Raw genomic sequence first — 56,819 nt, forward strand, 5'->3', positions numbered from 1 at the left:
AGAGAAGGCGAGAGGGATAATATCATAATAATTTTCTTCTTAGAAAATTTTCTTTCATCCTATTCCTCTTGTCATTTCTATAGAGCACAGGGGGCTTTGTGCATTGGCGCGAAAGAGAAATCTTTTCGAAGCGATAAGCCGTCGCTTATGTCAACCTGAGTTAATCGATAAAGCGGAAAGGGCGGCTTATCGCTTCGAAAAGATTTCTCCAGCGCCCTCTCGCACAATCCTATGCTTCGCTTGTCGAAATGACAAATTGCGTATTACCTATTAACACACCTCAGCCCTGCAAAACCACTTTGGGCAACTTTTCCGCTATTAGCGGTTTTCCTTTCAAGGCCTGTATCAATACCAGCAAAGCCAATAAACCATACAACGCGCTTACCAAAAGCACAGCAGCAACACTATGCAAAACATAAAATGATAGTAAAGGTAATACCTGCAATGCATGCATGCCCACAAAATGCGCTATGCGGGCATCGCCAAATTTTTTGCTCCAGTTAAGCAGTGGCAAACCCTCATCGCCGTCTGGTCCGCCGATGGTATGAGCCATCCGGCTGCCCATTAATCCGCCCTCGAAAGCAAATACCACAAATATAAATATCCCCATACGTATGCCCCATAGGTAGTGCAATGGTATTAACGGTACCGGCCGGATACAAAATAAAACACCCAGGTAAGCTGTCCATAAGGTGACAACGCTTATAGCAATGCCCATTGCCGCAAACATAGCGATGTTAAACGGTGAGCTTCGGTTAAAGTGCGATAGTTGCCCCTGGGCTGCACGCAGCGTAATATAAAAAAGTTCAAACCCCAATAAAGCAATTGATACCCAGGTGTAAAGCGTTGTCTGTTCTGACATTTGCAAATAAAATAGCAGCCAACCCATTGTCCAGCAAAAAATGCCTATGGATAAGGCAAACTTAAACGGTTTGTGCCATGCATTTACATTGTTAACCCTTAAGTGCGAAAATCTGCTGTTCAGCAAAAAAAGCGCCGAGCAAATGAAGCAAACCAGGCCGCTGTAAAAGAGGGGTTCGTTTCTCAGTTTTAAAATTTCAAAAAAGTTGTTCATAACTGTTGGATTTATGTTCTTAAAATTTACTGATCATTGTTTATTTAATGAACTATGTTCATTAATGGTTAAAAAAAATATTACTTTCTGATAAGTATTAAAAATTCTTCAAAGGCAGCTTTTACAATATCATCACCATTCTCCTGGCATACACTGCCTGCCCGCTTGCTGATGTGTAAACTGCACATGCCGTGTACCACGCTCCATATCATAAACGTTAATGCCGCTGCAGAGTGCCCTTTAAAATAATCAGCTGCAATACAGGCCTGCACGGTATTTTTTAAAGCATCAAATGCAGAGCGTCCCTCGTTCCATTCTTCATTGTCTTTTGAATCAAGAAATTCCATCGGGGCTTTTAAGGTGAACATGAGTTCGTACATATCAGGGTTTTCCAATGCAAAAGCTATGTAAAGTCTGCCCATAGCTATTAACCGCTCCATGGGGTTATGCACATTTTGTAATGCACTAAATTGTAAGCCCAATTGAGAGAACCCCTGCGTATGCAGCGCATTCAGTATTTCGTTCTTATCTTTAAAATAAACATATACTGTGCCTATACTGTAATCAATACTTTTGGCAATGGCGCGTATGGTGGTTTGCTCCACGCCGTTTTCTACAAACAGTTTTTTCGCGCTGTCCAGTATCAGCGATCTCAGTATTTCCTTTTCTCTAATTTTGCGTTCGGCGGTACCCATATTATATATTAATACAAATATAAATGAACATTGTTCAAAAAATAAAATTTATTTTCTATTTATTTAAACGAATGTCTTTTAACGCTAAATTGAAGTGTAGTTAAATTTGGTGTATACAACACGTTATATAGTATAAAATAACAGCGTAGGGAGCATCATTTGGGTGGTTTAAGTTGAAAATTTATATATTTGAAAGCTATAGGCAATAATTATTGTCGATATTTTATTTTATGACGATTTTGACAGGCGAAATAGGCGAAAAATATGAATTAGTTGTCGGATTAGAGGTTCACGCGCAATTATCAACCCAAAGTAAAGCTTTTTCATCAGATTCGGCCACTTTTGGCGCCGAGCCTAACCACCACATAAGTGCTATTTCATTAGGTCACCCGGGCACTTTGCCGCGTATTAACAAGCGCATGGTAGAGTACGCGGTTAAAATGGGCCTTGCCTGTAATTGCACCATAAATCTCAATAACCATTTTGCCCGTAAAAATTATTTTTACGCTGATCTGCCTAAAGGTTACCAGATCTCGCAGGATCAGCAGCCTATCTGTTTGGGCGGCGAAATAACTGTTAAACTATCTAACGGTACTACAAAAGATATCGCCATACATCACATCCACATGGAAGAAGATGCGGGCAAAAGCATGCACGATAGTGTGTGCGACGATTCCTTTATTGACCTTAACCGCGCGGGCGTTCCTTTATTAGAGATCGTATCTGAGCCGGATATGCGCAGCGCCGAAGAGGCCGGTCAATATCTAACAGAAGTGCGTAAATTGCTGCGCTATCTTGACGTTTGCGATGGCAATATGGAAGAAGGCAGCATGCGTTGCGACGCCAATATCTCTGTGAGGCTAAGAGGCGCTACCGAATACGGCAACCGTTGCGAGGTAAAGAACCTGAACTCTATACGCAACGTGCAGCGTGCTATTGAGCACGAGTTTGAACGCCAGGTGCGTGTTATTGAGGCAGGTGGACACATAGATCAAAACACCCTTAACTTTAATGCAGATACCGGCGAAACGTCTGTTTTACGCAGCAAGGAAATGGCAAATGATTACCGCTATTTCCCCGAGCCTGATTTGATGCCCTTGGTATTGGATGACGCTTTTGTTGATAGCATCCGCAAAACTTTACCGGCCTTACCTAATCAGCTGCAGAAAAAGTATACAGATACGCTGGGCTTAAGTGAGTACGATGCATCTGTAATAACGGCTGATAAGGATGTCGCTTTATATTTTGAGGAGCTAATAAAACATACCTCTAATTACAAAGCTGCAGTGCACCTGTTAATGGGGCCGGTTAAATCGCATCTGAACGAGACTGGCGAAAATATAAGCAACCTGCACCTGCGCCCACAGAATTTGGCGGGAATAATTAAATTAATAGACGCCGGATCAATTAATAATACAGTAGCTTCGCATAAATTGTTCCCCGCCATGCTGGCATCGCCGGGTAAAACTGCCGAGCAGTTGGCAACGGAACTTAATTTATTAATAACAGCCGACAGCGACGATGTAAGCGAGTTTATCCGCGAAGCATTGGCAAAGTTCCCTGATAAAGTAACAGAATATAAAAAAGGGAAAAAAGGCGTTTTAGGTTTGTTTATGGGCGAGATAATGAAACGCTCAAACGGAAAGATCGATCCGCAGAAAACAAACCAGCTACTGATAAAAGAATTAGAAACAAAATGAAGATACGCAATCTCATCTGCCTGTTAGCTGTTTTTAGCATCGCTTCCGGCTGTGTTCAAAACGCCGATTTTACCTTGTCGGGACAAATTAAAAATGCGGGTGATGCTAAGAAGATCTATCTTTTAGAGGCCGGTGCAACCCGGGTAACCATAAGCGACTCAGCTGCTTTAGATGCAGAGGGTAAATTTCAGTTCAAACATTTTACACCTTACGCCAACCTTTACAAGTTGCGCATAGGCGGTTTCTTTTTTGACCTGATAGCTGAAAATGGCGACAAAATTGAGTTTTCTACCGATATGAATGATGAAAAGCATCTTTACACGGTTAAAGGCTCTGAAAACTCAGAAAAAATACAGGAATTTAACAAGATAAGCGCCTTTTACGGGGATAAGAATACCCAATTAGACGAGCAATACCAGGCAGAGGCTGAGAAGGCAGGTAAAGAAACTGCGGAGCTTACCAATAAATTTATTCCCCTGTACCGTAAAAATGTGCAGGATTACAGCAACGCTTTAATAGATTTTAAGGATAAGAACGAAGCTTCTCCGGCTTCATTCTACGCCATGGTATCGTTAGATAGCTCGCGTTACGAGCAGCAATTGATAGCTTACGCCGAAAAGTTGAAGGAGAAAAAATACTTTACCGATAACCCCGGCGTACAGGCTTTTATAAGCAGAATGATGGCCGCCAAACCGGTGTCTGTTGGCCAGAAAGCGCCTGAATTTGCTATCAGAGGATTGGATGATAAGCCGGTTAAATTATCAGATTACAAAGGCAAATACGTAATGCTTGATTTTTGGGCATCGTGGTGCGGACCTTGCAGACAGGAAAATCCTAACGTTGTAAAACAATACAATCTTTATAAAGATAAGGGCTTTAATATACTCGGCATTTCGCTTGATGAGGAAAAAGATCTGTGGCGCAAAGCTATTGAGGCAGATAAATTAACCTGGAAGCACGCTTCGGAGTTAAAGAGCTTTGAGGGCGGAACACCGTCGCTTTACAGAGTGTATGCTATTCCTTCAAATTTCATAATTGATCCTCAAGGCGTTATAGTGGCAAAAAATATATCAGGCACTGATCTTGAAGATTTTTTAAAGAAAACATTTACCAAGGCTCAATAGAATGTTAAAATAAAGTACTTTTTAACAATTTGTTAATATTGAGTTAACCATAATCTTCTTTTAAGCTTATACTTTTACTCAAAAAAATTGTTAATGAGCAACACTACCAAACAGAAGATATTAATTGTTGATGATGAGCCTGATATTTTAGAGCTTATTGAGTACAATTTAAAGAAGGAAGGCTACCAGGTTTATTTGGCTCATAATGGCCAGGAGGCTGTTGCCGAAGCCAAACGTTCACTACCCGATCTGATCGTTCTTGATATTATGATGCCTAAGATGGATGGCATTGAAGCCTGCCGTATTATGCGCACCATGCCCGAGTTTAAGAATACCTTTATGGTGTTTTTAACTGCCCGCAGCGAAGAATATTCAGAAATAGCAGGTTTTAACGTTGGCGCCGACGATTATATAGCTAAGCCCATTAAACCACGCGCGCTGGTTAGCCGCATAAACGCCATCCTGCGCCGTAACGCGCCTGTTGAGGACGTGACAGATAACAAGCTGGAAATTGGCCCGCTGGTTATTGACCGCGAAGCTTATTTGGTTTATAAGGACGGTCAGAAAGTGGTACTGGCAAAAAAAGAGTTTGAACTGCTTTACCTGCTGGCATCAAAACCAGGCAAAGTATATACCCGCGAGGTGATACTTAAAAACATCTGGGAAGACTCGGTTGTAGTAACCAACCGTACTATTGATGTACACATTAGAAAGCTAAGAGAGAAACTGGGCGACGATGTAGTTGCAACTGTAAAAGGTGTAGGCTACAAATTTGAAGCATAAACAACAAAGGCCCCGAATTTCGGGGCCTTTGTTGTTTATATACTTTGCGTTATAGCATTGGTTTGCGTTTAGCAGCAGGCTTTTTGGCAGCGGTGCTTTTGGCGGCGCTTGCTTTAGGTGCAGCTGTTTCTGCTTTCACTGTTTTTACTTTTGCATCGGCTTTCTTTTTAACGTCGGCTGCAGCTGCTTTGGCTTTGGTGGTTATGGCTTTAGCCTTGGTTTCTGCCTTGGCTTTAACATCCTCAACTTTAGCTTTAGTATCTTTAACTGCTGCTTTGGCTTTTGATGCTACTTTTGTCGCTTCGTTTTTAACTGAAGCCTTAGCTGTTGTAACTTTACGCGCGGCAGCTCTTTTCTTTGGCGCGACAGCCTTTTTAAGGTCGTCAATTTTTTCTTCGGCAACGTCTTTTACGTCTTCGGCTGTGTCTTTAGTGCCTTCCCACAGCTCCTCCAATGTTTCTTTAACCTTCTCAAAAAATCCTTTTTCTTCAGGTTCGGTTTTTTTATAACTCATGTTTTTATAGATAGATATTGTTTTTCAAGGTTATAACCAACAGAAGAAGGGTTTTGTTTTTATTTTAACATTCCACCATCTGCTTAAAAAAAATCAAGAGGGTGTTATATTCTTCAAGTTAAGCCACTAATAACAAAAACATTATATACAAGTTGATCTGGCTTGTTTATTAAGTTTGATCAATTAGAACCAGCAGGCAACACAAACATTGAGTACCGATTTTTACAAAGCTTCAATTTTACCATTCGCGGCAAGCATCGTTAAAATCTGCAGGGCGTATACCAACTCGCAGGAAGATTTTGAGGATTACTACCAGGAGGTTTGCCTGCAGATATGGAGAAGCAGAGATAATTTTCGTGAGCAGTGCAAATGGTCAACGTGGGTTTACCGCATAGCTTTAAACGTTTGTTTAACCTTATTAAAAAAACAAAAAAGAAACGGGCAAACGTATTTTACTTCTGACGTTTTACCCGATACGATAACAACCGAAAACAAAGCGTTTAAAAATGAGCATCTCAATCAGCTGTATATTGCTATAAGACGGTTGTCAGAAATAGACAGGGCGGTTATTCTTCTGTACCTGGAGGAAAAACCTTATGAGGAGATTGCCGACATACTAAATACAAACGCTCTTAACATAGCTGTACGGGTGGGTAGAATTAAGGAACGATTAAAAAAAATATTGAATGGAAACCTCAATTGAAAATATTTGGAAAGAAGGCTTTTTAGACGAAAGTAGTTTGGTTGTCCCTCAAATAAACGACCTCTACAATCAAAAATCAATACACGCTGTGGATGGTGTAAAAAGGATGTATCGCATAAATCAGGTTGTGATTGTGGCTATGGCGCTGGTTTTTCCGGTTGTGCATTACTTTGTAGATGCACTTTGGCAGGGTTTTGCCTGCTCTGTATTATTGCTGCTTACAGTCTGGTACAATAACAGCCTTGCCCGCAACATCAAAACATTACATCAGGGTGCTAACAGTTATGACTATCTGCAATCATTCAATAATTGGCTTAAAGATGTTGAGCTTAAGAGTAAAAAAATAGCACGTTTATCGTATCCGCTGTATGTTGTTATTGGTTTGAGTACAATTTGGTCTGCCTGGAATAAACAGGGAATGACCCAAGCGTTACAGCAAAACTATCCGGCCTTAAACATCCCAATAATTGCGCTAACCATTGCCGTTATAATGGTGTTGCTGATGTTTTATTTTTCTATTAAAATTTATAAATGGGAAGTGCGGGTAATGTATGGGCGGGTATTGGAGAAGCTGGAAGACACAATTGCTGATATGGAAAAGTTAAAACGGGGTGCAGAATAGCCTCCGAATGAAAATATAGTTTACTACTGAAATCAAATAAAATAAGACAATGAAAAAAAACACCAACACAGTGCTCAGAAATTTTAATATCGCAAGCGCAATAATATGGGCCTGTACAATAATTGGTTGCGCGTTGATACTTAAAGAAAACTTTACAAAAGTATCTATACTGCTTTCTACCGCCGCGGCAGTACACGTACTATTTACGAATGCGATACTGGCCAAATGCAAAAATGAAGTAAGCGAAGCGTAAAGCTGAAAATGCGAAAGATGTGAACTTAAAATAGCAATACAATGAAAATTCAATGTATCAACTCAAAAACCTTTGAACTTACGGATGGTTCAGAACGGTCTGGACAAATAATTTATGATAGTTTGTTTTCTTATAAAGCCCATATTATAATGGGTAAAGATGAATATGAGATTAACCCAAGCGGGATTTTTAGCACCACCATTTGTGTGACAAAGAATGGAACCGAGGTAGCAAATATGCAGATGAATTGGAAAGGGCATATTATAATTTCGTTTACAAACGGCGAGGAGTATTTAGTAAGGGCAACCGGAACTTTCCTGAATAAGTTTGTAGTTGAAAACAAAGACCATCAAAAACTAATGATGTTTGATTCTGATATCAATTGGTCAAAACTCAGTTATAATTACAATATATTATTTGATGATAAACCAAAGGATATTTTATTGATTTTGCTGGCTGCTTATTCAGCTAATTATAATATGGCCTTAATGTCTGCAGCAATGTGATCTTTTGATATTAAGCGGGATTTACAATCGCCCAAGCTGAAAATTGTTTTTAAGATGTCATCATAATAAAAACAGGTATAACTTCAATCTCCTGTTTAAAGCGGTTTTAAATTATTAACCGTATTTTTGCCGGCTAATACAAAAGCATGAAGATACCCAAGTTTGCCGACCTGATATTGTTTGAGGATGATGATTTGATAGTGATAAACAAGCCGGCTTTTATCAGCTCGCTGGATGAGCGGGGAGAGGGTAGCAGCGATATCAGTATTCTGCGGATGGCAAAAGCATACGCTGATGATGCGCAGATCTGCCATCGTTTGGACAAAGAGACCTCTGGATCACTGATCATTGCTAAAAATCCGGAAGCATACCGCCATGTATCCATGCAGTTTGAAAAACGGCAGGTAAATAAAGTTTATCACGCGGTGATAGATGGAACCCACGTTTTTGATAACCTGCTGGTTGACTTGCCGATACTGAACGTTGGTAAAGGCACGGTAACTATAAGCAGGCAGGAGGGCAAACGTGCCGAAACCTGGTTCCAATCTCTTAAATTTTTTAAACATTATACTTTGGTAGAATGCCGCCCGGTAACGGGTCGTATGCACCAGATCCGCATCCACCTGGCTACCCAGCGCGCATCAATAGCAGGAGATGAAATGTACAAAGGCAAGCCTGTTTTCCTGTCGGCCATAAAGCGTAAATACCACTTAGGCAAGGAACAGGAAGAACTGCCTATTATGAAGCGTTTTGCCCTTCATGCCTATCAGGTTACCTTTAAAGTATTAAATGGCACAGACGTTACCATACACGCGCCATATCCAAAGGATTTTGAGACCTTATTGAAGTTGTTGGAGAAGTTTGATAGTTAATGTAGCGTTAAGTTTTAGTCGCTTATCGCTTGGTTAGTCCGACGCTTCTGGCTTGCCCCGCTATGGCCGCGGAGGCCTTTTTTCTTTTTCTTGATAAAAAGAAACAAAAATCAAGTCAGCAGAGAGGCTTCTTTGCCGCACACGGCCTTTGCCCTGCAAATCAGGTAAAACCGCGGGCTGTAAAATTTTGCCCCGCTGTCGCTCCCACCTGGCCTACGCTTCAGCAAAAAATTACTATGCCCCTGCCCACGCACGGGCCATCAGTTTTTCCTGCTTTCATCCGAAGCTTATCTGCTGACGAATTTCGTTTCAATAATAATCTGGTTCAGACAATTGCGCGGAGTTTCTTACGCGCTTGGCTTGCCCCGCTATGGCCGCGGAAGCCTTTGTTCTTTTTTCTTGATAAAAAAGAACCAAAAAATCAAGTCAGCAGAGAGGCTTCTTTGCCGCACAGGGCCTTTGCCCTGCAAATCAGGAAAAACCACGGGCTGTAAAATTTTGCCCCGCTGTCGCTCCCACCTGGCCTACGCTTCAGCAAAAAATTACTATGCCCTTCCCTGCGCACGGGCCATCAGTTTTTCCTGATTTCGCCCGAAGCTTATCTGCTGACAAATCCATCAAATAAAATCATTGTGCATAATGAAAAAATAAAAAACGTGCGTAAAGGCCCGCCAAGGTGCGCGGCCGGGAGTCTGGCCTGTGTAGTGGCAGCGATCAGCTTGGCTTGATCTTTTGGTTACTTTTGGATCAAGCCAAAAGTAACAGCCTCCGCGGCAAATGAGCGGGGCAAGCCAAGTGCGTTTGACTTACCAAGCGACAAGCCCACTGAGGCCTTTGGTAGAAGCAAGCGTTCGCCGCTTATACCACTTCTTCCTCTAACCTTACCGTCGGCACACCAAACCGGTTTAAAAAATCAACCCCTTCATCGCTGGCCAAACCTTTATAGCGCGCGTATGATTTGTTGAAATAAACCTGCTTTATCCCTGCGGAAAAAATAAGACGGGCGCAAGCTATGCAGGGTGACAGCGTAGTGTAAAGCGTAGCACCTTCTAATCTTGCACCGTTCTTTACTGCGTACAGTATGGCGTTTTGCTCGGCATGCAGCGCCAACGAGCAGCTCCCTTTTGAGTCGCGGGCGCAGCCGGTTTCGGGCCATTCCTCGTCGCAGTTATGTGTGCCTGCCGGCGGTCCGTTATAGCCTATTGATATAATACGTGTATCGCGGGCCAAAACCGCTCCAACCTGTGCCTTTACGCAATGCGAGCGCAGGGCAAGGTCTGTAGCCAGTTTCATAAATATATGGTCAAAACTTGGTTTCATGGTATGTGATGTTGTAGGGGGCTATACTTTAATGCGAGGCTTTAGCCGTCTCCATATTATCAAGGTCTATACCTTGTTTCTTTAATTCTATACTCACTTTCCAGGCAAAAAAAGCGATGTAAGCAAAACCCAGAGCCGGTATAATGTAAGAGAAGTGAAGGCCACTCATACCCGGAATAACGTTAGTGGCTCCATCGGCAATTTTGCCTTGCAGGGGCGGGATGATAGCGCCGCCTAATATCATCATAATTAAAAAAGCCGAGCCCTGGCTGGTGTATTTGCCCAAACCTGTAATAGCTAACGAGAAAATAGAGGGCCACATGATAGAGCAGCATAGCCCGCCGCTTATAAATGCGAAAGTGGCCACTTTGCCAACAGTAAATAGTCCTCCCAGCATAAATGCCACGCCTAACAGCCCCATTACTGTACAAGTGCGGGTGGGCTTTTGCTGACCAATGTAAAACGCAATAACCAGTATGGCTACGCTAATGGCATAGATATAAAGACTGCTTACATCTTCGCCCAACCAGTGGTTAACTGCCAGCACCAGGGCGAAAGCCGCGAACGGAACTATTAATGTTAATATGTTTTTGGTTTGTTTTGACAGATCAAAAGTATCAATAGCGCCGGTAAAACGGCCTATCATTAAGCTGCCCCAGTAAAGTGATATAAATGGTGCAACCTGCGATTCGGTAAACGATCCGAATTCCGGGGTTTTAAGCAGCGACCCTAAATTACTTTGTATGGTAACCTCGGTGCCTACGTAAGTAAAAATGGCTATCATACCTAAAATTAATTGTGGGTATTGCATGGCGCCCCATCCTGTTTTATTCTTTGCTGATGCAAAAATGATACTTATCAGTGTGCCTAATATGATGGCTAATGACGCATAAACAAGATATTGACCCGGTATGCCAATATTCGCGCTGATAGGATCAGCAGCCAGTATCAGTAAAAAGGCAACAAACAGTATAAATAGCGGCATATTCACTTTTGTGCTCGCTTCTATCTTTTGATCGTTAGTTACTACGGGAAGGTCTGATACCTTGAAAAAGATAGCTACCGCGATGAATAAACCGGCCAATATGTAATATAAGCTGTTTATTGAAGAGATCTGTACATCAGCCGCGGCTATTGCCGATACTGCAGTGCCGAATAATATCAATTTTACAGTTAAGGGTCCTAATATCCCGCCAATGTTATTTAAGCTGCCCGCTAAATTTAAGCGCGTGGCGCCTGTTGCAGGCGGGCCTAAGGCAATTACAAAAGGGTTAGCTGCAGTTTGTTGCAAAGAGAAACCTAACGCTATGATAAAAAAGGACAGTAATATAAGAGGGAAAGAGCCAACATTAATGGATGGAACCATGGCCAATGCCCCAACCGCAGATATTGCCAGACCTATCACAATGCCGTTTTTGTAACCTAATTTGTTCAAAATATCAACCTTGCTGGTTTGCGATGCGAAGTATAACACAAGCGAACCAATAAAGTATCCGCCGTAAAAAGTGAAGTCAATTAATTGCGATTCAAATTGGGTTAGGCTAAAATGTTCTTTGCAAAAGGGAATAAATATGCCGTTTGACGCGGCCAAAAACCCCCAGAAAAAATATACAGTAATAACGGTATACAATGCCGACCCGTAGTTTTTTGCCCCTTTTTGCTCCATATATGTAGGTTAATATTGTGTTGGGATTTAAACACTAACATAAGCCATTTTTTACAATTGCAGTTATACTATTTTAATTATGCAAACATTAGTTAATACATATGTGCCATTTATTTTGGTTGTTTATGATATAAGACAGATATTCGCATTCTCATCAAAAAGAAAACCTAATAAATGATAGAGGCTGTTATTTCGGGGATAGGGATTGGAATAGTGTTGACGTTTTTAACCGGCCCGGTTTTTTTTGCATTAATTAAAACCAGTATTGAGCGCGGCTTCCATGCAGGCATTTACATGGCGCTGGGAGTAGTATGCAGCGATATAGTGTTTGTTGGTGCCATTCTTTTCGGCTCGCAGTTGTTTGAAGTATCTGCCCAAACCAAAACTATAGCGGGTGTTGTGGGTAGTATTATATTGTTTGTGGTAGGCATACGCTACATTATTAAAAAAGTAAAGATCAATTACAGTAACGATCAGCCTACCGGGTTAAAGCGCTACGGGTACTTTTTAAAGGGCTTTTTGATGTGTATTTTTAATCCTACGCTATTGTTCCACTGGATAACCGTTATAGGTACAGCCAGCACAATTTTTCGCGCGGATGACAGTAGCAGGGTTTTGAAAATTACGGTTATGTTTTTAACCGTGCTGGTGGTTCAGTTTGGGTTGGATACTACCAAGGCATTTTATGCTAACAAATTACGCGATAAGGTGTCGCCTAAATTAGTGCACCGCCTTAACCAGGTTGCCGGTGTAGCGCTTATTATCGCTTCGCTGGTATTGGTTGATAAACTGGTTACGCATTATGTTTTTTCGGCCCCCGCTGCAGAGGCTAAAACCGCATCCCGCGGGCATCATTCTTTCGGGGAGATAAGATTGTTTTAGTTTCTCGAATTTGCCCGGATCTGTTTCGGTAGTCATCATACATTGTGCCAGTCATGCCCACAAAAACTTTCCTCACTGCTAACTGGCTTAATCTAATTATGCTCAATTATGAGGTGGATCCGGCTATATTAAAGCAATATGTTCCTGCCGGTACCGAGTTGGATCTGTGGGAAGGCAAGGCACTGGTTAGCATGGTGGGTTTTTTGTTTGATGATACCCGTGTGTTGGGAATCCGTTGGCCCTTTCATGTAAATTTTGAAGAAGTTAACCTGCGTTTTTATGTTAAATATTTTGACGGCACGGTATGGAAACGAGGTGCTGTTTTTATAAGTGAACTGGTACCCAAACATGCTATTGCTTTAATTGCCAATAATCTCTACCGCGAGCATTACCGTGCGCTGCCTATGCGTAGTTCTATTATACCCATTAGTGAAAACCAAACCCAACATCTGTATGAGTGGAAGCTGAGTGAAAAATGGAATAAGTTAGGCGCTACGGTAATGGATGAACCAACCGATATTGCATCGGGAAGCGCCGAGGAGTTTATTTTTGAGCATTATTGGGGCTATAATATCTGGAATGCGACTACAACTATGGAATATGAAGTGCAGCATGTACCATGGCAAGTGCGGCAAGTGACTGATTATGTTTTTGATGCTGATGTAGCAGCTTTGTACGGGGATACCTTTGTGCCTTATTTGCAACGGAAACCTTATTCGGCTTTTTTTGCCAACGGTTCTGCCATTGGGGTTAGGATGGGCGAGAAGATAAGGGTAGATAAATAAGCCGCAGGTGAGACAAAAAAAGTCGATTTTTCATTTAATTGAAAGCCAATAACTTATACAAGTTTTACAGCTAATTTTCCTGACGAATAAGTTGTCTCACCTTGTCCCACGCAAAAACCGCAAACCGCTAATTTCCAGATATTTACTGAAAAAGCTGTCCCACCTTGTCCCGCTTTGTCTCACACACGCGTGGGACAAAACTTCTTATTTATTCCCTAAAACCTCTAACACTGCTTTAGCTTTAAGCAGGCATTCTTCGTATTCCTTTTCAGCATCGGCATGGTAAGTAATGGCGCTGCCCGCCTGGAAGGACAGATAGCGGGCATCAGCATTGTAAAGCAAGCTGCGTATTACCACATTAAAATCAAAGTCATCATCCGGACTGAAATAACCAATAGCACCTGAGTATAGCCCACGTTTGCTGCGTTCGTACTGCTCCATCAACTGCATAGCACTGATTTTCGGCGCGCCTGTCATGCTACCCATAGGGAAGGTATTGCGCACAGCCTCAACAGCCGAAACATCCTCCCGCAGCTCGCACACTACTGTTGACATCATTTGATGCACCTGCTTAAAGCTGTATATGCCAAACAACTCCTCCGTTTTAACGGTACCCGGCTTAGCTGATTTGGTGAGATCATTACGTACCAGGTCTACTATCATCACGTTTTCCTGCTGCTCTTTGGCGTGATTGCGCAGTTGTAGCTTTATAGCCTCATCTTCCTCCACCGTATCGCCGCGCGGCGCTGTCCCCTTTATGGGCTGTGATATTAGCGTGCTGCCCCTTTTGGCCACAAAGCGTTCCGGCGAGGCGCATAGAGCGTAGTTGTAATTCCACTTATAAAATGCCGCGAATGGTTTGGGCGAGGTTCTGTTCAGTTCTAAAAACAAAGCAACGGGATCAATATCAACTTCATCAGCATAAAACTCCTGGCAGAAGTTGGTAACATAGATATCGCCGCGGGCAATGTGTTCTTTTATATTTGCTGCCGCGCTTAAATACTGCTCCTTGCTGAAGCGTTGCTTAAGCGCCACCGGGGTGATAAATCCGGCTTCTGTATGTTGACGTTCAATAGCTTGTAAAATTTGCTCAGAGTCGTCCGAAATGATCTCAACCTGATTATCACGGATAATGATAAGGTGCAGGGGAGCAAAAAAGTGCAGATCGGGGAACTGAAGATGGTCGGGATTTGAGGAAGTTAGATTCTCTACCTCGTTCTTCAAATCGTAACTCAGAAAGCCGGTTATCCATCCTTTATGCTTATTGCGAAATTGTATTAGTTCATCAAATGCAGAACCTGCCGGAGCGGTGATCTGATCTTTAACTCCTACAGCTATCAGTGTATCAAATTTTGCGTAGGGGTCTTTAAAATCGTTGGAGTCCAAGTAACAAACGGCATCAAAAGTTGCCGCCCATTGTAAGGCCTTGTTTTTAAAAATTCCGGTATCTGTTAATAGGTTTACCACCGCGCAAAAATAGGTACATAAAAACAAAAGCCGACTTTTTGAGCGGCTTTTGTTTTTATGTACAGATTAACTAATCTTTAGTGCAACACCAAGGTCTGTTTCCTGTCTGGGCCTACTGATAAATATTTAATTGGTACACCCAATTCTTTCTCCAGGTAATCAATGTATGATTGCAGTTTTGCAGGTATCTCAGATAATTCGGTTATACCGGTCAGATCTTCGTTCCAGCCATCAACTTCCTGCAATACAGGCACTGCATCAACTGAGCAGATATCGTAAGGCATATAGTCTATTTTTTCGCCTAAATAGTTGTAGTGGGTACAGGCGTATATTTTATCAAAGCCACTTAACACATCGGCCTTGGTCATTACCATTTGCGTTACACCGTTAAGCATAATAGCATACTTTAAAGCAGGCAGATCTATCCAGCCTGTGCGGCGTGGCCTGCCGGTTGTAGCGCCAAATTCATGCCCTATGCGGCGAAGCTCCTCGCCGGTTTCGTCATTCAATTCGGTAGGGAAGGGGCCTCCGCCTACACGTGTGCAATAGGCTTTAAAAATGCCAATCACATCGCCAATGGTTGACGGTGCAATACCTAAACCCGTACACGCGCCCGCAGTAGTTGTATTGGATGAAGTTACAAACGGGTACGAACCGAAGTCAATATCCAGCATAGCGCCTTGTGCGCCTTCTGCCAATACCTTTTTTCCTTCTTTAATATAATTGTTTACCAGGTGCTCAGAATCAACCAGCGGGAATTGTTTTATCAACTCAATAGCCTCAAAAAATGCCTGCTCGCGCTCGCTGAAATCAGCTACTTCACCATACAATGCCTGCAGCATTGACGTGTGTTTACCAACTAATTTCTGATAGCGTTCTTTAAAATCAGGCAAAGTTATATCGCCTATACGTAAGCCATTCCTTCCGGTTTTATCCATGTAGGTTGGGCCAATACCTTTTAGGGTAGATCCTATCTTGCCTTCGCCCATGCGTTTCTCGTTAGCGGCATCAAGCAATTGGTGGGTAGGTAATATCAGGTGAGCCTTTTTTGCTATAACCAGGTTCTTTTTGGCAAGCAGGTCATGGCCGGCATCTTTTAATTTATCCAATTCCCTTTTAAGGGTGATAGGATCAATAACAACACCGTTGCCAATAAGGTTAAGTGTGTTATTAAAAAATATTCCCGAAGGGATAGTGTTCAGTACAAATTTCTTTCCGTCAAACTCTAAAGTATGCCCTGCATTGGGGCCGCCCTGAAAGCGGGCAATCAGGTCGTAACCTGCACTTAAAACGTCAACAATCTTTCCTTTACCTTCGTCGCCCCATTGGAGGCCTAATAATACGTCAACAGCCATTATGAAATTATAGTGTTATATTAAAGGTCGCAAAGTTAATTTTTTCTGTCACAGAAACCTTCTCTAAGTTTTACACAATTTCCATAAAGATTTAAGGAGTGGTGCTTGATCTCAAATTTTAACAGATCGCCCATCATACTTTGTATCTGTTGGATGCGTGGGTCGCAAAACTCAACAACCTTACCGCAATCAATACAAATAATATGGTCGTGCTGACGGTAGCCGTATGATTTTTCAAACTGGGCCATGTTTTTACCAAACTGGTGTTTGGTAACCAGATCGCATGAAACAAGCAGTTCCAGCGTATTGTATACCGTGGCGCGGCTAACCCTGTATTTCTTGTTTTTCATGTGGATGTATAACGATTCCACATCAAAATGATCGCTACGCGAATAGATCTCTTCCAAAATAGCAAAGCGTTCGGGCGTTTTGCGCAAACTTTTATTTTCAAGGTAAGCCTCGAAAATCTTTTTTACCATTGCTATGGTTTCCTGTTGGGGCATAGTGTTTTATTAAAGAGTCAAAGTTATTAATTATTTGGGAGAGAGAAGAACCAAGAGTCAAGAATCAAGAGTCAAGATTTTTGTATGATAATTGACTTTGACTTCAAAGACTTATTTGTCTTGATTCTTGACTCTTGACTGTGTCTCAAGACGCTTTCTCAATAGCTGTATCAAAGCGGCTCACGGTGTTAACTCCGTTCACCATTTTAAGCTTCTTTATCAGGTTATCTAAATGTTCGGTGTCATTAACATAAACCATTATAGACCCTTCAAATATACCATTATCGCTATCAACAGTTATTGAGCGCATGTTCACCTTAAAATCATTAGATATTACGGTGGTTATCTTGTTAATCAATCCAACATCATCAATGCCTGTAATGCGTAAACCGGTTAAAAATGCCAGCTCCTGCTGGTTGGTCCACTTAGCTTTAACAATGCGATAGCCATAGTTTGCCATTAATTTGGCAGCGTTAGGGCAATTGGTGCGGTGTATTTTTATACCGTCGCTTACGGTAATAAATCCAAAAACATCATCGCCCGGGATGGGGTTACAACAGGCAGCCAGCTTGTAATCTATCTTCTGCATGTCTTCGCCAATAAGCAGCATATCGCTGTCTTTGGTTTTGATGTTTTTTAGCAGGGTATGCACCTGCTCAGTATCTATCTTGTCCTGCGGTTTGTTTTCAATTACCTTTTCAGAAAGCTGGTATTCCCTCAGATCCTTAATGTCTATTAATCCCTTTGCAACATTGAAGAACAGATCCTGGGTAGATGTTAGTTTAAAGTAAAAACTCAGCTTATGCAGATTTTCTGAATTGTAAGTGATCTTAAGCGACTTCATTTTTCGCTCTAATATCTCCTTGCCATCCTCGGCTATTTTGCGTTTTTCTTCTTTTAAGGCCGATTTGATCTTTGATTTGGCCTTGGCGGTAACCACAAAGTTCAACCAGTCCTCTTTAGGTATTTGCTTGCTTGAGGTGATGATCTCCACCTGATCGCCATTTTGCAGTCTGTAGCTTAGTGGTACCAGTTTGTGGTTTACTTTGGCACCAATACAACTGGCACCTACATCGGTGTGTATCTCAAAGGCAAAATCAAGCGCGGTGGCATTTAATGGCAGCTGTATAAGCGCCCCTTTCGGCGTGAAAATAAAGATCTCGTCAGAAAAGAGATTCATTTTAAAATCGTCCAGAAACTCCAGGGCATTCGCGTCCGGGTTCTTCAGCATCTCGCGCACTTTGCTAACCCATTGGTCAAGTCCGCTATCGGTTGATGCTTCTTTGTATTTCCAATGCGCCGCAAAGCCTTTCTCTGCAATCTCGTTCATGCGTTTGGTGCGTATCTGCACCTCCACCCATTGCCCGCGGGGCCCCATTACTGTGGTGTGTAAAGATTCGTAACCATTTGCCTTTGGCGATGATATCCAGTCGCGCAGCCTGTCAGGATTTGGCCGGTACAGATCGGTCACTATTGAGTATGCTTTCCAGCAATCGGCCTTTTCATGGTCGGGCGCGCTATCCAGAATTATTCTGATAGCAAAAAGATCATAAACCTCCTCAAACGGAACGGCCTTTTTCTTCATCTTTGTCCATATAGAATGGATAGATTTTGGCCGCCCGAATATATCGCCCTCTAAATCCTGGCCTTCCAGTGTTTTCTTTACCGGCTCAATAAAATCGCGGATAAAACGTTCCCTTTCGGCCTTTTTTTCGTTGAGTTTATTTTTGATGAACTGATAAGTTTCCCGCTCCATATATTTCATGGAGAGGTCTTCCAGTTCAGATTTAATAGCATACAAACCCAGGCGGTGCGCAAGGGGCGCGTACAAATAAATTGTTTCTGATGATAGTTTAAGCTGCTTATCGCGCGGCATAAACTCCATAGTACGCATATTGTGCAGCCTGTCGGCCAGTTTTATCAATATTACCCTAACATCGTCTGCAAGGGTAAGCAGCATTTTACGAAAGTTCTCTGCCTGCAATGAGCTATTCGTGTCAAAAACACCTGATATTTTGGTAAGGCCGTCAATAATTTTGGCTACCTTTTTTCCAAACTCATTCTCAATTTCATCAAGCGTTATATCTGTGTCTTCAACAACATCATGCAGCAGGGCGCATACAATGGACGTAGTGCCCAGGCCAATTTCTTCGGCAGCTATTTGTGCTACCGCAATGGGGTGATAAATGTATGGCTCGCCACTTTTGCGGCGCATATCTTTATGGCTTTCCAGGGCCATATCAAAAGCCTTGCGTATCATGCGTTTATCACCTTTTTGTAAGGTAGACTTACTTGCACGCAGCAAAGCGCGATATCTTTTTAGTATCTCGGTTTTTTCCGCTTCAATATCAATCACTAATTCTTTCATACCGCGGTTATAAATTTAATCATCACAGGTTTGCAATAAACATTTTATTTGCCGTAACTTTATAAAATACAGAAAAAAATTGCTTTAATTTTGCAGAGAAGTAAAATTATGAAATTTATCGGTCTTATTATAGTTTGCTGTTGTGTGGCTGGCGTAGTAAAAGCGCAAGAAGCGGCGCGATATCCGGTATTGGGCAAAAATGACACTATAAGGACCTATTCTGTTGAATACGAAGGGGAACGCATACCATGGATGGTTGCCCCGGAGGTACAGATAACAGATGTGCGTATTTTCAGAACACAGGCAGATCGCGATGCCTATCGGCGTTTAAAATACAATGTTTATAAAGTTATTCCGTATGCCCGTTTCGCAGGGCAAAGATATAGACAGTTAGAGCGCGATCTGGCACTTACTGGTGATAAGAGAAAGCAAAAGGCGCTGGTAAAATCATGCGAGACGCAGATAAAGGACATGTTTAACAAAGAGATTGAAAATTTAACGGTTACGCAGGGAGAGATCTTGATAAAATTAATTGACCGCGAAACCGATAATACTACATACGCTCTGGTTAAGGAACTAAAAGGCGGCTTTAATGCTTTCCTGCTACAATCAGCAGCACGCATATTTGGCCACAACTTAAAACAAGAATACGACAGGGAAGAACAGCACGATATTGAGTACATACTGCAACAGGCAGGATACGATTCGTATATATATTAATTAATGACTGATAATACCATCTACAAGTTTAACGTCCCCATGTTAAACGGACTGGAAGAGAGTTTAAGCGCTTATAAAAACAAGGTGCTTCTTATAGTTAACACCGCCTCGCAATGCGGTTTTACTCCTCAAATGAAGGATCTGGTTGAATTAAAAAATGAATTTGCAGGTTTAGATTTTGAAATACTGGCTTTTCCGTCAAATGATTTTGGCGGGCAGGAACCGCTGGAAGGTGCCGGAATTATCCAGTTTTGCGAAAATAACGGAACAAATTTCCACGTTTTTGATAAGATAAGAGTGCGGGGGCCGTACGCTCATCCGCTGTATAAGTTTTTTGCTGATAAAAAGCAAAATGGCGTACTATCATCCGTGCCACGCTGGAATTTCCACAAGTTTTTGGTTAACAGACTGGGTGTTGTTACCGATTTTTTTTATCCCTTTACCAAGCCCACGTCTAAGAAGATCAGGAAAAGAATAGACCGCCTGGTAAACGAAATTTAATATTATGCTCAAATTAGATATACTGGTACTGTCTGTACATCCTGATGATGCTGAATTAGGTTGTGCCGGCACTCTGCTTAAACATATTGCTGACGGAAAGAAAGTAGGCATAGTTGATCTTACACGCGGCGAATTAGGCACCCGCGGGTCAGTAGAGATACGCGCCGCTGAAGCTGCGGCTTCTGCTGCTATATTGGGCCTGCATGCACGGGAGAATTTGGGCCTGCCCGATGGCTTTTTTCAAAATACACAGGAATATCAGTTGAAAGTTATAGCGGCTATACGCAAATATCAGCCGGAAATAATTATTGGTAATGCTAAGCACGATAGGCATCCCGATCATGGCAGGGCTTATGAGTTAATTGACACCGCATGTTTTCTATCAGGCTTGCGTAAAATTGAAACCTACAGCGATGGCGAATTACAGCAACCCTGGCGCCCCAATATTTTACTCAATTTTATACAGGACGAGTATATTGAGCCTGATATATTAATTGATGTTACCGAGCATTGGGACAAAAAAATTGAAAGCATAAAAGCGTTTGGGTCGCAGTTTTATAACCCGGACTGGAATGAGGGTGAGCCACAAACCTATATTTCCTCGCCCGGATTTATTGAGGGTATTGACGGGCGCGCCCGCGAATTTGGAAAAATTATGGGAGTTACGTATGCGGAAGGATTTACCTCGCACCGGGTGTTAGGTGTTGATAACTTATTTAACCTTAAATAAGCTGTTTATATCTTAATATATTCAAACCTGTTATTTTCTTCATTGCGTTGCCTTCTTAACTTATTCTCATTGGATAATTTAAGTAAAATACCAGAAAGCTCAGACGTTTTAAAATCCGAATCGAGTTTTTTCATACAGTATTCGGCAATGGATGATATAGAATGTGGCGTTTTAAAGAAATCGGTATTCAATAACTTATGTAATACTCTTGTTGCACCTGGTTTTTTGCGCTGGGCAATGTTAACTGTTGTATTTGTTTCGGGCTTTTTTTTGATGAATACCTCAGTATTATCTATCTCGTTTTTTTCAAACTCAATCATGGCTTCCAATAGCTTGTCCACTACTCTTACCTGTACTGCTTCGGAACGGAATGCATTAACAACTTCAGATATTTCTATAAGCTGTTTTTTTAGTTTTTCAATTGGCTTGCTCATATAAAATAACAATTTTAGGGAAAAATTATTCTTATAGAATTACAGGCTTATTAGGGATGCGTACCTGTTAACGAATCACGCTTACGTGATATGTACAAACATACGTTATAGCAGTTTAAAACAAAACCGAAGATTATTTTCTCACTAAAAAATAAGTTGTTGTAGCAATATTATTACACTTTTATAACATTTGCAGCACTTCTTTCAGGATATTCAGGCCGTTATCAATATTATTTTTTTCAATAATAAGTGCCGGTCTAAAGCGTATGGTACGCGGGCCGCAACCCAAAAACATTACATTTCTTTTCATCCCTTCGCTTATAAATTTATCACGTTGAGGTTTGTCAGTAAAATCAAATGCAGTCAATAATCCTTTGCCACGCACATTGCTTATTTTAGGGTTTCGTATAGCAATTGCGTTCAGTTGTTCCTGTAGGTAGCGGCCATTGTCTGCCGCTTTATTACAAAGCTCGTCTTCCTCAATTATCTCTAATATTTTTGTGGAGCGCACCATATCAACTAAACTACCACCCCATGTTGAATTGATACGCGAAGGCACCTTAAATACGTTGTGTTCTACTTCGTCAACACGCTTGCCGGCCAAAATACCGCATACCTGCATTTTCTTTCCAAAAGCGATAATATCCGGCCTGGCTTTTTCGCCAAAATGCTCATGGCACCAAAATTTGCCGCTAAGGCCTACTCCGGTTTGTACCTCATCAAATATTAATAAAGCTTCGTTCTCATCGGCCAAAACACGCAATTGCTCCATAAACTCCTTTCGGGCATGATTATCGCCACCTTCGGCTTGTACAGGCTCAACAATAATGGCGCATATATCATCCTTATTGTCTGCAAACGTTTTTTTTATTTGCTCAATGGATGCTTTTTCTCTTTTTTCAAGATCAGCCAGATTTTCGTTAGTAAGAGGAAACTTTACAGCAGGGAACGACACCGTTGGCCAGTCAAACTTGGCGAACCATTTTGTTTTAACGGGTAACGTATTCGTTAAGCTAAGCGTATAACCGGTTCTGCCGTGAAAAGCGTGTTCAAAGTGCAATACTTTAAAGCCTTTCTCTGTAGTGTAACCCTTCGCGAAGTTTTTCTGCACCTTCCAGTCCATGGCAGTTTTAAGCGCGTTCTCAATAGCTAAACCACCGCCCGATATAAAGAAGGCATGTGGCAGGTAATCCGGCATGCCCACGCGTTCAAAAGTTTTAACAAATTGCGCGTATTCGGTTGTATAGATGTCAGAGTTAGAGGGATTGGTCAGCGCAGCCAGCATCAGGCTTTTTTTAAACTGCTCATCACCCAGCATTTTAGGATGATTATATCCTAAGGGAACCGAGGCAAAGCAAGTAAAAAAGTCCAGAAGGGTTCGCTTGTTTTTTGAATCGTAGATGTAAACACCCTCACTTTTTTCCATGTCAAAAGTAAGGTCATAGCCGTCAGCTAAAACATGTTTTCGTAACGAATCAATAACATTTTCGGGTGCAACAGATAGATTGTACATATTGGTATTTGTATAGATCAAAGGTACACAAAATGGCCTGTTTGCCCTAATTTGGCGATTTTTGAACCGATAAAGAAAAAACCAACTTTAAATTAACTAAAGCCGCTTTTTGTTCCGATTTTAAAAACGGTATTTGAGTTTTCTGTTAGTCAAATTTGTTTTTCATCCCCAGTAAACCCCATATACCGCCGCTATGTATGGCTAATATTTTGCTGCCGGGTTTAAACTGATCATTAGCTGCCATATCATAAATGGCGTAAAGCATTTTGCCGGTATAAACAGGGTCAATAAGTATACCCGTTTGGGCAACGAAATTTTTAATAAATGCAATAAGCTCAGGTGTTGTTTTCCCGTAGCCTCCAAAATGGTAGCCGGTATGCAGGTGGTATTCACAATTGTTTAGCAGCAGATTATCAATATCCTTCCTTAAAAAATCACCACCTTTCAATACTGGTACACCATGCATTTTGGTGTGCGAGTGATGATTTTGCAACCCGTTAATAATACCCGCTGCCATAGTGCCGGTACCGCAGGCGCAGAAAATATGGTCGTAGTTTTCCGCTAATTCATCCACCAGCTCGCTGCAACCCCTCGCTGCCTCCGGCGATGCGCCGCCTTCATCTATAAAGAACGCATAATCATCATCAGCAAAATGTTTGTTGAATAATGCAGGTTTATCGCGGTAGCTGTCTCTGTCAACAAAAATTAAATTCATGCCGTGCAGGCGGCACATAAAAAGCATATCATTATCAATTGCATCACCGCGTACAAAGCCAGTGGCCTTAAAACCGAATAAAGCAGCGGCCCCTGCCGTGGCCAGCAGATGGTTGGAAAACGCGCCGCCAAATGTTACCAGATGGGTTTTACTTTCGGCCCGCGCTTTTTTTAATAGATATTTTAGTTTGCGCCATTTATTGCCTGATATAATGGGGTGTATCAGGTCGTCGCGCTTTATAAAAACAGATAAGCCCCGTTCATCAAAAAGCTGAGCTTTTATTTGATGAACGGGGCTGTAAATATCCAGATCGATATGCATTACCGATTTTAGAAGCCCAGGCCTATACCGCCGTTAACTGACTTGTATTGACCTAAACTACCTGAAGCATAAATGCGGAATACAGCAAGATTTAACTGGAAACCAACATCGGTACGTAGCCCGGCAATGCTATTTTGGTTAATGTTAACAGGGTCTGTAAGGGTATTGTAAGTATAAACCGGTCCGGTGGGGCCTGCTACACCGCCAGACTTAACCACATATTTGCCTAATACGCCAAACTCTGTGTTAGCACTTTGATAAGCAACAGCTACAAATGGAGTAAAGAACAATAGTTTTTTTGACAATATTGCCTGCACGTTAACACCGCTGAACTTAGCATCAACACGCTGATTATTTGATGCGTTTGATGTTCCATCCTCGTTAGCTACATTTAATGTTTTTGAATAGTTAATGCGGCTGTAGTTAACAGCAAGTGCCAGATCAAACGAACTTGTCTTTACAAAATCTTTTATAATATTGTGTTTTACGCCAATACCAAACATACCCACTTTACCCGCGTCATCACCTAATTTAATATCGGGAGTTATACGAAACGTAACATCGGTGTTTTGAACTAAACCAACAGTAAGTTGAACGGTTGGAGCAGGTATAATATGGAAAATACCTTTAGGCATTCTAAAGCTGCTAAGGGTTTGTCCAGATCCGTCTTTTACATTCATCAATGGCCCTTCTGCGTCTTTTCCGCCAAAAGTTGGCGCAATTACATCACTGGGGTTTGCCGGGGTAATACGGGTTAAACCAACCTTAGTTACATCAAAGCTTTTGTCTGATGTAGGTACAAAAGCTCCGTTTGCGGTTATGCGCAAATCAAAATGCAATAATTTTTTTGTAGCTGCTGTATTGTTCCAGCCGCTGTTAAGCCCGGTGCCAAAACCTCTAAATAAAGGGTTAGCATAGTTTGTAAATAAAATGGTGGCATCCGCAGCGTTGGATCTGATCAGTTCATCAAACCCATCCTGGGCACTCGCGGTTAACGAAACGGCAGTAAGTAACAGTGCCGTAATAAAGGAGTAAAGTTTTCTCATAATTGTGGTTTAAAGTAAGTTATTGGAGTAAAAGTAATATATATTTATTATAAAAAAATAATACCAAATTGGGAGATTACCAATATTCGTACAACTACACATATTAAAAAACAACTATTTTTGCCGGCATGAACCAGGACGCGGAAGTATTTGAGCAAGATGAACAGGACCTATACGAGCACCTGCGTGTTGTGGTAGATAAAGGGCAGTCGCTTTTACGTATTGATAAATTTTTGATGCATAGAGTTGAAAATGCATCGCGTAACCGCATACAAAACGCCATAGACGCCGAAAACGTGCTGGTGAATGATAAAGCTGTTAAACCTAGTTACAAAGTAAAACCGCTTGACGTAATTTCGGTTGTATTGCCGCATCCCCCGCGCGATACGGAAGTTTACCCTGAAAATTTGCCTATCACTATTGCTTATGAAGATGATGATGTATTGGTAGTTAATAAGGAGGCAGGTATGGTAGTGCATCCCGGTTATAATAACTATACCGGTACTTTGGTTAACGCGTTGGTTTATCACTTTCAGCAGTTACCTACTTTGCCGGGCAATGATGGCCGCCCGGGCTTGGTGCATCGCATTGATAAGGATACGTCGGGTTTGCTGCTTATCAGTAAGAACGAGCGTTCAATGAATTACCTGGCCAAGCAATTTTTTGATCATACAATAACGCGTAAATACATGGCATTGGTTTGGGGCGATCTGGAGCAGGATGGCACCGTAACGGGCTATATTGGCCGCAGCGTGGCAGACAGGCGCGTAATGTCTATTTATGATGATCCGGAGAAAGGAAAATGGTCTGTAACCCATTATAGAGTATTGGAGCGCTTAAACTATGTTACGCTGATAGAATGCCAGTTAGAGACAGGGCGTACGCACCAGATACGCGCCCACATGAAGCATATTGGGCACCCTTTATTTAGCGATGCTACCTATGGCGGCGATAAAATATTAAAGGGTACGGTATTTAGCAAGTACAAGCAGTTTGTTGATAATTGTTTTGAGCTAATGCCACGGCAGGCGTTACACGCGCAAACGCTGGGTTTTGTGCACCCTTCTAAAAAAACGTACATACATTTTGAAGCCGCCCTTCCGGATGATTTTTCATCAGTGCTCGAAAAATGGCGAAAATATGTGGCTCCGGTATAATTGGATGCTAATCGGCCTATCTTTGTAACATTAACCAAACTACGTTTGTCAAAACATCATTTTTTAAACATCTGCCGCTGCCAATGCTTTTTGTAAATTTTAACGGAGAAATATTACCTGCAGATACCAAAGTGCTTACTGTGGCCAACCGGGGCTTCAAATACGGCGATGGTTTGTTTGAAAGTATGCGCATGCTAAAAGGGCAGCTAAAATTTGCTGCCGAACATGCTGGCCGGCTGCAAAAAGGCATGAAAGCTTTAAAAATAGACGGGTATTCGCAAATGGATAGCTGGTTTTTAAAGGAAAAATCTGAGCAACTGGCATCTGTTAATAAAATAAAGCACGGCCGTTTACGTCTCACTGTTTATCGCGATGCTGACGGACTTTATACCCCATCTCAAAATAAGGCAGGTTACCTGCTTGAAATTCAACCTGTTGATGAGCCCCGTTATTTTTTAAACAGCAAGGGACTTATAATTGATGTGTTTACCGAATTGTCTAAACCCACCAATTTTCTATCCAACATAAAAACCTGCAATTCTCTTGTTTACGTGCTTGCGGGCATCCATAAAAGTCAGAATAATCTGGATGATGTTTTGCTGCTTAATCAGAATGGTTTTTTATGCGAAGCAAGCAGTTCTAATGTGTTTGTATATTACCAAAATCACTTATATACCCCTGCTTTAAGCGAAGGCTGCGTAGAGGGCGTAATGCGGCAGGTGGTAATAGATATTGCTAAAAGAATAGGCGTGCCGCTTACTGAAGCACAGATAAACCCTGAAATTTTATATGAAGCCGACGAGGTTTTTTTAACCAATGCAGTTAAGGGTATACAAAGCGTAATGGGTTATGGCATACGGCGATATTTTAATAAGGTGAGTAAGGCATTAATGGATGAGCTGAACAAGTTGTAACATAAGCTATTGGTTATAGTCATATTATTAGCGTATTACGCTAATAACATAAAACTTATAATCATGAAACCACCATCATTAATTATTGCAGCTTTTGCAATTTTGTTGTCCTCTTGCAGCAATCCACCGGCCGGTTCAAAGCCAGATCAGGCCATGCCCAAAGCCTTACAAAACGACGAAAAGATATCGGATGTTATTTCGATAAAACGTATGGGCTACGGTAACCTGATACAGGAACTATATGATGACGCTGTGTCAAAAGATCCGGAGCTTGAAAAGCTGGAAAAAGAGTTGGCAGCATTTAATGAAGTTAAGGGCGACAGCTTAACAAAGGTTGAGCGGTTTAAAGCAAAATCGGTTGAGTTCTATAGTTCGGGCAGCAATTTATCTGAAACTATTGCAGATTCAACATTAAGGAAGAAGATATCGGCAATATTGGAAGCGAGCAATAAGCAATATCAGTCAAAAACTAATAAGCTTACCAGGCTGAGCAAATTTATTGAGCAGAACGAAGCAGATATTAAAGATTACCACACTATGCTAAAGCTGATGGTAACACTGCCTGTTATAGAAAAATACCAGAATCAGCAATTGTTGGAGGTAACAAAAACTGCGAATGGGATTGCCAAAAGTGCCGAGCGTTTGAAGGGCAATACTAAGTCTTTAGCAGATAAGTTTGAAAGGGCAAGAAAGTAGATTTGTAAGTTAATTAGTTAAAATTTTCGTGAATGATACAGAGGCTTAAAGTTTGTTTGTTTTGTATATATTTGATATAACCAATTTAAAAACATCTACTTAACGCCTTTGCTATGAAACGATTTTCAATTATTTTGTTCTGTATGTTACTTTTATCAGCGGCATCATTTGCACAAACACTTACTAACGCATGGACACCGTTGCTTACACAAGACGGAAGATATTTTGAAAAGTTTATTGGGATACCACATACCAGCGTAGCCGGCTTGCCCGATTGGAACAAGGGCGATGGAACAACCACAGGTACACCACTTGGCCTTAATAACGATCCGCTGAATGTTTTTAAAATTGAAATGACGAATGGCAAGCCAGTTTTACATGTTTCGGGCGAGATATTTGGCGGGTATAGCACAAAACAAGATTTCGGCAATTATCACCTTAAAGCCGAGGTTAAATTTGGCGATAAAAAATATGAACCCAGATTAGCTGATAAACGCGATAATGGTTTTCTGTATCACGGTCAGGCACCACACGGACAGTTTTGGCATGTATGGTACCGGGCCCAGGAGTTTCAAGTACAGGAAGGCGATATGGGCGATTATTATTCCTTAGCAGGAACCGCGATGGATATACACGCGCAAAAAGCAGATACAGCCAGAAGAACCCGCTGGATGTATGACCCGGCCGCGCCTGTACATACTTTCGCATCAACCGGTGCAGCATCAACCGCTACTATAGCAAGATCAGGAGGCAACGTAGCCCACCTTGCCGGGAATTTTGAAAACCCTCATGGCGAATGGACAACGGTTGAACTATATTGCTTTGGCGACAAATCTATCCACGTAATAAACGGCCACGTAGTTATGGTTCTTGAAAACTCGCGCACGGTATTACCTGATGGTACAACAAAACCGTTAACCAGTGGTAAGATCCAGTTTCAGTCTGAAGGAGCGGAGGCTTACTATCGCAATATTGAGATTAAGAAGTTGGATAAGTTGCCGGATTTGAATACGTTTAAGTAAAATATTTTGATCGAATAATTTATAGCGGACTTTCTTCCATCCTAAGTTATAGAATCAATCAACTATCTGTAAGTGACGTGTGGCTAACGGGGCTGTCATGGTGAGCCTGTCGAACCATAGCGCGGGAAGGCCCTTGCCCGTCCTTCGACAGGCTCAGGATGACAGGCCACCTGCTACAAAAAAATTTACAGCTTTATTCCCCTTAAAAACTCCTCAATACCCATACGCTTTTTACCTTCCAATTGTACATCGGTAACTAAAACATAGCCATCCTGCGTAGCAAATTTAAGGTAGGTTTTATTGTCGGTTAAAAAGCCGCCGGGTAATATACCGGGGGTAGAGGGCTGCGTTTCTGCACGGAATATCCTGAAGGTTTTTTCGTTTAAGGTGGTATACGCGGCCGGCGAGGGGCTTAAACCACGTATATGATTATAAATAGTTTCTGAGGGCTGGTTCCAGTTTATCAGGCCGTCTTTTTTGCTTAATTTGGGCGCGGTCTTCAACTCAATATCCTCAGCCAGTAAACTTGATTGTGCGTGTTGGTTATAACGGCCGCTTTCAATTGCTTTTACAGTTTTTACCAGTAAAAGCGGGCCCTTGTTCATTAACCTGTCGTGCAGTTCGCCGGCTGTTTCGTGGCCCGTAAGCGTAACTTTTTCGGTAAACAGGATATTGCCCGTATCAATTTCGTGTTTAAGGAAAAATGTGGTTACACCACTTTCTTTTTCGCCATTAATTAATACCCAGTTAATGGGCGCAGCACCACGATATTGCGGCAGTAGCGAAGCATGTAAGTTAATAGTTCCTTTTGATGGCATTGTCCAAACCTCTTCGGGCAACATCCTGAAAGCTACAACCACCTGCAGATCTGCTTCAAGCGCCTTTAACTCTTCTAAAAACTGAGGATCCTTAAGATTAGTTGGCTGTAATACTTTTAAACCTTTTTCTACAGCAAACTTCTTTACAGGCGACTCATTTAGTTTTTGTCCCCGGCCTGCAGGCTTGTCGGGCGCGGTTATCACTCCAACAATATTAGAACCTGCCTGTAACAATTCATCCAGCGACGGAACAGCGAATTGGGGGGTGCCCATAAAAACAATCTTCATAGTGACAATTTGATGTGATGTTACCTGTAAAATTAAACTTTGTAAATAAAATTATTGTATCAATTGCTTATGGCTAAACCGCGTTTTGCCATAAAATTACCCTTTACTGATACAATAAGTACTTTTTACGCACAACTTTAAATTTGTTTAAACCGGGTTGCCAGCTAAGGCGTATTTGCTGCTCTGACATTCCTTGTTCTATTTGCTTACGCAGTTGCTCAGTTCCGGCCAATTTGGTAAAATAAGCGTTAAAAAATCGCGGCTTATCCGGAAAGTCATTGTACATTTTTATCAGCCAGGAAAGGTTGATCTTGCGTGTTTTTCTTAAGCTGTCTGTATTATAATTTTTAAGATCAATGCCGTAGCAGATCATGTTTTTCTGTGGCGGGTCTTCGCTCATGCCGGCAATGCTTACCGGTTTAAAAGAATAGCTGTATTTGCCTTTTAACAATGGGTGACCTACCACCTGGAAAGGTTCCATAGTGCCACGCCCTAAGCTCAATGTAGTTCCCTCAAACAGGCAAACGCTGGGGTAAAGTAATATAGACTGATACGTATTTAAGTTTGGTGATGGGTTAACCGGTAATTTATAGGGCGAAGCATGGCTGTAATTGGCCATTTTTATAATTTTTAGCTTACATTTTTTACCCTTATTTAACCAACCCTCGCCATTTATCATCTGCGCGTATTCCGCAATGGTCATGCCGTGTGCTATGGGTATTCTATGCATGCCAACAAAAGACGAATAAGCTGTATCTAAAATAGGTCCATCTATGGTAAGTCCGTTGGGGTTTGGGCGGTCAAGCACCATCAGCTCAATATTGTTTTCTGCACAGGCTTCCATTACGTAGTGCAAAGTAGAAATGTACGTGTAAAACCTTGCGCCAACGTCTTGAATATCAAATATTAATAAATTAATCCCTTTCAGATCAGCTTGGGTAGGTTTGTAATGTTTGCCGTAAAGTGATATAACAGGCAGTCCGGTTTTGGTATCTATATCATCGCCGACAACGGCGCCGTTGCTTGCATTTCCTCTAAAACCATGTTCGGGGCCGAAGATCTTTTTTATCTTAATACCTCGTGCCAGCAGGCTATCAACCGTAGTTGTTTGGCGTGTACCAATAACCGATGTTTGATTTACCACCATGCCTATATTTTTCGTCTTAATATAGTCAAAATACAGCGAAATACGGTCTGCTCCCGTAATAATTTTTTTTAGGGTATCGCGTTGGGCTGGTTTGCCGGCAAAAGTGCAATTGCTTTGCAGTGTTACTAAAAAAAGCAGCAGGGCGGCAGAACGTGTAAATCGAAAAAATGATTTTATCCTTTTCATATAAATAAACACCTGCGCCATTTAAAAGTACCATTTTAAGCGGTAAAACCGCATATTTGCGAAGTTACAAAAAAATACTTTTCCTTGAGTTTTGCATCGTTCATAGCCGGAAGAATAACTTTTAAATCAAAACGCACGTTTTCAAAACTGATTGTGCGCATTGCGATTATTGGCATTATGCTGGGCCTGGGGGTGATGATCCTTTCGCTGGCAGTTGTAAGCGGCTTTAAGCGCGAGATCCGTGAAAAGGTGAGAGGGTTTGATGGCGACATGAAGGTGATAAAATACGACCTCAATAGCTCCTTTGAAAATTCACCTTTTGTTAGAGATACACTTACGGAGCAAAAACTCCGCAACGCCAGTTCAGTTGAGTATATGGTACCCTATGCAACCAAGGCAGGAATTGTTAAGTTCTCTGACGAGATTGAAGGCGTTATATTAAAAGGGGTTGATAAGACTTATAACTGGAGATTTATTAAAAGCTGTTTGGTTGAAGGCAACGTTATTAACTTTGCCGATTCCATAGCCGCAAGGCAGCAGCTGATGGTATCGCAAACCACGGCAAACCGTTTGCGACTGAAGGTAGGCGATAAGGTGATCATCTATTTTGTGCAGGAACCGCCGCGACCCCGGCCGTTTAAAATTGTGGGTATTTATGATACCAGCATTCAGGAAGTAGACAAAACCTATGTTATAGGCGACCTTTCTGTAATACAGAAGCTTAACGACCAACAACCTGACGTAATAGGTGGATATGAACTGCGGATAAAGAACTTTGACAGGCTTGACACCGTTGCCGATCAGGTAAACAGTTCGTTACCCATTAAACTGAGACTAACTACAATAAAGGAGAACTACTCTAATATATTCGACTGGCTGCAGATATTGGATGTTAACGCGCAGGTTATGCTGGTGCTGATGCTGCTGGTGGCGGTAATTAATATGATATCGGCGTTGCTTATCATGATCCTGGAGCGCACCTCTATGATTGGAATTATGAAGGCGATGGGCACCACTAACTGGGCCATACAAAAGATATTTTTGTATAATGCCTCCTATCTTATCAGTATCGGTTTATTGCTGGGAAATATTTTGGGAGTAGGGCTGGGTTTGTTTCAGTACTATACCCATTTTTTTAAGCTGGATGCCAGCTCTTATTACATGACATTTATTCCCGTAGAAATCAAATTTACAGATGTAGTATTACTCAATATTGGTACAATGGCAGTTTGCCTGTTGGTGCTGATAATCCCTTCGATGCTTATATCGCGGATAACGCCGGTTAAGGCCATCAGGTTTAAATAAAATTGCTTACTAATAACTATTTCTTAGTAAAAAGGTAGTCGTAAGTATCATCTCCGGAAACTTTGAATATCCTGAAATTATAACCGTCATAAGCATAATTAAACACTCCATTTAAATATGACTTTGTAGGTGGCGGCCCTGTTGTTGGATTGTTTGAATCTTTAAACTCAATCGTGGTTTCATTTCCCAGATAATCCCCCATGCCGTTGGCGTGAACTGCGTCGGCATCGCTGGTAAGTATAAAACCGGTATCAGACATAACCAATTGAATATTTGCGGTAACTGTGGTTTTAGCTGATGTAGCAGGATCAATATAAGTGCGCGTAAATTTACCTGCAAAAGTACCATACGGCACTAATGGTTCGGGCTGGTCAATGTTTGTTTTAACGCAGCCTGCAATAAATATCAATAACGGAAGTAAACAGATCAGCTTTTTCATCATGTCTTTTTGTTAAAGAATTTATACAGTTAAATTGCTATTGCCTTTTTGCCTCCTCCCAAAAAACATCCATTTCTGTAAGGCTCATATCTTGTAGCTTCCTTCCGTTTTCGGCTGCTTTGCTTTCTAGGTATTGAAAACGTTTAATAAACTTACGATTGGTTTTCTCCAACGCATCTTCAGGATTTATATTAATAAAGCGGGCATAGTTAATAAGCGAAAACAATAAATCGCCAAACTCACTTTCTGCCTTGTCGTGGTCAATGGCGCTGTTGTCTTCTGCATTGAACTCGTTTTTAAACTCCTGCATTTCCTCTTCCACCTTTGCCCACACCTGGCTTTTCTCTTCCCAGTCAAACCCAACACCACGCGCTTTCTCCTGTATCCGCGATGCCTTTACCAACGCGGGTAACGATGCCGGTACACCCCCCAATACAGATTTATTGCCCTCTTTAAGCTTTATCTGCTCCCAGTTGCGTTTTACATCGTTCTCGTCGTTTACCTCCACGTCGCTGTAAATGTGCGGGTGGCGGTTTATCAGTTTATCGCATATACCGTTCAATACGCCCGTAATGTCAAAGTGGTTGCCTTCTGATGCTATTTTGGTGTAGAATACAAGGTGCAGCATAATATCGCCCAGTTCCTTTTTTATCTCCGGCATATCTCCGGCCAATATAGAATCTGATAACTCATACACCTCTTCAATGGTTAAATGTCTAAGGCTTTCTAACGTCTGCTTCCTGTCCCATGGGCAGTTAAGGCGTAGGTCGTCCATTATACCTAACAGGCGTTCAAAAGCAGTTGCAGGGGTTGAAGCGGTAACGGGTGGTATTAGTGGCATATAAGTATGTGCAAATGTGTGGATGTGCAAATGTGCAGATATTATGTGTAAATGTTAAATGTAGGATAGATCATCTTCACCCCCGCAAAGCTCGCAGCATCTCCCTCTTTCCCGGTGCGCCGGGTACTTTCTGTACCTGCAGGCCCAGCGCTTTGAGTAGGCGTTTAAGGTTGCCGGTTATGGCGTAGGTAACAAACACGCCCCCGGGCTTTAAAAACTGTATGGTATGGGCAATTGCCCCCTCGTTCCACATTTCGGGTTGATGGATGGCGGCGAAGGCATCGAAGTAGATCACGTTGTATCGCTTTTCTGTTTGGAACTGTAACAGCTGGCAGTGGGCGGTTTGCAGCTGGCAGAAGTTGTTAATATTAACCGGCTGATGCAGGGATGCCTGGTAATTACCTATAAAAGCGTCCCAAATAGCGGCGGGTACATATTGCTTGTAACCGGTGCTGCTTATCATTTGCTGACTTAGCGGATAGGCTTCAATACCCGTGTAATCTAATTGTATAGCGTTTGCTGTGCAATAGTCGGCAGTAAGCAGAAAGTTAAGACCGGTGCCCAACCCAACCTCAAGCACAGACACCGCTTTTGCGCCGCTTTCGCTAATAAAGTACTCCAGACCAGTCTTCAGGAATACATGTTTGCTCTCTTGCAGGGCACCGTGGCGCGAGTGGTAGTTTTCGCCAACTTGCGGGTTAAATATGGTGTTGGAGCCGTCGGCGGTGGCTACTATTTTCAGATCGGGTGTCATGGGTGGTAAAGGTAGCAATTAGGCGGCGTTCTTGTCCCACATAAATATGAGACAAAGTGAGACAAGGTGGGACAGTTTTTTAGATAAACAATTGGCTGTAAGTAGTTTGTGTTTTGAACGTGGGACAAAGTGAGACTACTTTTAAGTCAGTAAGTTTATCTGTAAAAATTACATAAATAGCTGTAATTCAATATTTTGAAAAAAGTTAAAAATTTACATTTTTTTGGGACAAAATTGCGACGGGTTTTTGGGAAGAAAATTTACTCACCACCGATTTTTGGTGAGAATATACCTTAGCCAAATCAAGTAACTGTTTTGTTGCGATAAATTTTATAAAAACTATTGCACTACTAAAAGTTTAGTTGTAAGTTTACGAAACTATCGTAATAGATTTATTTTAGTAATATGAAAAAACTACAGTTGCTTTTATTTGCGATAATAGCGTTTGCCTACGCCAATGCACAAAAGCTCCCCAATGTGCAGCAAGCAAGTTTGCGCGCGCCGGCCAATGTAAAAATTGATGGAAAAGCTACTGAGTGGGGCGGCAAATTCCAGGCTTACAACCCCGCTACGGATATATTTTATACTATAGCCAATGATGACAAAAAACTATACCTGGTATTTAAGGCTACCGACAGGTACAATATAACCAGGATAGTAAGCGGTGGCCTTAAGATCAATATTCAGAAAAACGGATCGAAAAACGATAGCGGCAGCCCAGGCATCCAGTTCCCGTACATGGAAAAGGGAAAACGGATTTCGTTTATACAGCGCTTAGACCTGCAAGGTGCTACCGGCGAGAAAAAAAATCATATGTTAGATTCTGCAATGCAGGCCAATAATATAAAATTGAGAACTAATGTAAAACAGATCTATACCAATGCTATACCCGGTGTAGACACCGTATTATCAATATATAATGATAAGGGTATAGAAGTAGCCAATGCTTTTGACGTAGACAAGGTTTACACCGCTGAACTGGCTGTGGACCTTAAACTTTTCGGACTGAGTGCGGCCAACGCTTCAAAATTTACTTATCACATCTCAATAAAAGGTGGTGCTAATAAATACGCTATGGGTATATCTTTCGGCATGGCCACCAATAATGATGGAACACCGGCGGAAGCCTTTACCAAACAACTTAATGATTATGTTGAACAGCAAGCCGCAACTACTGATTTTTGGGGGGAGTATACCCTTGCAAAATAAACCCTATGTAAGCAACACATTATAAAAGTTAATAAATGTTAAACACCTTGCTAACTAAATAAATAGTTAGTATGTTAGCGTACCATTAAACCAATACAAGAAGACGTTCACCTTATCCAATATAATAGCCCCATGAAAGGCCTGTCTCTACTTTTTATACTATTCCTATTTTCTTTAAGGCTGCTGGCGCAGGTACCCGGAGTTGCGCCAAAAACGGGGCAATCTGCCAGTCAGGTACCGGCCGCGTTGGAGTTTAGAGATGTGAGCGGGATTGTTAAAGATGAGAAGGACGAACCTGTACCCGGAGCGGTAGTGTTCCTTCAATCGCCTTTAGATTCTGTTTATACCACTACCAATGCAAATGGGGTGTTTATATTCAAGCAGGTAAAGCGCGCGGGTTTTTACATAACAGTAAGCGGGCAGGGCATAGCCAAAACCACCAAGCTTTACCGTAATAATGATCTTTCTAAACAGATAGTGCTTGATCCCTTTGAGCTTAAGCCACCAAAAGCTATTGAATTGAAAGAGGTAACCATAAACGGCGCGCCTACTATAGTTTATAAACAGGATACGGTTGAGTACAAGGCCAGCGATTACAAGGTGCGCGAGGGTGATACGCTGGATGAACTGCTGAAAAAAATGGAAGGCTTTGATGTAGGGAGAGATGGTACCCTGCTGTACAATGGCGAAGAGGTTAAAAAAGCCCGGTTGAACGGAAAGGATTTTTTGGGCGGCAGTGTATCGCAGGTTATACAGAATTTACCGGCCGAAATAATTGAAAAAGCCCAGGTAATTGATGATTATGGCGAACAGGCGGCTAAAACAGGTATTAAAACCCAGGAACCCACTAAATTGTTAAATGTTACTACCAAGCCCGACAGGTCTATAGGTACCTATATGAGTCCAACAGTAAGCGCCGGTAACGATAAACGGTATTCTGGTAATATAACTATAACGCACATAAACGCCAACAGGCAGATAAGTATAACAGGGCGCATAAGCAACACGCAAAACGGTGTTTCAAGCGGTACCAGCGGCGGCGGCGGGGCCGGCACCACCTTTAGCGGCAATCCATCAATAAGCTACAGCGATGATTGGAAAAAGCTAAAGATGACATCGAGCTATAATTTAACTTTCAGCGACAACAATTCTATTAACAAAAGCTTCGGCGAAACGTATTCTGCCGGTAAAACACCGGATGTTAAAAACACCAGCTATTTTACACAGGAAAGTACAAACAGTGTAAGCAATAGGGGGCACCGCGGCCAGGTTAGGCTTAATTACGATTTTGACAAGTACAACAACATACAGGTAGAACCAACCTTTAGCAGGTCTACAGGAAACACCTCCAGCAACTCCTATTCAGACAATATTAATAACTTTATTACAGGATTTGAACACAGAACTGTAGAGGCAAGCACCTCCACTATCACCGGCAATACAACTATTGGCGTAAACGCCATCTATCAGCATATTTTTAAAAAACCGCGCAGAAATTTTTCGATACAATTAACGGCGAACAAGGCTGATAATACCAATAATGGAAAGAGATTTAACCACTACCGGTTTTTTGAAGACGAAACGCTTAATAAGCCAATAGATAAAAAAGACTCGTTAGTAAATTTGCTAACCCGCCGCACCAACAACACCACAACTTATGGTACTACATTCACTTATTTAGAGCCGCTTTCGCAAACCTCGCAGTTAGAGTTTATAGCCAGGTTTAACCGCAGCGTGAATGATAACGTGGCAAAGTCTGACACCGTATTGGCTAACGGACAAGTGAAAGAACTTACCCGCCTTAGTAATATATTTAACTACGCTTTTAACGAAAGCCGGTTAACAGCCAACTATACCTACAATAGTAAGAAGATCAACCTGTCAGTAGGAGCATCATTATTACCCACAACGTTAAGCGGCACACGCGTAAACAATAACAACAACCAAACGGTTTCCGCAGCTATCAGCAATTTAAGGCTGATACCTGTTTTGCGTTTTACTTATATATGGTCAACCTCTCAAAGGCTTACGGTAGGTTATACGGGTAACAACAATCTTCCTTCTTTTGATCAGATACAGCCGTTTACAGATATTTCAGATCAGTTTAATATTATCACCGGTAACCCTAACCTTAAACCTGCATTTACCAATAGTGTTAATGCATCGTATAACAACTATATAGCCAACTCTAAGTTCAACATAAGCTTATCGCTAAGCGCGTCAGAAACCAAAAACAAAATAGTTACCAATACTATTCAACGCACGCGGTTTATAGAGCCCGGCAGACCCAGCACTGCTAACGAAACTACGTTTATAAATATTGACGGTGCACATTCGGTAGGAGGCAATTACACATTGTCAAAACAACTTGCAGACAGGCGTTATAACCTGTCAGTAAGCGGTAACGTTAATTACGGCTATAACCTGGCCATGAGTAATGGTGTGCTTTATCATACCAGCACCTGGAACGTTAGAAACAGTTTTGGGCCGCGTATAAATCCTAATGATGTTATAGAGATCAATCCATCCATACAGCATCAAATTCAGCGCAACTTTACTTCGCTGCCGGGGGCCAGATCTACCCTGTACCAAACTACATCACTGGCAATTGACGGTCGCTTTACATTCAACAGCGGCTGGAGGTTTAATTACAGCGCGTCAAAAAACTTTGTAACAGGTTTGGGCGCGCTTAATACCAACCCATTGGTAATAAACGCCGGTGCCGAGCGGCAACTCTTTAAAAAGAATAATGTGTATTTAAGTTTTAATGTATACGATATTTTAAAGCAGAATAACTTTATACAGCAAAATGTATCTACAAATGGCGTAACCAATACATTGTCAAACGCCTTAAGCCGTTATTTTATGGTAAGCCTAAGGGCAAACTTCCAAAAATGGGGCGGCAGGCCTAAACGCGGCGGCGAGGAGCTGAAACGTAAAGGCGATGGTAGTTTTATCTATTAACAACTAACAAATATGAAAATCAAAAAAATTGCTGTGATGTTGATGGTAACATCATTTTGCTACAATTTGCAAGCCCAAAAGCTGCCTGGCCTGCAGCAAGCGGGTATGCGCGCTCCTGCAAACATTATAATTGATGGCAAAGCTATAGAGTGGGGCGGCTTTAAAGCCCTTAACACTGCTACAGATACATATTATACTATCGCTAATGATGATAAGAAGCTATATCTCGTAATTCATGCTGACCAGAGCACAGTTGCAAACCGGGCTGTAATTGGAGGCATAAGGCTATTGGTGCAACCCAATGGCTCAAAAAGCATGCAAGGCGCAAAAGGAATTAAATTTCCTTATTTTGAAAAGGGTTCCCGTGTAGTTTTCCCGGTAAAAAAGATTGGAGAAGTAAATACGCCTGCCGAAGGCGACTCCATAATGAAGGTATACAATCAAAGGATAGCAAGTAGCGTAAAATGGATATATACCAAAGATATTGTGGGAGTAGATAGTGTTATTGCTGTTTATAACGATAAAGGCATTCAGGCCGCGGGTGCTTTTGACCAGACAAGAGGATATACCTGCGAGATAGCGATAGACCTGGATTTACTGGGAATATCATTGGCTGATAGTAAGAAATTTGCTTATAATATCACCATAAATCCTGCCGGGCCAAATAAATTTTCAATGCCTCCGGGCATATCGTTCAGGGGCATGAATAGCGACGGCAGCATCATGAGCGAGGCACAGTCAGCGCCTTTCATCTCCACTATGGAGAAACAAAATAACGTAACGTATGCCACTACCGATTTTTGGGGAGAATATACGTTAGCTAAATAGTATTGCATTTGTATTTAAACTGCCGGCACACAAAGTTAAATTTTGTTAAATAGTTGTGGCATGTACTAAAGACGCGTAGCTTTAAAAAGCAATTAAACCTTAAAACCTATCACGCCTTATCATGAAAAAACTACAACTACTTTTACTGTCAGCGTTAGCTTTTGTAAATGCTAATGCCCAAAAGCTGCCCACCGTGCAACAGGCAGGTATGCGTGCGCCCGCGGGTGTAACAATAGATGGCAAAGCTACAGATTGGGGTGAAATGAAAGCCTATAACGAAGCAGCTGAAATTAACTATACCGTAGCCAACGACGATAAGAAGCTTTACCTGGTGGTGCAAACAGATGTTAAAGACGTTTACAACCGCATATGCAATGGCGGGGTGAAGTTTGTTGTACAAAAGAACGGCCTTAAAACCGACGAGGGCGCAGCTTTTGTGAAATATCCTTTAATAGAAGACTGGCACATTTTCGCGTTTGGCTTTAACGATCAGCTCTACAGGGTATCGAAAGTTGAGGGTAAAATACAACTTGACGCTATACCGGTACCAGAGGTAATATCAGAAGAGCAGGCAGATTCTACAATGCAGCATCATAATAAAATGTTGCAGGAAAAACTAAAATTTATTTATAGCCATGGTTTGCCGGCAATTGGCAATTTAGTGCCTGTTAGTAACGACAAGGGACTTGAGGCAGCGGTGGCATTTGATAGTAAAAAGGTTTATACCTGCGAAATGGCTATAGATATGAAATTGCTTGGATTGTCTGCCCGGGCAGGAGAAAAATTTGCATATCATATAGTGATCAATGGCGAGCCTTATAAGTATTCCTTTCCCGTCGCAAGCGTTATAAATCAACATACAGCTACAACCGATTTTTGGGGTGAATACACATTGATCAAATAAACCTTTATGAAAAAAATAACCTTATTCTTGCTCACTATCGTAGCCTTTAACACCTACGCCCAAAAGCTGCCCAATGTGCAGCAAACAAGTTTGCGTGCACCTGCCAATGTTAAAATAGACGGTAAAGCAGCCGAATGGGGCAATTTTGCCGCTTACAACTATGCCACAAGTTTACATTACACTATGGCTAACGACGATAAAAATCTGTACCTGGCCATACACGCAACAGATCCAAATGTATTAGCCAAGATCACACAACGTGGCATTGTACTGGTTATTGATCCCTCCGGAAAAAAAGATGATAAAAATGCCGTTACCGTTCAATACCCGGTTTTTGAGGTGCAGTATAAAAATAAACCCAATTTAAAGTTCAGTAACGCCGGGGGTTTAATGGCGGTACAACGCGAAGCGATCAGGTCTAATCCCGATTCTATGCTGGCCGTAGCTAATAACCGGTTAAAATTGAACGATAAGTACATCCGTACAGCGGGCATGGTGGATGTGGATACACTGCTGTCCGTTTATAACGATAAGGATATTGTTGCACGGCAGGGTTTTGAAAAATGGGAGAGTTATAACTACGAAATGTCTATCCCGTTAAAATATTTAAAGTTACCGTCTTCGGCAAAACAAGCGTTTTCTTACCATATCGTTTTAAACGGAATTGACCTTTTAAAAGATAGCGGAATGACGATGACAATGATTGATGGAAGAATGACTATGAAGGTGGATGGAAACTCTGCGTTATACAAAAAGGATGACTTTCCCGCCCTTACCACCACTACCGATTTTTGGGGCGAATACACTTTAGCCAAATAACCTTATGAAAAAGCTACAATTACTACTATTTAGCGCTTTAGCGTATGTAAGCGCTTACGCTCAAAAGCTGCCCAATAAGCAGGAAGCAAGCATACGCATACCTGCAACTGTTAAAATTGACGGTAAAGCCGCGGAATGGGATAATAAGCTAAAGGCCTATAACACTGCCACAGATTTTTCTTATACGCTGGCCAATAACAACGAAGATCTATACTTAGTTATCCAAACCAAAGACCGCTTTGTATTTAATAAAATTATTGACAGGGGGTTAACGTTATCAGTTAAAAACACAAAAACGGGTAAAACAGCAAACATCACTTATCCGCATACCACCTATACCGGTAAAAACGAGCGGGTATCTTCAGGCTTTGGTTTCGGGATGATAATAGCTGAACAGAAAGTTCCGGAAGACGAAATAGCAGGCTATAATAAAATGTTAAAGGCCAGGCACAAATTTATAAAAGTTGATGGTGTTGAAGGGCTGGATTCGCTGGTATCTGTTTATAACGAAAACGGCATCAACGCTGCCGAGCAGTTTGATAATGACAAAGTTTATACTTTAGAAATGGCGGTAAAGCTTAAACTTTTAGGACTTTCGGCAAATGACGGAACCAAATTTTCTTACAAGCTAAGGGTTAATACAGTACCGGGTGCTCCATTACTTGGCCCCGATACCAAGATGGTTATGATGGGTGGTGGCGAAATAACGCCGGAAATAAGGCAGCAGGCAATGTTCGATATGAATGAGAAAGTGGTTAAAATGTACGGCGGAACCGAGTTTGATGGTGAATACACGTTAGCCAAATAAAGGTCCCCTGTAAACTAACCATAAACCAGGTTAAAAAAAAGACTTCGGTCGTCACCGAAGTCTTTTTGGGTATAATATATGATAGGGGAAAATTGCGCTTAATTTAAACCGCGCCTGGTAGCAACATTGCTGGCAAAGTTAGGGCGGTTGTCATTACCACGCCCGCGGTTATCGTCTCTGCCTTCACCTCGCCCTGGTTGTGATGGTCTGTCAAAACCTCCGTTACCCCGGTTGTCATTTGGCGACGGCCTTCCTTCGCCACGTCCCGGTTGTGATGGTCTGTCAAAACCTCCGTTACCTCTGTTATCGTTCCTTTGGTCCGGGCGATTGTTATTACCCCTGTTCCAATCCGGGCGGTTGTCATTCCTGTTGTTATTCCAGTTTGGGCGATTGTTACCGGCGTTCCTGTCCCAGTCCCTGCGGTCATTCCGGTTATCATAACGCCTCCAGTCAAACTGGTTGCCGCTATACCTGGTACGATAAACATTATGGTTTAAATAAGGGCGGTTGGCGCGGATCTCTACGTGCCTAACGTTGCGCCAGCTGTAGTTGCTGTAAGCACCGGGCAGGTAAACTGCAGATACCCATGCGTATCCGTTGTTATAATAGTAGAGGTTTTCGCCAACGCTATAATAGGCGTCAACTTCGGGCAGATAATAGTAGTCGTCATAAACTGCAACCGGTCTTTCTACTACCACCGGTCTTTGCACTACAACCGGCCCGCCTAAATTAAATCCAACGCTAACGTGTACCTGTGCGCTTGCGCTATTGTAAGCAAAACCACCAAGGGCTAATGCTGATATTATGGCTAACTTTTTCATTTTCTTCTCGTTTTTATTTGCATTTATGACGATGAAAAAGAAGCAGGGTTTAACCGGTTATACCTGTAAACCCCTTAATATGAAATAAAATTTAGCCCGTTAAACCTTTGGCAAAACAGGCCTTCTAAGCAAGAATTTTAAGCCGCCAGTTTCTGGGTTATCTTAACATTCTCAATCAGGTAGTGGTTTTTAAGTTCCAGCTCTGATATCACAACGTTAAAATCGTCAAAGCGGATGCCGTTTTCAAAAGCGTACAAAATGTAACCGCGTTTGTTGGCATCGTAAGGGCCCAGCTCAAAAATCTCGTCGTAGTTTTTACCTTTTATTTTCGCGCCAATTACCAATTGGTAAGCGTCTGTTATGTTTTCAAAAGTGATGTTTTTCATAGTGATTGGTCTAATACAATAATGTTGCCAGTTTTTTTGGTAAGGTTTTACCATGCCTTTGTGCATCTTTGTATAATATCTATCACCATGAATAAACTGGCCAATTCAACATCGCCATATCTGCTGCAACATGCCAATAACCCGGTTAACTGGTATCCCTGGGGTGCCGAAGCATTGCAAAAAGCTAAGGAGGAGAATAAGCTTATTATAGTAAGTATTGGCTACTCGGCCTGCCATTGGTGCCATGTTATGGAGCATGAGAGTTTTGAGGATGAACAAGTGGCTGCTGTAATGAACGAGTATTTTGTGTGTATTAAGGTGGACAGGGAAGAACGCCCCGATGTTGACCAGATCTATATGAGCGCCATACAGCTAATGAGCGGCAGAGGCGGATGGCCGCTTAACTGCATTTGCCTGCCAGATCAGCGCCCCATTTATGGTGGCACTTACTACCGCAAACAGGACTGGACAAGTATTTTATTTAACCTGGCCGACCTATACAAGCAAAAGCCCGAGGAAGCCGAAGATTACGCCGTGCGCCTTACAGATGGCATACAACGCTTCGAAACGCTTGATCGTATTGAAGAGCAGCCCGAGTATACCCGTACAGACCTGGAGCAAATTGTAAACGTATGGAAAAGACACCTGGATAGGGTGGAAGGTGGTATAGGTAAGGCACCCAAGTTCCCGATGCCTAACAACTGGATAAGCCTGATGCGTTACGCGCACTTAGCAGGTGATGAAGATGTAGCATCGGCGGTGCAGCTTACCTTGCAAAAAATGGCGCAGGGCGGGATATACGACCATGTGGGCGGCGGTTTTGCCCGCTACTCGGTTGATGGCTTATGGCATGTGCCGCATTTTGAGAAGATGTTGTATGATAATGGCCAGCTGGTGAGCCTGTATGCAGAAGCACATACCTGGCGTCCTGATCCGCAATATAAACAGGTGGTTAAAGAGATAGTTGAGTTTGCGGCTCGTGAACTTTGTTCGCCTGATGGCGGCTTTTACTCGGCGCTTGATGCCGATAGCGAGGGCGTGGAAGGTAAATTCTATACGTTCACAAAAGATGAAATTACAGCTATTTTAGGTGATGACGCTGATGTTTTCTGCATTTATTACCATATCACCGATGAAGGTAACTGGCCCGAAGAGGAAACCAATGTATTATTTAAACGAGGCGCTGATAAAGATCTGGCCGAAGCATTGGGCATGCCTGTTGAGGTAATGTTGGATAAAGTAGCAGCTGCACGTACAAAAGTTTTTGAAGCCCGCAGTCCCCGTATCCGGCCCGGTTTGGATGATAAAATACTGGCATCATGGAACGGTTTGATGTTAAAGGGGCTTTGCGATGCGTACAAGGCCTTTAACGAGCCATATTACCTTGAACTGGCCTTAAACAACGCCAAATTTATTACTGCTAAACTGATAGATGACAATGGCAGGCTGCATCGCATTTATAAAAAACCGGGTAGCACCGCGCCTGATGTTGCCTTTTTAGATGACTATGCTAACCTGATAAACGCCTTTATAGCGCTGTATGAGGTAACTTTTGATGAAGCATGGCTTGCACAGGCCAAAGTTTTGACAGACAGGGCGCTGCAGTATTATTATAACCACGAAGACGGTATTTTCTTTTATACCGGAGATAATGACGAGCAGTTAATAGCCAGAAAGTCAGAAATAATGGATAGCGTTATCCCTGCATCCAACTCGGTAATGGCGCGTAACCTGAAAAAATTAGGGCTGTTGTTTGATGATGAGCAGTATTTAGGAATTGCCGCCCAACTGCTGCGTAACGTTATGCCGCATATGGTTAAGTTTGGTTCCTCGTATTCTAACTGGTTTATGATGCTTACAGAGGAGGTGTTCGGGATGTATGAAGTTGCCATTACAGGTAACAACTGGGATGAGTTACGCGGCGAAATGGAAAAAAATTACATTCCTAATAAAATTATGTTGGGAGGTACAGCAGGAATTTTACCTTTGCTGCAAGGTAAGTTTGGGCAGGCAACACAAATTTTTGTATGCAAAGACAAAACCTGTGGCTTGCCGGCTGTTGATATATCCGGCGCGCTAAAACAAATCAGTAATTGAAACATTATTTATAAAACAGCCCTTTTGCAATAGCAGGGCATTAAACAGTTCCTTAAGGTGTTAGCGCCGCGAGGGACACATTGAAAATTGTAAAATTAATTCCAATGAAAATTGAACCACAACACGTAGTGTCAGTAACATATGATCTGTATGTAGACCAGGACGGAACAGAAAACCTGGTTGAAAGTGCAACCCAGGAGCAACCGCTTACTTTTTTATTTGGTGTTGGCCAAATGCTGCCCAAGTTTGAAGAAAATATGAGCACACTATCAACCGGCGATACTTACGACTTTAAACTAACCGCACAAGACGCGTATGGCGAGTATGACGACGAAGCGGTAGCTAACCTGCCAAAAGAGATGTTTGCGGGAGCAGATGTGCCAGAAATAGGTTCTATTTTGCCTTTGCAGGATAACAATGGCAACCGTTTTCAGGGCCAGGTAGTATCAGTAGCTGAAGATTCTGTTGTAGTTGATCTTAACCATCCAATGGCTGGTCAGGAACTGCACTTTAAAGGAACCATCCTTAACGTACGCCCTGCTACACCCGAGGAGTTGTCTCATGGCCACGCGCATGGCGTTGATGGACATCAAGGTCACTAACTCATACACAACCGGTATTAAAAAAGGCCGTCTCTGTTAAGGAGGCAGCCTTTTTTGCCTATATCTTAAAAAACCATCGCCCTCCGGGCATTTGCCTAAGCCAACCTACAATAACCCTTTATGCAGAAGAAAGATAAACCAGTGCTTAAATGTTATAAGTGCGGAACAGTTTACCATTACAAGGTGCCGCCAAACTGGTTTTTACGCAATGTGCTGTTCTTTTTGCCGGTAAAGTCATTTTTTTGCGCACGCTGCTTAAAGGTTCGCCACCTTTTTATGACGTCGGAAGAATTGAGAAAATATAAACCCGTTTAAGTGATTTTTATCCTTTTACGTAGATAACCTGCTTGGTATCAAAAAACTCCTCTTTAAAAAGGTCTTTAAGATAGTATTGCTGCACTTTTAAGTCAGATTCAGCTATCTCTTCGGTCAAATCGCCACCCTTTAAGTATAAAAGGCCGTTTGCCAATACATTTTTAGATTGCTTATTGTATTTGTTTTTTATCCAGGGATGGAAATCTTTTAAACGGGTTACCGCGCGCGATATCACAAAATCAAATTTTTCATCCACCTGTTCGGCACGTACATGGGCGGCGCGTACATTTTTAAGCCCTAAAGCCTGGGCCACTTCCTGTACTACCTTTATCTTTTTGCCAATAGAATCTACCAGGAAAAACTGTGTTTCAGGAAACATTATCGCCAATGGTATGCCTGGAAAGCCTCCGCCTGTGCCTACATCAAGCACCTTTTCGCCCGGTAAAAAAGGCATTACCTTAGCTATTCCTAATGAGTGCAGCACATGCCGTTCAAATAACTGGTCAATATCCTTGCGAGAAATAACGTTGATCTGGTTGTTCCAAAGCTCATAAAGCTCGGGCAGGCGCTCAAACCGTTTTTTTTGCGTCGGGCTCAGATCCGGAAAGTAAGAAAATAGTGCTTCAGATGTCATCCCTGCTTACCCGGTTTATAATGTTCCCTAACAAATAACGCGCTCTGAATAACTGCGCTTTTACGGTGCCCAAAGGCAGATCAAGCTGCTGGGCAATCTCTTCGTACGATAGTTCGTCAAAATAACGCAGCGTTATCAGATTACGGTAACGTTGCGGCAAACTTTGTATCAGCAACCTCAGTTCTTCAGTTTGCTGTTTTTTTATTGATGTTTCTTCCGGATTTAATTCATCTGCTTTTATCTGCAACTGTCTTTCCTCGCCATCGTCATCCATCATGCCGTGAATAGAAAGTGTATTCAATTTTTTCTTGCGGATAAAATCAATGCAGTTATTGGTTGCAACCCTGAATAACCAGGTGCTAAACGCATAATCGGGCTGGTACTTTTCTAGCTTCTCAAACGCCTTGGCAAACGTCTCAACGGTAAGGTCCATGGCGTCTTCCTTATTATTCACCATTTTCAGTACCATAAAATAAATGGAATCCTTGTACCGGTGCATCAGGTCTGCGTAAGCTTTCTGATTGCCTTCGCGGGCCTTCACTACCAGGTGGAAGTCGTTCTTTGCGTTTTCGGTAAAATTAGAGTTTATTTCCATTGCCTGGTTTTAACAAGTGCGCCTATAAGGCCAAACACACTAACGTAAATGTAATAAACAAAATCAATCAACGGTAAGTACCAAAGCTGTGCCCCGGCTGCTAATTTTTTAAATATCTTACTGTAAATAATCAGCTGTAAAACCCATCGCATAATAAAAACACCCAATACCCATAAAGGTTCTATATTTAAAACAAGACAGGCTATAAATACAACATAAAATACCAATCCGCTTAATGCTTCAGCACTCAACATGCGGCGATGTTTGCCACGATACAGCTTTCCGGCACCCATATGGCGCTTTTTTTGGCGGAACAGGCCGCCCAATGAAGCTTTTGCAGGCGTATACATAAAAGCGTCGGGGTGAATCTCTATAGCTGTGTTAGCAGAAGTGGCGTTTTGATTAACAAATAAATCATCATCGCCAGACAATACATGCATATGGGCCGCGAAACCCTTGCTTGCAAAAAACAAAGATTTGGTATAGGCCAGATTACGCCCTATGCCCATATACGCGTTGCCATTTAATGCTGCCGATAAGTAATTTATAGCTGTTTTTAAGGTTTCAAAACGGATGATGGAATTTAAGAAGTTCTTTGTTTCGATATATGGCGAGTAGCCCAAAACAATTTGTGTTTGCGGATGCTCAAATTTACCGGCCATGTAAGTTATCCAGTTTTTGGATGAGGGGCTGCAATCTGCATCAGTAAACAAAAGATGCTCATGCGTGGCTGCTTTTATGCCAAGGGTAAGCGCGAATTTTTTACCTGTTTTAAAGCGTATATGCTCTGTTTTAGTAACCACTTTAAGGTGCGGGTAGGTTTGCTGCAGCTCTTGTAATAAAAGGTCCGAATCATCCGAAGAGCAATCATTAACCACTATAACTTCAAAATTTGGATAGTCCTGCTCTAAAATAGGCGGGAGGTTTTCTCTCAGATTTTTAACCTCGTTGCGGGCACTTATAATAACTGATACGGGTAGTTTGGCTTCGGGAAGCTCCTCTGTAGGCCGGTAAGTAGCTAACGACCGCTGATGTGCCACCAGATAATATAACTGTATAACAAACGTCAGCAAAAAAATACCCAGTAATGTAACGCGTAAATAAAGATCTAACACTGAATTAAAATGTGGGAGCAAAGTTGTGAAATTTTAGTTGATTAGTGAACAGAGATTAGTGATTAGTTTTAGCATAGTTAGTCGCAAATGGCGTACGTTTCGTTGCCGCGGCTATTAACTGGTTTCTAATCACAAATCTCTAATCACTAATTACTAACTTTGCCCCCTGCAAATGAAATTTAATTTAACAGCACAAGATCCGCTATCAAAAGCCCGGGCGGGCCAGATAACAACCGATCACGGTACTATACCAACTCCAATTTTTATGCCTGTGGGTACAGCGGGCACCGTAAAAGCAGTGCATCAGCGCGAACTTAAAGACGATATTGAAGCCAAAATAATATTAGGTAATACCTATCACCTTTATTTACGGCCGGGTTTAGATGTATTGGAACGCGCGGGTGGCTTGCATAAGTTTAACGGATGGGAGGGCCCGATATTGACAGATAGCGGTGGCTACCAGGTATACTCTTTAAGCGAGGTTAGAAAAATAAAAGAAGAAGGCGTTACTTTCCGGTCGCATATTGATGGGTCAAAACACTTGTTTACGCCCGAGAATGTGATGGATATTCAGCGGGTAATTGGCGCGGATATTATAATGGCATTTGATGAGTGTACGCCCTATCCCTGCGATTATAATTACGCCAAAAAATCTATTGAAATGACGCACCGCTGGTTAAAGCGCTGCTGCGACAGGTTTGACAGTACGGCGCCCAAATATGGTTACAATCAAACATTGTTTCCAATTGTGCAGGGATCGGTATATAAAGATCTGCGTGTACGCTCGGCCGAAGTTATCGCCTCATTTGAGCGTGAAGGTAATGCGATAGGAGGCCTTTCTGTAGGCGAACCTGCCGAAGAAATGTATGCCATGACAGAAATTGTGTGCGATATATTACCGACGGAAAAACCACGTTATTTAATGGGCGTAGGTACGCCTATAAATCTTTTGGAAAATATTGCCTTAGGTATTGATATGTTTGATTGTGTTATGCCTACCCGCAACGCGCGCAACGGTATGCTTTTTACAAAAAATGGCGTTATCAACATAAAAAATGAAAAGTGGAAGGATGATTTTTCGCCAATAGAGGAGGATAGCACCTTGTTTGCTGATAAGCAGTATACAAAAGCGTATTTACGCCATCTGATACACTCGGGCGAAATGTTGGGTGCGCAGATAGCTACTTTGCATAACCTGCACTTTTACCTATGGCTGGTAGCAGAAGCACGCGCTAGGATAATATCAGGCGAGTTTACCGCATGGAAAAACACAATGGTTAACCGGTTGGGCCAAAGGCTTTAAATGAAGGCATTTTTATACAGATATCTTACAATACTTGACCGGTACATCATAAAAAAGTACCTGGGCACCTTCATTTTTACGCTGTTAATTGTTATAACCATATCTGTTGTGTTTGATATATCAGAACACCTGGATAATTTTTTAACGCACAACAGATCGTTTTTTGAAATAGCCAGGTATTATATGGGGTTCATCCCATTTTTCCTTGATATGTTATCGCCACTGATAACCTTTTTAGCAGTAATATTTTTTACAGCTAAAATGGCTAACCAAACCGAAATAGTGCCCATACTAAGCAGCAAGGCAAGTTTTATGCGCTTTTTAAGGCCTTATTTTATAACGGCTACGCTTATTTTCATTGTTTCGCTTATTGGTAAGATTTATATAATACCCTATACCAACCAGATAAAAGTATCTTTTGAGAACGAAAACGGCTTTAACGGCGAGTTTAACGTGAAAAATGAAGTGCACCTGCAACTGGATAAGAACACTTACGTTTATGTACAATCCTTTGATAAATTTTCAAAAACAGGCTATCAGTTTGTGCTGGAAAAATTTGATGGCGATTACATGAAGGAAAGAATAGTGGCCAATTCAATTTGGTACGATTCTGTGAAGACCTCCAAGCGCCCTAATGCCGCGTTAAAAATATGGAACATGCGCGATTATTCTGTGCGATACGTAAGCGGAATGAAGGAGAAATTGGTGATGAACCTTAATAAAGATACTACGCTTAATATGCAACCGTCAGACTTTGAGCTGATAAGCAACACGTATTCTGCTATGGCATTGTCTGAGTTAAATAAGCGCATAAAACAAGAAGAGATCCGTGGATCAGGCGACCTGAAGGATATGCTTTTTGAAAAATACCGGCGCTTTATATACCCCTTCGCGGCGTTTGTTCTTACGGCAATCGGTGTATCTATTTCCTCCAGGCGGGTTAGGGGCGGCATAGGCATGCCTTTGGGTATTGGTTTGTTCCTTTGTTTCGCCTATATCGTGGTTGATAAGTTCGCGCTGGTATTTGCCATTAAAGGCGGTCTGTCGCCATTTATTGCCACGCTTATACCTAATGCCCTTTTTGGGCTGATAGGTCTTTATTTGCTTTATAAAGCGCCAAAATAATGATCAGGCGCGCGCAGTCAAATCCGGCCCTAAACAATAACCTGCTTATACTGCATTTTACTGTTTTTATCTGGGGATTTACCAGCATTTTAGGCGCGCTGATTTCGATATCAGCCGTGCAGTTGGTGTGGTACCGGGTGCTCATAGCAATGGTGTCGCTGTTTCTGTATTTTAAGTTTAACAAAACAGGTTTTACGGTATCGCGTAAGAGCTTTGTGCAGCTTGCTTTGATAGGAGCAATGGTGGGCGCTCACTGGATATTATTCTTCGCCTCCATCAAATTGGCTAACGTTCCGGTGGCCCTGGTATGCCTGTCATCCATTACTTTATTTACCGCTATACTTGATCCTGTCATCAACAAAAAGCAAATTTCAAAGCTGGAGATCATTGCAGGAATTTTGATCATAACCGGCATCGTTATCATTTTTAAATTTGAGGTACGATACACTAAGGGTATTATAGCCGGCCTGTGCAGCGCGTTATTTGCCTCCTTGTTTTCTATTGCCAACTCGGTGCAGATCAAAAAGTACCAGGCACCTGTAATAGCATTTTACGAGCTCACCGGCGCTTTTTTCTGGACTACTTTGTACCTTTTATTTACCGGCGGATTTGATAAATACATGCTGCTTCATCGCGCTGATATTGGTTATTTATTGCTGCTTGGCACCGTCTGCACGTCGCTCGCGTATGTGGCAGGAGTGTCCGTAATGCGCGAACTTTCCGCGTTCCGTGTGGCGCTTATCACCAACCTGGAGCCTGTTTACGGCATACTCATGTCCTTTCTTTTTTTTGGCAACAGCGATAAAATGACGGTCGGTTTTTGGGTAGGAGCGCTCATTATCCTTTCTACTATCTTCCTGTTTCCGGTTGCCCGCAAACATATCAGCAGCCAAAAGCAAGGTTAATTCTTTCCCCGTTACTTATTGCATTTTACAAAATAATAGCAGGGTAGGGGCTAATGTTTAATGTGCCTAAACGCATTTTAAAGAGATCTAAGCCATTTTTCCATTTCATTGCTTCCGTATACATATTCAGAAAAATCATGCTTTATAGGGCAAATTTCAACAGGCTATTTGTGTAGCGAATTGCACTGAAATGCTCTAACGCGTTATTAGCGTTAATCAGGCCATTTATGGGTTAAAATATCTGTTTATCTTACATAAATAATCGAATTTTAATATATTTATAATTGTTTAATAATCAAATAATTATAATACATTATAAGAAGTTATACTGCTGATATGGCAACCTAACTCTAATATGATAAAACTAAATTTTTTAGCATTGATTTTATACATGCTTAAATTTTGATATATAATACTGTTAATCAAAGCTTAGTAAGCAGTTAAATAAATGAATAAATTATGTTTGGAAATTGATGCTTTTTTCGGAGGGCTTAGTGTATCAAAATGGCTATTTTGATATTTTGCGAAAAATCGGGGGATGTTGCCGCGCAAAATTTTTCATCCCTTTTTTGACATAATTGGTGATGATATAAGGCCCGGTGCACTCGCCTTTTTTGTGAGGGTACGCCCCGCTTATAAAATCAACACGGGTATACTATTACAATAACGGTGCCATGTTGTAAATCGCCACCGGTCGGCGGTCCTCGGATGATTTGAAAGCCGGGTGCGATTTTTGAAACAACCGGGCAATGTCAAATTGAATTTTCTTTCCATCAATAAAAATCGGATATTGGTTAAACAATAAACCAACAAGCCGCCATGCGTATAACCACAATGCTCATCATCGTCATCACCGTTTTGCTCACAATAGTATTGATGCAAAATACCGACCCGGTTCGGTTCACCATTTTGTTCTCTGATGTGAGGATGTCAAAACTCACGGCTATGGCCGCAACGGCTGTGGTTGGTTTTGTTTTGGGGTATTTAGTTGGTCGCCCTAAAAGAGCCCGGGAGATAGCACCTCAATATCGCGAAGACGATGAAGAAGGCGATGGATTCGATACACTAAGTGAGGAAGACAGAAAGTATATTAGTAACGATTAAGTATGGTTAAAACCTGTTTCATTATACGGCATTTGATACGGTACCGACTTTATGAATAAAAGCGTTTTTGACAAGTGTATTATAACAAAAGAGTTGCATTTTGAAGATCCGTGGCAGCTATTTACACATTTTTCAATTGTTTGGTTTCTGGGCGTTTTTCCTATTGGACTTTTGTCATGGCATATCTTTGATCTTATTAGTGTCGGAAAGACATCATTTAAAGACGGAGAAATTTGGCTGATAATAGTACCTCTTTTATTAATGTGTTTGGCATATCGACTTCAAAAAAATATCCTGAAATTTTACTCGGTACATACAGCATTAGATAGAAAACAGTTAATAAAAGTTATCAGTGATGTATCAAAGAAACTTGAATGGATCACTATGGAATCAAATAAAAATGTTTACGTGGCAAAGACATTTCCAGGTTTTTTTTCCGGGAGCTGGGGGGAGCAAATAACTATTCTGTTTTTTGAAGACAAACTGCTTGTAAATAGTATTTGTGATCCAGATAAAAAGTCTTCAATAGTCTCGTTTGGACGAAACCGGAATAACGTTCAAACTCTACTTAAAGAACTTGAGGGGGGCTGATAAAACCAGTAAGACGGAAGTGAACGAATAGTACTCTACTCTCAATAATTCGATTAGATTAAGACTACACCTTCCTCCTCTTCACTTCCTTCACTATCAAACTCAGTTCACGGCTCATTTGGCCGGATATAGCGGTGTTTTCCTGTGCCCGGCGGAACAAGTAAGGCATAACTGCTTTTATAGGCCCATAGGGCACGTATTTGGCCACATTGTAACCGCCATCGGCCAGGTTAAAGCTCAGGTTATCGCTCATGCCCAATAACTGCGCAAAATAAACGTGCTTATGCATTGGGTCTATCTCTTTCATGCTTAACAGATCTGTTAAATACCGGCAGCTATCTTCGTTATGTGTGCCGGCAATAAAGGCTACGGTTTTGATATTATCCGTGCAATAATCTAAAGCGAAATTGAAATCCTTGTCCGTGCTAAATTTATCAGGTTGTATAGGCGATGGATAGCCCAACTCATCCGCCCGGTTGCGTTCCTTTTCCATATAAGCGCCCCTAACTAATTTGGCGCCTAAAATAAATTGCTCTGCCTTTGCCGTTGCGCCATCCTGTTTTAACGATGTCAGCTTATCAGCTCTGTATAACTGATAGGTGTTGTAAACAATAGCCCGTTCCTTATTAAAGCGCCGCATCATATTGATGGCAAGAAGATCAATAGTGTCCTGTATCCAGCTTTCTTCTGCATCTATCATCACAGGTACACCAAGTTCGTGCGCCTTTTCACAGATGTTAAGTACTCTGTCAGCAACGCCTTGCCATTCTTTGGTCTCCGCATCCGTAAGGGGCATGCGTTCGTCCATTTTTTGTAGCAGGGCAAACCTGCCTACCCCGGTCACTTTAAAAACAGTTATAGGTATTGACGGATCTTTTGCGGCCCGGCGTATAGTACGCAATATCTCATCGCGTGTTTCATCAAAAACTTTTTCGTCATCCTCTCCTTCTATCGAATAATCCAAGATTGTTCCTACCCCGCCTTTTGCCAATGTTTTGATGGTAGTTTCGCATTCGCGGATGCTCTCGCCACCGCAAAACTGTCTGAAAATGGTTTTTTTGATGAGGCCTTGTATCGGTAATCCTATTTTAAGGGCAAACGAGGTTAGCGGCGGACCGATACTTACCAAAAAATTGCTGTTGATTACCTTAAATAGCCAGTAGGCACGTTTTAGGTCGGCATTTGAGGAATGGCGGAATGCCACCTCCGTATTTTCGAACGATAGAGGTTGTTCTTTATGCATGGATAATAAGTATTGCCCTGCATTGCGTAGTAACAATACACGGACTGATCAGTTAATGCCGCTAAATTATAAAATGTATATTAGATAACTCAATATTCTGCGAATAGTTTATTTTTGCTACCTCATGATTGAATTTAAAGTAACCGGCGACTACATCCCTATGATACAATTATTAAAGGCTACCAACCTGGTGCAAACCGGCGGCGAAGCGCAAATTGTTGTAGCGGAGGGCGAAGTAAAATACAATGGCCAGGTTGATTATCGCAAACGGTTAAAAGTAAAGCCGGGCGATACAGTTGAATTCGGGGGAGAGACAATAAAAGTGATATAAAGACATGACTGAGACTTACAACGATAGCCTTATTGCAGATACAATGGAAACTTTACAAAGCAACAATTATAACATTTACTTTAACGATGCTTTGGCCGAAGTTGCACGCTTTATTGAGCAAGGGAAATATTCAAGATTTTTTGTACTTACAGATGAAAATACGGGTAAATACTGCCTGCCTTTACTGCGCGAAAAATTAGGCGATGCTGATTTTGATCTGATTGAAATTAACGCCGGCGAGGAAAGCAAGGATATTGACTTTTGTATAGGCGTTTGGAAAATGCTGATTGACTTTGGTGCAGACCGTAAAAGCTTATTAATAAACTTAGGTGGTGGCGTAGTGAGCGATCTGGGTGGCTTTGCAGCCTCGACATTTAAACGCGGTATTGATTTTGTACACGTACCAACAACTTTGCTTTCGCAGGTTGACGCGTCAGTAGGAGGGAAAACCGGTATTGATATCGACAGCATAAAAAACATTATAGGCACCTTTACCCAGCCGAAGGCGGTTTTTATTGACTATGAGTTTTTAAAAACACTCCCTGCCCGCCAGATATTGTCAGGCACTGCTGAAATGCTTAAACATGGCCTTATCTGCGATGCCGAATACTGGAGCCTGTTGAAAGAAAGTGACCTGAGCCAACCTACCGGAGAAATGGTTTATAAGTCTGTAGCCATCAAGAATAAGGTTGTGTTAGAAGACCCGCACGAAAGGAATATCCGCAAATCATTAAACTTTGGGCATACTATTGGGCACGCGGTTGAAACTTATTCACTAATTAATGACGAAGATTCCCTTTCGCATGGCGAGGCTATTGCTATTGGCATGATATGCGAGGCTTACCTATCCTATAAAAAAACCGGCCTTAGCCTGGATGAACTGAACGAAATTACAGATGTGCTTATGGAACTTTATCCGTTCTATCAGCTTCGCGATGAAATGAACGATGAGTTGTTAGAAATAATGAAGAAGGATAAGAAAAACCTGAGCGGTAATATCAACTGCACATTGCTAAGCAAAATCGGTCAGTTTAACATTGATAATATTTGTACTTCTGATGAATTGATTGAAAGCTTGCAGTATTACGCGAGTTTGAATTGAAAAATTAGTCGTCATGCCGAATTTATTTCGACATCCTACGCGCTAAGCCGAGCGGCCTGTCCGTGGGTTGCTGAAACAAGTTCAGCATGACAGAGGGTTAATAAACAAAAATAGCGATAGGTTTCAAACCCATCGCTATTTTTTGTTGGAAAGATATATAGTAAATCTTATTCTATCCCCTTAACCTTCATCTGCATAGTAAAAACAGATTTTGGCGTAGTGATGAATAAGATATCGCGGTTTTTACCTGCGAAGCATACGTTAGTTACATTTTGCTG

At 41.8% G+C, this 56,819-nt stretch carries 60 protein-coding genes (2 of these 60 only partly in view); 35 read left to right on the plus strand and 25 right to left on the minus strand.

Annotated elements, in window-relative coordinates:
• Positions 1-28 carry the end of an alanine--tRNA ligase gene (gene alaS, locus ACFQZS_RS01250; protein WP_377096474.1) on the plus strand. It extends 2,654 nt beyond the left edge of the window, so the window shows 28 of its 2,682 coding nt (coding positions 2,655-2,682); its start codon lies off the left edge, out of view; it ends in the stop codon at positions 26-28.
• A gap of 252 nt (positions 29-280) precedes the next feature.
• On the opposite strand, the gene ACFQZS_RS01255 is transcribed toward alaS, so the two are convergent.
• Together ACFQZS_RS01255 and ACFQZS_RS01260 are read right to left on the minus strand one after the other, a co-directional pair.
• Positions 281-1,075: a hypothetical protein gene (locus ACFQZS_RS01255; RefSeq protein WP_377096477.1), complete on the minus strand. Its 795-nt coding sequence runs from the start codon at positions 1,073-1,075 to the stop codon at positions 281-283.
• An 80-nt stretch (positions 1,076-1,155) separates the two neighbouring features.
• On the minus strand, positions 1,156-1,770 hold the full coding sequence (locus tag ACFQZS_RS01260) for a TetR/AcrR family transcriptional regulator (protein WP_377096480.1): 615 nt from the start codon (positions 1,768-1,770) through the stop codon (positions 1,156-1,158).
• A 230-nt stretch (positions 1,771-2,000) separates the two neighbouring features.
• Between ACFQZS_RS01260 and gatB the strand changes: the two genes are divergently transcribed.
• The 3 genes from gatB (at position 2,001) to ACFQZS_RS01275 (ending at position 5,377) form a co-directional block, all read left to right on the plus strand.
• Positions 2,001-3,470 (plus strand): Asp-tRNA(Asn)/Glu-tRNA(Gln) amidotransferase subunit GatB, encoded by a 1,470-nt coding sequence (gatB, locus tag ACFQZS_RS01265; protein ID WP_377096483.1) that lies wholly within the window; start codon positions 2,001-2,003, stop codon positions 3,468-3,470.
• The gene (locus ACFQZS_RS01270; protein WP_377096486.1) at positions 3,467-4,594 is read left to right on the plus strand and encodes a redoxin domain-containing protein; all 1,128 of its coding nucleotides are present in this window, start codon (positions 3,467-3,469) and stop codon (positions 4,592-4,594) included. Before gatB ends, ACFQZS_RS01270 begins: the two co-directional genes overlap by 4 nt.
• Before the next feature lie 93 nt (positions 4,595-4,687).
• Entirely contained in the window at positions 4,688-5,377 is a 690-nt protein-coding gene (locus tag ACFQZS_RS01275; protein WP_377096489.1) for a response regulator transcription factor, read from the plus strand.
• 49 nt (positions 5,378-5,426) lie between these two features.
• Here the strand turns inward: ACFQZS_RS01275 and ACFQZS_RS01280 are convergent, their stop codons facing one another.
• Complete coding sequence (locus ACFQZS_RS01280) at positions 5,427-5,891, minus strand: hypothetical protein (protein WP_377096492.1); 465 nt, start codon at positions 5,889-5,891, stop codon at positions 5,427-5,429.
• A 208-nt stretch (positions 5,892-6,099) separates the two neighbouring features.
• Between ACFQZS_RS01280 and ACFQZS_RS01285 the strand changes: the two genes are divergently transcribed.
• The 6 genes from ACFQZS_RS01285 (at position 6,100) to ACFQZS_RS01310 (ending at position 9,341) form a co-directional block, all read left to right on the plus strand.
• The gene (locus ACFQZS_RS01285; protein WP_377096495.1) at positions 6,100-6,594 is read left to right on the plus strand and encodes an RNA polymerase sigma factor; all 495 of its coding nucleotides are present in this window, start codon (positions 6,100-6,102) and stop codon (positions 6,592-6,594) included.
• Entirely contained in the window at positions 6,578-7,216 is a 639-nt protein-coding gene (locus ACFQZS_RS01290; protein WP_377096498.1) for a hypothetical protein, read from the plus strand. The genes ACFQZS_RS01285 and ACFQZS_RS01290 overlap by 17 nt, the downstream gene beginning before the upstream one ends.
• Before the next feature lie 49 nt (positions 7,217-7,265).
• Positions 7,266-7,469, plus strand: coding sequence for a hypothetical protein (locus tag ACFQZS_RS01295; protein ID WP_377096501.1), 204 nt, complete (start codon positions 7,266-7,268; stop codon positions 7,467-7,469).
• A gap of 41 nt (positions 7,470-7,510) precedes the next feature.
• Entirely contained in the window at positions 7,511-7,975 is a 465-nt protein-coding gene (locus ACFQZS_RS01300; protein WP_377096504.1) for a hypothetical protein, read from the plus strand.
• Positions 7,976-8,121: 146 nt separating this feature from the next.
• Positions 8,122-8,847, plus strand: coding sequence for an RluA family pseudouridine synthase (locus tag ACFQZS_RS01305; RefSeq protein WP_377096507.1), 726 nt, complete (start codon positions 8,122-8,124; stop codon positions 8,845-8,847).
• Positions 8,848-8,909: 62 nt separating this feature from the next.
• Positions 8,910-9,341, plus strand: coding sequence for a hypothetical protein (locus tag ACFQZS_RS01310; RefSeq protein ID WP_377096510.1), 432 nt, complete (start codon positions 8,910-8,912; stop codon positions 9,339-9,341).
• A 364-nt stretch (positions 9,342-9,705) separates the two neighbouring features.
• Here ACFQZS_RS01310 and ACFQZS_RS01315 read toward each other — a convergent pair whose 3' ends face one another.
• Positions 9,706-10,167 (minus strand): deoxycytidylate deaminase, encoded by a 462-nt coding sequence (locus ACFQZS_RS01315; protein WP_377096513.1) that lies wholly within the window; start codon positions 10,165-10,167, stop codon positions 9,706-9,708.
• A 28-nt stretch (positions 10,168-10,195) separates the two neighbouring features.
• Positions 10,196-11,833 (minus strand): MFS transporter, encoded by a 1,638-nt coding sequence (locus ACFQZS_RS01320; RefSeq protein ID WP_377096516.1) that lies wholly within the window; start codon positions 11,831-11,833, stop codon positions 10,196-10,198.
• A 174-nt stretch (positions 11,834-12,007) separates the two neighbouring features.
• Here ACFQZS_RS01320 and ACFQZS_RS01325 point away from each other — a divergent pair, with 174 nt between their 5' ends.
• Positions 12,008-12,715 carry a LysE family translocator gene (locus ACFQZS_RS01325; RefSeq protein WP_377096519.1) on the plus strand — a complete coding sequence of 236 codons (708 nt, stop codon included), beginning with the start codon at positions 12,008-12,010 and terminating at the stop codon, positions 12,713-12,715.
• Positions 12,716-12,768: 53 nt separating this feature from the next.
• On the plus strand, positions 12,769-13,500 hold the full coding sequence (locus tag ACFQZS_RS01330; protein ID WP_377096521.1) for a YqjF family protein: 732 nt from the start codon (positions 12,769-12,771) through the stop codon (positions 13,498-13,500).
• A gap of 204 nt (positions 13,501-13,704) precedes the next feature.
• On the opposite strand, the gene ACFQZS_RS01335 is transcribed toward ACFQZS_RS01330, so the two are convergent.
• The 4 genes from ACFQZS_RS01335 to ACFQZS_RS01350 form a co-directional block, all read right to left on the minus strand.
• Positions 13,705-14,967, minus strand: coding sequence for an anthranilate synthase component I family protein (locus ACFQZS_RS01335; RefSeq protein ID WP_377096524.1), 1,263 nt, complete (start codon positions 14,965-14,967; stop codon positions 13,705-13,707).
• Between the two features lie 77 nt (positions 14,968-15,044).
• On the minus strand, positions 15,045-16,322 hold the full coding sequence (locus ACFQZS_RS01340; protein WP_377096527.1) for an adenylosuccinate synthase: 1,278 nt from the start codon (positions 16,320-16,322) through the stop codon (positions 15,045-15,047).
• Between the two features lie 35 nt (positions 16,323-16,357).
• On the minus strand, positions 16,358-16,825 hold the full coding sequence (locus ACFQZS_RS01345; protein ID WP_377096530.1) for a Fur family transcriptional regulator: 468 nt from the start codon (positions 16,823-16,825) through the stop codon (positions 16,358-16,360).
• 145 nt (positions 16,826-16,970) lie between these two features.
• Entirely contained in the window at positions 16,971-19,193 is a 2,223-nt protein-coding gene (locus ACFQZS_RS01350) for a RelA/SpoT family protein (protein WP_377096533.1), read from the minus strand.
• A gap of 108 nt (positions 19,194-19,301) precedes the next feature.
• On the opposite strand from ACFQZS_RS01350, the gene ACFQZS_RS01355 reads away from it, so the two are divergent.
• The 3 genes from ACFQZS_RS01355 to bshB1 are packed head-to-tail and all read left to right on the plus strand — an operon-like array spanning position 19,302 to position 21,144.
• Entirely contained in the window at positions 19,302-19,913 is a 612-nt protein-coding gene (locus ACFQZS_RS01355) for a DUF4294 domain-containing protein (RefSeq protein ID WP_377096536.1), read from the plus strand.
• A gap of 3 nt (positions 19,914-19,916) precedes the next feature.
• The gene (locus ACFQZS_RS01360; protein WP_377096539.1) at positions 19,917-20,414 is read left to right on the plus strand and encodes a glutathione peroxidase; all 498 of its coding nucleotides are present in this window, start codon (positions 19,917-19,919) and stop codon (positions 20,412-20,414) included.
• Positions 20,415-20,418: 4 nt separating this feature from the next.
• On the plus strand, positions 20,419-21,144 hold the full coding sequence (gene bshB1, locus ACFQZS_RS01365) for a bacillithiol biosynthesis deacetylase BshB1 (RefSeq protein ID WP_377096542.1): 726 nt from the start codon (positions 20,419-20,421) through the stop codon (positions 21,142-21,144).
• 5 nt (positions 21,145-21,149) lie between these two features.
• Here bshB1 and ACFQZS_RS01370 read toward each other — a convergent pair whose 3' ends face one another.
• From ACFQZS_RS01370 to ACFQZS_RS01385, 4 genes are all read right to left on the minus strand, one after another.
• Positions 21,150-21,578: a hypothetical protein gene (locus tag ACFQZS_RS01370; protein ID WP_377096545.1), complete on the minus strand. Its 429-nt coding sequence runs from the start codon at positions 21,576-21,578 to the stop codon at positions 21,150-21,152.
• 181 nt (positions 21,579-21,759) lie between these two features.
• On the minus strand, positions 21,760-23,091 hold the full coding sequence (lat, locus tag ACFQZS_RS01375; RefSeq protein ID WP_377096548.1) for an L-lysine 6-transaminase: 1,332 nt from the start codon (positions 23,089-23,091) through the stop codon (positions 21,760-21,762).
• Between the two features lie 145 nt (positions 23,092-23,236).
• Complete coding sequence (locus tag ACFQZS_RS01380; RefSeq protein WP_377096551.1) at positions 23,237-24,127, minus strand: 1-aminocyclopropane-1-carboxylate deaminase/D-cysteine desulfhydrase; 891 nt, start codon at positions 24,125-24,127, stop codon at positions 23,237-23,239.
• A gap of 8 nt (positions 24,128-24,135) precedes the next feature.
• Complete coding sequence (locus ACFQZS_RS01385; RefSeq protein WP_377096554.1) at positions 24,136-25,173, minus strand: DUF6588 family protein; 1,038 nt, start codon at positions 25,171-25,173, stop codon at positions 24,136-24,138.
• Positions 25,174-25,301: 128 nt separating this feature from the next.
• Here ACFQZS_RS01385 and ACFQZS_RS01390 point away from each other — a divergent pair, with 128 nt between their 5' ends.
• The 4 genes from ACFQZS_RS01390 to ACFQZS_RS01405 all read left to right on the plus strand — a co-directional run bounded on the left by ACFQZS_RS01390 (position 25,302) and on the right by ACFQZS_RS01405 (position 28,962).
• Positions 25,302-26,330 (plus strand): RluA family pseudouridine synthase, encoded by a 1,029-nt coding sequence (locus ACFQZS_RS01390; RefSeq protein WP_377096557.1) that lies wholly within the window; start codon positions 25,302-25,304, stop codon positions 26,328-26,330.
• Between the two features lie 83 nt (positions 26,331-26,413).
• Complete coding sequence (locus tag ACFQZS_RS01395) at positions 26,414-27,244, plus strand: aminotransferase class IV (RefSeq protein ID WP_377096560.1); 831 nt, start codon at positions 26,414-26,416, stop codon at positions 27,242-27,244.
• 63 nt (positions 27,245-27,307) lie between these two features.
• Positions 27,308-27,940, plus strand: a complete 633-nt coding sequence (locus ACFQZS_RS01400) for a hypothetical protein (protein ID WP_377096562.1) — start codon at positions 27,308-27,310, stop codon at positions 27,938-27,940.
• A 113-nt stretch (positions 27,941-28,053) separates the two neighbouring features.
• Complete coding sequence (locus ACFQZS_RS01405; protein ID WP_377096564.1) at positions 28,054-28,962, plus strand: 3-keto-disaccharide hydrolase; 909 nt, start codon at positions 28,054-28,056, stop codon at positions 28,960-28,962.
• Between the two features lie 185 nt (positions 28,963-29,147).
• Here the strand turns inward: ACFQZS_RS01405 and fmt are convergent, their stop codons facing one another.
• Together fmt and ACFQZS_RS01415 are read right to left on the minus strand one after the other, a co-directional pair.
• Positions 29,148-30,068, minus strand: a complete 921-nt coding sequence (fmt, locus tag ACFQZS_RS01410; RefSeq protein ID WP_377096566.1) for a methionyl-tRNA formyltransferase — start codon at positions 30,066-30,068, stop codon at positions 29,148-29,150.
• 103 nt (positions 30,069-30,171) lie between these two features.
• On the minus strand, positions 30,172-31,401 hold the full coding sequence (locus ACFQZS_RS01415) for an exo-beta-N-acetylmuramidase NamZ family protein (protein WP_377096569.1): 1,230 nt from the start codon (positions 31,399-31,401) through the stop codon (positions 30,172-30,174).
• A gap of 84 nt (positions 31,402-31,485) precedes the next feature.
• On the opposite strand from ACFQZS_RS01415, the gene ACFQZS_RS01420 reads away from it, so the two are divergent.
• Positions 31,486-32,706 (plus strand): ABC transporter permease, encoded by a 1,221-nt coding sequence (locus ACFQZS_RS01420; protein ID WP_377096572.1) that lies wholly within the window; start codon positions 31,486-31,488, stop codon positions 32,704-32,706.
• 16 nt (positions 32,707-32,722) lie between these two features.
• Here ACFQZS_RS01420 and ACFQZS_RS01425 read toward each other — a convergent pair whose 3' ends face one another.
• The 3 genes from ACFQZS_RS01425 to mnmD form a co-directional block, all read right to left on the minus strand.
• Positions 32,723-33,148, minus strand: coding sequence for a hypothetical protein (locus ACFQZS_RS01425; RefSeq protein ID WP_377096575.1), 426 nt, complete (start codon positions 33,146-33,148; stop codon positions 32,723-32,725).
• A 34-nt stretch (positions 33,149-33,182) separates the two neighbouring features.
• Positions 33,183-33,986: a nucleoside triphosphate pyrophosphohydrolase gene (gene mazG / locus ACFQZS_RS01430; protein ID WP_377096578.1), complete on the minus strand. Its 804-nt coding sequence runs from the start codon at positions 33,984-33,986 to the stop codon at positions 33,183-33,185.
• A 76-nt stretch (positions 33,987-34,062) separates the two neighbouring features.
• The gene (gene mnmD / locus ACFQZS_RS01435) at positions 34,063-34,740 is read right to left on the minus strand and encodes a tRNA (5-methylaminomethyl-2-thiouridine)(34)-methyltransferase MnmD (protein WP_377096581.1); all 678 of its coding nucleotides are present in this window, start codon (positions 34,738-34,740) and stop codon (positions 34,063-34,065) included.
• 405 nt (positions 34,741-35,145) lie between these two features.
• Here mnmD and ACFQZS_RS01440 point away from each other — a divergent pair, with 405 nt between their 5' ends.
• From ACFQZS_RS01440 to ACFQZS_RS01465, 6 genes are all read left to right on the plus strand, one after another.
• Entirely contained in the window at positions 35,146-35,949 is an 804-nt protein-coding gene (locus ACFQZS_RS01440; RefSeq protein ID WP_377096584.1) for a hypothetical protein, read from the plus strand.
• A gap of 132 nt (positions 35,950-36,081) precedes the next feature.
• Entirely contained in the window at positions 36,082-38,913 is a 2,832-nt protein-coding gene (locus ACFQZS_RS01445) for a TonB-dependent receptor (protein WP_377096586.1), read from the plus strand.
• A 12-nt stretch (positions 38,914-38,925) separates the two neighbouring features.
• Complete coding sequence (locus ACFQZS_RS01450) at positions 38,926-39,741, plus strand: hypothetical protein (protein WP_377096589.1); 816 nt, start codon at positions 38,926-38,928, stop codon at positions 39,739-39,741.
• A gap of 121 nt (positions 39,742-39,862) precedes the next feature.
• A complete protein-coding gene (locus ACFQZS_RS01455) occupies positions 39,863-40,645 on the plus strand; it encodes a hypothetical protein (protein WP_377096592.1) in 783 nt (260 codons plus the stop codon).
• A gap of 6 nt (positions 40,646-40,651) precedes the next feature.
• Positions 40,652-41,464 carry a hypothetical protein gene (locus tag ACFQZS_RS01460; protein ID WP_377096595.1) on the plus strand — a complete coding sequence of 271 codons (813 nt, stop codon included), beginning with the start codon at positions 40,652-40,654 and terminating at the stop codon, positions 41,462-41,464.
• A gap of 4 nt (positions 41,465-41,468) precedes the next feature.
• Positions 41,469-42,272, plus strand: coding sequence for a hypothetical protein (locus ACFQZS_RS01465; protein WP_377096597.1), 804 nt, complete (start codon positions 41,469-41,471; stop codon positions 42,270-42,272).
• Between the two features lie 98 nt (positions 42,273-42,370).
• On the opposite strand, the gene ACFQZS_RS01470 is transcribed toward ACFQZS_RS01465, so the two are convergent.
• Positions 42,371-43,093: a hypothetical protein gene (locus tag ACFQZS_RS01470; protein WP_377096600.1), complete on the minus strand. Its 723-nt coding sequence runs from the start codon at positions 43,091-43,093 to the stop codon at positions 42,371-42,373.
• A gap of 137 nt (positions 43,094-43,230) precedes the next feature.
• Positions 43,231-43,479 carry a hypothetical protein gene (locus ACFQZS_RS01475; protein WP_377096603.1) on the minus strand — a complete coding sequence of 83 codons (249 nt, stop codon included), beginning with the start codon at positions 43,477-43,479 and terminating at the stop codon, positions 43,231-43,233.
• A gap of 87 nt (positions 43,480-43,566) precedes the next feature.
• Here ACFQZS_RS01475 and ACFQZS_RS01480 point away from each other — a divergent pair, with 87 nt between their 5' ends.
• Positions 43,567-45,576, plus strand: a complete 2,010-nt coding sequence (locus tag ACFQZS_RS01480) for a thioredoxin domain-containing protein (protein WP_377096606.1) — start codon at positions 43,567-43,569, stop codon at positions 45,574-45,576.
• A gap of 104 nt (positions 45,577-45,680) precedes the next feature.
• Positions 45,681-46,178: an FKBP-type peptidyl-prolyl cis-trans isomerase gene (locus ACFQZS_RS01485; RefSeq protein WP_377096609.1), complete on the plus strand. Its 498-nt coding sequence runs from the start codon at positions 45,681-45,683 to the stop codon at positions 46,176-46,178.
• 322 nt (positions 46,179-46,500) lie between these two features.
• On the opposite strand, the gene rsmG is transcribed toward ACFQZS_RS01485, so the two are convergent.
• Genes rsmG through ACFQZS_RS01500 form a run of 3 tightly spaced genes read right to left on the minus strand, consistent with a single transcriptional unit; the run spans position 46,501 to position 48,837 of the window.
• The gene (gene rsmG / locus ACFQZS_RS01490) at positions 46,501-47,127 is read right to left on the minus strand and encodes a 16S rRNA (guanine(527)-N(7))-methyltransferase RsmG (RefSeq protein WP_377096612.1); all 627 of its coding nucleotides are present in this window, start codon (positions 47,125-47,127) and stop codon (positions 46,501-46,503) included.
• A complete protein-coding gene (locus ACFQZS_RS01495; RefSeq protein WP_377096614.1) occupies positions 47,117-47,722 on the minus strand; it encodes an RNA polymerase sigma factor in 606 nt (201 codons plus the stop codon). Before ACFQZS_RS01495 ends, rsmG begins: the two co-directional genes overlap by 11 nt.
• Positions 47,713-48,837, minus strand: coding sequence for a glycosyltransferase (locus ACFQZS_RS01500; protein ID WP_377096616.1), 1,125 nt, complete (start codon positions 48,835-48,837; stop codon positions 47,713-47,715). Before ACFQZS_RS01500 ends, ACFQZS_RS01495 begins: the two co-directional genes overlap by 10 nt.
• 172 nt (positions 48,838-49,009) lie before the next feature.
• On the opposite strand from ACFQZS_RS01500, the gene tgt reads away from it, so the two are divergent.
• From tgt to ACFQZS_RS01525, 5 genes are all read left to right on the plus strand, one after another.
• Entirely contained in the window at positions 49,010-50,140 is a 1,131-nt protein-coding gene (tgt, locus tag ACFQZS_RS01505; RefSeq protein ID WP_377096618.1) for a tRNA guanosine(34) transglycosylase Tgt, read from the plus strand.
• Positions 50,141-51,265 carry an LptF/LptG family permease gene (locus tag ACFQZS_RS01510; protein ID WP_377096621.1) on the plus strand — a complete coding sequence of 375 codons (1,125 nt, stop codon included), beginning with the start codon at positions 50,141-50,143 and terminating at the stop codon, positions 51,263-51,265. It begins immediately after the preceding gene.
• On the plus strand, positions 51,265-52,170 hold the full coding sequence (locus tag ACFQZS_RS01515) for a DMT family transporter (RefSeq protein WP_377096624.1): 906 nt from the start codon (positions 51,265-51,267) through the stop codon (positions 52,168-52,170). The genes ACFQZS_RS01510 and ACFQZS_RS01515 overlap by 1 nt, the downstream gene beginning before the upstream one ends.
• An 819-nt stretch (positions 52,171-52,989) precedes the next feature.
• The gene (locus ACFQZS_RS01520) at positions 52,990-53,274 is read left to right on the plus strand and encodes a hypothetical protein (RefSeq protein WP_377096627.1); all 285 of its coding nucleotides are present in this window, start codon (positions 52,990-52,992) and stop codon (positions 53,272-53,274) included.
• A gap of 51 nt (positions 53,275-53,325) precedes the next feature.
• Positions 53,326-53,865 (plus strand): hypothetical protein, encoded by a 540-nt coding sequence (locus ACFQZS_RS01525; RefSeq protein WP_377096630.1) that lies wholly within the window; start codon positions 53,326-53,328, stop codon positions 53,863-53,865.
• A gap of 64 nt (positions 53,866-53,929) precedes the next feature.
• On the opposite strand, the gene ACFQZS_RS01530 is transcribed toward ACFQZS_RS01525, so the two are convergent.
• On the minus strand, positions 53,930-55,108 hold the full coding sequence (locus tag ACFQZS_RS01530; protein ID WP_377096633.1) for a proline dehydrogenase family protein: 1,179 nt from the start codon (positions 55,106-55,108) through the stop codon (positions 53,930-53,932).
• 124 nt (positions 55,109-55,232) lie between these two features.
• Here ACFQZS_RS01530 and ACFQZS_RS01535 point away from each other — a divergent pair, with 124 nt between their 5' ends.
• Entirely contained in the window at positions 55,233-55,439 is a 207-nt protein-coding gene (locus tag ACFQZS_RS01535) for an RNA-binding S4 domain-containing protein (RefSeq protein ID WP_377096636.1), read from the plus strand.
• Between the two features lie 4 nt (positions 55,440-55,443).
• Positions 55,444-56,541, plus strand: coding sequence for a 3-dehydroquinate synthase (gene aroB / locus ACFQZS_RS01540; RefSeq protein ID WP_377096639.1), 1,098 nt, complete (start codon positions 55,444-55,446; stop codon positions 56,539-56,541).
• Between the two features lie 167 nt (positions 56,542-56,708).
• Here the strand turns inward: aroB and ACFQZS_RS01545 are convergent, their stop codons facing one another.
• Positions 56,709-56,819, minus strand: the 3' portion of a protein-coding gene (locus ACFQZS_RS01545) for an SMP-30/gluconolactonase/LRE family protein (RefSeq protein WP_377096642.1). The gene runs 846 nt beyond the window's last position; 111 of the gene's 957 nt are visible here — the last part of the coding sequence; its start codon lies off the right edge, out of view — the gene reads right to left on this strand; the stop codon is at positions 56,709-56,711.

It is taken from the genome of Mucilaginibacter calamicampi (assembly GCF_042676765.1).
In the GTDB taxonomy this organism is placed as follows: domain Bacteria; phylum Bacteroidota; class Bacteroidia; order Sphingobacteriales; family Sphingobacteriaceae; genus Mucilaginibacter; species Mucilaginibacter calamicampi.

Excerpts from the sequence above, each read along its gene's own strand:
- ACFQZS_RS01255 (WP_377096477.1), bottom strand. The coding sequence starts at position 1,075 with ATGAACAACTTTTTTGAAATTTTAAAACTGAGAAACGAACCCCTCTTT.
- ACFQZS_RS01260 (WP_377096480.1), bottom strand. The coding sequence starts at position 1,770 with ATGGGTACCGCCGAACGCAAAATTAGAGAAAAGGAAATACTGAGATCG.
- gatB (WP_377096483.1), top strand. The coding sequence starts at position 2,001 with ATGACGATTTTGACAGGCGAAATAGGCGAAAAATATGAATTAGTTGTC.
- ACFQZS_RS01270 (WP_377096486.1), top strand. The coding sequence starts at position 3,467 with ATGAAGATACGCAATCTCATCTGCCTGTTAGCTGTTTTTAGCATCGCT.
- ACFQZS_RS01275 (WP_377096489.1), top strand. The coding sequence starts at position 4,688 with ATGAGCAACACTACCAAACAGAAGATATTAATTGTTGATGATGAGCCT.
- ACFQZS_RS01280 (WP_377096492.1), bottom strand. The coding sequence starts at position 5,891 with ATGAGTTATAAAAAAACCGAACCTGAAGAAAAAGGATTTTTTGAGAAG.
- ACFQZS_RS01290 (WP_377096498.1), top strand. The coding sequence starts at position 6,578 with ATGGAAACCTCAATTGAAAATATTTGGAAAGAAGGCTTTTTAGACGAA.
- ACFQZS_RS01295 (WP_377096501.1), top strand. The coding sequence starts at position 7,266 with ATGAAAAAAAACACCAACACAGTGCTCAGAAATTTTAATATCGCAAGC.
- ACFQZS_RS01300 (WP_377096504.1), top strand. The coding sequence starts at position 7,511 with ATGAAAATTCAATGTATCAACTCAAAAACCTTTGAACTTACGGATGGT.
- ACFQZS_RS01305 (WP_377096507.1), top strand. The coding sequence starts at position 8,122 with ATGAAGATACCCAAGTTTGCCGACCTGATATTGTTTGAGGATGATGAT.
- ACFQZS_RS01310 (WP_377096510.1), top strand. The coding sequence starts at position 8,910 with ATGGCCGCGGAGGCCTTTTTTCTTTTTCTTGATAAAAAGAAACAAAAA.
- ACFQZS_RS01315 (WP_377096513.1), bottom strand. The coding sequence starts at position 10,167 with ATGAAACCAAGTTTTGACCATATATTTATGAAACTGGCTACAGACCTT.
- ACFQZS_RS01320 (WP_377096516.1), bottom strand. The coding sequence starts at position 11,833 with ATGGAGCAAAAAGGGGCAAAAAACTACGGGTCGGCATTGTATACCGTT.
- ACFQZS_RS01325 (WP_377096519.1), top strand. The coding sequence starts at position 12,008 with ATGATAGAGGCTGTTATTTCGGGGATAGGGATTGGAATAGTGTTGACG.
- ACFQZS_RS01330 (WP_377096521.1), top strand. The coding sequence starts at position 12,769 with ATGCCCACAAAAACTTTCCTCACTGCTAACTGGCTTAATCTAATTATG.
- ACFQZS_RS01340 (WP_377096527.1), bottom strand. The coding sequence starts at position 16,322 with ATGGCTGTTGACGTATTATTAGGCCTCCAATGGGGCGACGAAGGTAAA.
- ACFQZS_RS01345 (WP_377096530.1), bottom strand. The coding sequence starts at position 16,825 with ATGCCCCAACAGGAAACCATAGCAATGGTAAAAAAGATTTTCGAGGCT.
- ACFQZS_RS01350 (WP_377096533.1), bottom strand. The coding sequence starts at position 19,193 with ATGAAAGAATTAGTGATTGATATTGAAGCGGAAAAAACCGAGATACTA.
- ACFQZS_RS01355 (WP_377096536.1), top strand. The coding sequence starts at position 19,302 with ATGAAATTTATCGGTCTTATTATAGTTTGCTGTTGTGTGGCTGGCGTA.
- ACFQZS_RS01360 (WP_377096539.1), top strand. The coding sequence starts at position 19,917 with ATGACTGATAATACCATCTACAAGTTTAACGTCCCCATGTTAAACGGA.
- bshB1 (WP_377096542.1), top strand. The coding sequence starts at position 20,419 with ATGCTCAAATTAGATATACTGGTACTGTCTGTACATCCTGATGATGCT.
- ACFQZS_RS01370 (WP_377096545.1), bottom strand. The coding sequence starts at position 21,578 with ATGAGCAAGCCAATTGAAAAACTAAAAAAACAGCTTATAGAAATATCT.
- lat (WP_377096548.1), bottom strand. The coding sequence starts at position 23,091 with ATGTACAATCTATCTGTTGCACCCGAAAATGTTATTGATTCGTTACGA.
- ACFQZS_RS01380 (WP_377096551.1), bottom strand. The coding sequence starts at position 24,127 with ATGCATATCGATCTGGATATTTACAGCCCCGTTCATCAAATAAAAGCT.
- ACFQZS_RS01385 (WP_377096554.1), bottom strand. The coding sequence starts at position 25,173 with ATGAGAAAACTTTACTCCTTTATTACGGCACTGTTACTTACTGCCGTT.
- ACFQZS_RS01390 (WP_377096557.1), top strand. The coding sequence starts at position 25,302 with ATGAACCAGGACGCGGAAGTATTTGAGCAAGATGAACAGGACCTATAC.
- ACFQZS_RS01395 (WP_377096560.1), top strand. The coding sequence starts at position 26,414 with ATGCTTTTTGTAAATTTTAACGGAGAAATATTACCTGCAGATACCAAA.
- ACFQZS_RS01400 (WP_377096562.1), top strand. The coding sequence starts at position 27,308 with ATGAAACCACCATCATTAATTATTGCAGCTTTTGCAATTTTGTTGTCC.
- ACFQZS_RS01405 (WP_377096564.1), top strand. The coding sequence starts at position 28,054 with ATGAAACGATTTTCAATTATTTTGTTCTGTATGTTACTTTTATCAGCG.
- fmt (WP_377096566.1), bottom strand. The coding sequence starts at position 30,068 with ATGAAGATTGTTTTTATGGGCACCCCCCAATTCGCTGTTCCGTCGCTG.
- ACFQZS_RS01415 (WP_377096569.1), bottom strand. The coding sequence starts at position 31,401 with ATGAAAAGGATAAAATCATTTTTTCGATTTACACGTTCTGCCGCCCTG.
- ACFQZS_RS01425 (WP_377096575.1), bottom strand. The coding sequence starts at position 33,148 with ATGATGAAAAAGCTGATCTGTTTACTTCCGTTATTGATATTTATTGCA.
- mazG (WP_377096578.1), bottom strand. The coding sequence starts at position 33,986 with ATGCCACTAATACCACCCGTTACCGCTTCAACCCCTGCAACTGCTTTT.
- mnmD (WP_377096581.1), bottom strand. The coding sequence starts at position 34,740 with ATGACACCCGATCTGAAAATAGTAGCCACCGCCGACGGCTCCAACACC.
- ACFQZS_RS01440 (WP_377096584.1), top strand. The coding sequence starts at position 35,146 with ATGAAAAAACTACAGTTGCTTTTATTTGCGATAATAGCGTTTGCCTAC.
- ACFQZS_RS01445 (WP_377096586.1), top strand. The coding sequence starts at position 36,082 with ATGAAAGGCCTGTCTCTACTTTTTATACTATTCCTATTTTCTTTAAGG.
- ACFQZS_RS01450 (WP_377096589.1), top strand. The coding sequence starts at position 38,926 with ATGAAAATCAAAAAAATTGCTGTGATGTTGATGGTAACATCATTTTGC.
- ACFQZS_RS01455 (WP_377096592.1), top strand. The coding sequence starts at position 39,863 with ATGAAAAAACTACAACTACTTTTACTGTCAGCGTTAGCTTTTGTAAAT.
- ACFQZS_RS01460 (WP_377096595.1), top strand. The coding sequence starts at position 40,652 with ATGAAAAAAATAACCTTATTCTTGCTCACTATCGTAGCCTTTAACACC.
- ACFQZS_RS01465 (WP_377096597.1), top strand. The coding sequence starts at position 41,469 with ATGAAAAAGCTACAATTACTACTATTTAGCGCTTTAGCGTATGTAAGC.
- ACFQZS_RS01470 (WP_377096600.1), bottom strand. The coding sequence starts at position 43,093 with ATGAAAAAGTTAGCCATAATATCAGCATTAGCCCTTGGTGGTTTTGCT.
- ACFQZS_RS01475 (WP_377096603.1), bottom strand. The coding sequence starts at position 43,479 with ATGAAAAACATCACTTTTGAAAACATAACAGACGCTTACCAATTGGTA.
- ACFQZS_RS01480 (WP_377096606.1), top strand. The coding sequence starts at position 43,567 with ATGAATAAACTGGCCAATTCAACATCGCCATATCTGCTGCAACATGCC.
- ACFQZS_RS01485 (WP_377096609.1), top strand. The coding sequence starts at position 45,681 with ATGAAAATTGAACCACAACACGTAGTGTCAGTAACATATGATCTGTAT.
- rsmG (WP_377096612.1), bottom strand. The coding sequence starts at position 47,127 with ATGACATCTGAAGCACTATTTTCTTACTTTCCGGATCTGAGCCCGACG.
- ACFQZS_RS01495 (WP_377096614.1), bottom strand. The coding sequence starts at position 47,722 with ATGGAAATAAACTCTAATTTTACCGAAAACGCAAAGAACGACTTCCAC.
- tgt (WP_377096618.1), top strand. The coding sequence starts at position 49,010 with ATGAAATTTAATTTAACAGCACAAGATCCGCTATCAAAAGCCCGGGCG.
- ACFQZS_RS01510 (WP_377096621.1), top strand. The coding sequence starts at position 50,141 with ATGAAGGCATTTTTATACAGATATCTTACAATACTTGACCGGTACATC.
- ACFQZS_RS01515 (WP_377096624.1), top strand. The coding sequence starts at position 51,265 with ATGATCAGGCGCGCGCAGTCAAATCCGGCCCTAAACAATAACCTGCTT.
- ACFQZS_RS01520 (WP_377096627.1), top strand. The coding sequence starts at position 52,990 with ATGCGTATAACCACAATGCTCATCATCGTCATCACCGTTTTGCTCACA.
- ACFQZS_RS01525 (WP_377096630.1), top strand. The coding sequence starts at position 53,326 with ATGAATAAAAGCGTTTTTGACAAGTGTATTATAACAAAAGAGTTGCAT.
- ACFQZS_RS01530 (WP_377096633.1), bottom strand. The coding sequence starts at position 55,108 with ATGCATAAAGAACAACCTCTATCGTTCGAAAATACGGAGGTGGCATTC.
- ACFQZS_RS01535 (WP_377096636.1), top strand. The coding sequence starts at position 55,233 with ATGATTGAATTTAAAGTAACCGGCGACTACATCCCTATGATACAATTA.
- aroB (WP_377096639.1), top strand. The coding sequence starts at position 55,444 with ATGACTGAGACTTACAACGATAGCCTTATTGCAGATACAATGGAAACT.